The organism is Clostridium chromiireducens, from assembly GCF_003575225.1.
Classification (GTDB): Bacteria; Bacillota; Clostridia; order Clostridiales; family Clostridiaceae; genus Clostridium; species Clostridium chromiireducens.
The window spans coordinates 922,746-980,416 of the sequence record NZ_QXDJ01000002.1 but is presented as its reverse complement, the minus strand read 5'-3'; the positions used below and the strand labels follow the sequence as shown (position 1 = coordinate 980,416).

The following is a 57,671-nucleotide window of genomic DNA, read 5'->3' as shown; positions in this document are numbered from 1 at the left end:
CAAGTATTATGATTTCTTTAATGTTGCTTAGATTCAATACAATTATACCTTTATAAGTTTCATTATTTTTAAGTGAAAACACCACTGTATTCTGATTTGAAATATACTTATCCGCCCGATTATTCAGCCTATCTTCTGTAGGATTATATACACTTTCAGCAAGAACAGACAGCAGCTGTTTATTTTTCAATAATGATTTAGATTCAATTATTTGTTCCATAATACCTCCATATTATACAAATGATTACCTCGTAATAATTTACATTAGTGCAGCATCCATTAAATTGGGATTGCTACCCTTTAACGAATATTGTAAATTAATTCTTGTTTATTATGCGAAAGAATAAGGTTCATCAACTTTTCCTATTTCATAATTACACTCAATTATTTCACCAGGTGCAATTTTTTCTGCATATGTCAATGTTCTTATAACCATTCCATGGCATACCATAATCACTTTATTATAATTAGCGTACTTGTCTGCAACCTTTTTTACTCTGCTTCTTAATGAATTTAAATCTTCCCATCGTCTTGTTTCCCCGTTAGGATAGATGCCTTTATGGTTATTAAAATCTTCTGTTAATTCTAGACATTTTTCAAATACACGATATTGAAAGGTTAAATCAGGCATCCACTCATGTAAATCCATCTCTACTGTTATATCAATATTTGTCTTTTGAGAGATAATTGCAGCAGTCTGTAAAGCCCTTGTATATGGGGAAGATACAATCATGTCTGCACTTTTTAATCTTGGGTCTAATGCTGTTATTAATGCTTGTGATATACCTTCTTTTGATAAAGGTGCTAAATCTCTTCCATGTCCTATATATCCTCTTTCATCGCATGGGTTATAGTCTGGTTGCCCATGTCTAACTAAATAAAATTGTGCCATATAGTACCCTCCATTCAATTCACAATAATTTACAGTGGTGCGACAACTACAAATTTTAATTACCACACCTTTTAAAAATAATGCGTCTTAATATATACAGATTATGCTCATATATTTCTTGGTCTATTTGAAGATGACGGATTCAATATAATAATCTATCAAGACGTATATCCAATCTTTTATATCACTAAATTTATATCCTAATTTTTCTGCCTCATTCGTATTGATACTGTATTCAGGTTCACCATTGTAAGGTGCTCTTTCACCATCTTCCGATAAAACAGCTTTTTTACCTGTTCTTTCTATCACATAGTTCAGTATTTCTCTTATAGAAATAGTTCCATAGGAACTTCCATTGATAGGACCTAAATAACATTTATCAGCAAGGAATGCCATAAATTTACCTGCTTCATCTGAGCGAAGAAATCCCATCTGATAATCAATATTATCTATATGCATTGGTATTCCTTTTATAGCATGCTCTACATAGAAAAATAACCGTTTGGTATAATCATCTTTTCCAATAACAAATGGGTATCTTACAGCAATTGCGTTTATGTTCTTGTAACTCTGCCATAATGCACACTCAGCCTGTCGTTTTATTTCGTCATATGGGAAATCCATTCTTGAACACCAGATGAGTTTCTTTTCTAAAGGCTTAAAGTCATCTTCTTTTGTATTCCAATGTTTTTCATAAACTGATGTACTTGACATCATAATATATTTATTACATTTAATAACATCCAGTACGTATTTCACGTCATTTGAGCAGTAGGCAATTTTATCATATATTACATCAAAGAATCTGTCAGACAATGCTTTTTTAACACTATCAGCATCTGTTCTTTCAAAAGTGATTCTGGAGACTTTATCACCATAACAATCTTTTACATTCCCTCTCGTTGCTATCGTAACATTATGTCCCTGTGTTAATAACTCTTTAACTAGATAAATTCCAAAATATCTTGTTCCCCCTATAACCAAAATATCCATAAGTGTCCTCCATTAATTATATAAAAATTTCTTCTTTCATTATAATTTACAAGGTTATAGTAACTTCAAAATCTTAATTATTACAACTTTTATGGAAAATTTGTACTAATGAATTAAAATCTACTGAAAAAAATTGCTAGCTTCTTTTAATACTTTCGGAATATCTATTCCTTGAGGACATACATCAACACATTTCCTACAATAAATACAACTGTTTATTGAATATTTATTTTTATTAAAATTCATTTTAGCACTTTCAAAATCCATTGTTACTGCATTATTATATTGCATAAAAGCATTATATATATTAATATTTTGTGGGCAAATCCCACAATATCTGCATGTAGTACAAGGTACTTTAATAAGTTTTCTATACACTTCCGATACCTTGTACAATGCTTCTGTCTCTTTCACTGATAACATACCTATGTATGAATTATTAGCTATTTTTATATTTTCTTTAACTTGATCTATATGGTTCATTCCGCTTAATACTATATCCACATCATTACGATTAAACAGAAATTCAAATCCCCACTCCGCTAAACTTTTATCTGGATTAGCATTATGCAAAATACTTTTTATTTCACTGTTTGCTTCATTTACAAGTTGTCCACCTCTAAGTGGCTCCATTATTATAGTGCCAAGCCCATTATTATCAGCATACTGGAGCCCACTTATCCCTGCCTGCATATTTATGTCTACGTAATTCATTTGAATCTGTGCAAACTCCCAATCATATTTAGTAACTATTTCATTAAATAGAGATGCTGTTCCATGATAACTAAACCCATAGTGTTTTATTATACCTTGACGTTTTTTCTTTTCAAAGAAATCAATAATCCCTATTTGTTCAAAAGTCTTCCAACGCTTATCTGTAAGGGCGTGAATCATATAAAAGTCAATATAGTCTGTTTTAAGTCTTTTTAATTGACCTTCTATTAGATTTTCTACGTCTTGAATTCCGTCTTTAACGTGCCAAATTCCTACCTTAGTTGCTATATTTATTTTATCTCTATAATTTTTAATAGCTTCTCCAAGAACACTTTCACTTTCTCCTGACAAATAATTTTCTGCTGTATCAAAATAGTTTACACCATTTTCATATGCATAGTTAATCATTTCAAAAGATTTTTCTCTGTCAACTTTTCCTTCAATTATTGGCAATCTCATAATTCCAAATCCCAGCACTGACACATCAACACCGGTTTTTCCTAATTTTCTATATTGCAAGGTACACATCCTCCTTTTAAACTAATTCTATAGTAAAGAAATATTATAAATATTTTTCCATCTTAATATGACCTTCGTCATTAAGAATATCCACACTCTTTTCATATTCATATCCTAATTTTCTATAAAAGTTCTTTCCTGTAATTGATGGGTCAACAATAATTCTTTTTGCATTTAACTTTCTAGCTTTCTCTTCAAGCTTTTCTATAAGAATCCTACCGATACCCTTTTTATGATACTCTGGTAAAACAAAAACTGTTAGTAACCAATATATACTTTTATCTTTAACGAAATCATTGCATATACTTGCAGTCCCTATAACATTACCTTCATATATTGCAACATAAGTTAGTCTATTCTTAAACTTTTTAATTATATCTTCAGGCTTAAACTTTTCAGCCTGTTTGTATATCTCTTCTTTGCCATAATCTTCAATATTTACTTCGAATAAATTCCTTGTTATTATATTTGAAATTTTTTTGGCATCACATTCTTCATATTCTCTTACTAAAACATTCATATATATCCACCCACTCAATAATGCATACTTCTCCTCTGCCTTCATTTCCAATCTTATAAATTAGTTTCATTCTTTAAGAACATTGTGAATTATATAATTAAATTTTATTATGTTCCAATGAGGTTATTATGACTACTGCTTTGCTTCTACTTGTTCATCAATCCATTTGTATACATTGCTCATTTCTCCTGCATAATCATCATTAATCTCAAAAAATTTAGCATCATTCTTCTTACAGAGTTCTTTGACTTGCGAATGGAATTTAATAAAATTATCTTTATTCATATAAAAATCATCACATTCCTTTTGTTCTATCTCACTTCTATACTCAACAATTCCTGAATCAAAATACTTCTCAATATAATCCTTTGAAAAACCTATATATAAAGCAATTATCTGTTTTAAATAATTAGGTTCAAAATCACTAATATGTTCGGGAGGTAAATAGCACCCTTCGATGATGATGTGCTGTCCATTCTCAATATTGGTCATTATTATCCCTTTTACTATTGGCCATAGTTTATATATAAGTTCATTATCACCGTCAATTGCAGAAAAATCACAATATTTACTTCCACGAATCAACCCCATTTTTATATGGTCTATAGACAAATATGGAATCTTATATTTTTCTAGTAATTTTTGAGCCATCAATGTTTTCCCTGTGCAACTAACTCCACCAATTAAAATAACCATCGTTATTTCCCTCCAAATATCAAATATATTTACAACACAATAATTTTAAATATGAATTCCCATCATTTGAGGAATGTATTCTATTGTCATGTTCAGCAATCATTTTATATATTTTATTTAGTTCCAATTCTGAACAATAATCAGATAAAATACCTCTCACAATTTCCGCACCATTTTCAGGATGATTTTCTTCTCCATTCATTATGTCATGAAACCATGCTGAAATTATTTTCTTTCCCAGGGCGACTTCTCTTTTCAGCCATTAAATCATATACCATTTTCTTTATACCCTTTAAATCCATAACAAGACTCCCTCTAAAATTAATTCCATAACTGATGAAGATATTTGATTCAATTGATAACTTAGAGTTACAATTTTTCAATTCTCCCCATAAATTTCTATTTATAATAATCAACTTTAAATTTATAACGGTTTTTGAGCAAGATATAATGCAATAGTATCGTTAATAATGATTTTATTGCCAGAATCTATAATAGCCTTTCTTACTCCCGTGTAAAATTTAGACTTACAAGGCTCTTCTAAAGTTATATGCTCACAATGTGTACTAATATATGAAATATATTCATCAGCATTAAGTGTTCTTACCTTTTTCCAGTCTTGATATTTGTAATTAACAAAGCCATAATTCACAACATTATCATATATCATTTTACAATTATATCTCTGCTTAACAGAAAAATGCTCTTTATATACCTCGTCTATTCTATTGAACAGTTCTTCATTTGCACTTTTCTCATCTGAACGAGTCATAAACATTGCAAGAATTCCACCAGGTTTTAGTATATTGTAGGCTTTTGAAAATGCTATTTCTTCAGGTATCCATTGAATTGTAGCTGCTGAATATATTAAATCAAATGTTTGATTTCCAAAATCGTATGTTTCGAAATCAGCATTTACAATATGAAAATTACTATAAGTCTCATATTTGTTTTCCATATATTCTGTAAAGTTCTCCCCAAGTTCAATTGCCTTATAATTACAACCAGTTATTAAAATAGGCTCTGTTGCTTGTCCTGTCCCTGGACCAATTTCAAGTACATCTTTGCTTGAATTCAACTCAGATACAGTAATAATTTCTGTAAACAGTTCATCACAATATCGGGGTCTGTATTTATCAAATATTTCTGGTATTCGGTCAAATGTCTTTCTGAAATCCATTATTTAAACCTCCTTGTAAATTACAATTTATACACCTTTTAAGAAAGTTGTGAATTAATCTACCGATAAGCAAAGGCTGCTATAATTATACTTGAAAACAATAAGTAGCATAATTGTGAATTAGTTTATTAATCCCGTCCTTATGATATGGCATTAACTTGTTTGCTGTGGAAATATCTACCCACTTTATCTCAGAAATTTCATCTGGATTTTCAATATGAATTGCCCCTCCAATAATTTCAGTTCTAAAAGTTATAAATATTGCATGTTCATTATTTTCTTGAAAAAAACGCTCATTAATAGCGACTATATACCGAATTTTAACTAAAAGACCTGTTTCTTCTTGAACTTCTCTTATCATGGCTTGTTCTAAAGTCTCATTTTCTTCTACTGCACCTCCAGGCATAGACCAAGAATTATGATGATCTCTATTACATACCAGTAACACTTGTTCAGTCTCCTCATTGTATAATAAAGCGTATACAACATTAACCCTCTTCATTTATATCACTCCCTCATGAATAATAAATTACATTGGTGTAACACTTGCAAACTCCAATTGTTACATCCTTTAAGAAAACTGCAAACTAGTCAAATTTCTAATTCCATTATTTCGTTATTCATGGAAAATCCTTGTCGTTCATAGAAAGTTACTGCTCTTTGACTTGGCCAAACAAATAATAATTCAATTTTATTATTTATAGCCCATTGCTTTACTTTTTTTAAAAGTTCTGTTCCTATTCCTTTATTTCTAAATTCAGTTTTTGTGTGAACATTTGTTACATAACCTATTTCCGCAAATAATTTTTGTGGCTTCGGTACTTTTCTTATTCTATTTATATAAATATTTGAAACAATTTCACTATTTTCTTCTGCAATCCAATACTCCCAAGAGCCATTTTTAAGACCATTAACTAAAAATAAATTACACTCTTTAATAAAATCTTCTTTAGAAATATCGAACTTTCCTTCTTCCTCGTATTCATGTTCCCATCTCATTTCTGAAAGCATTGAAATATCACTTTTTGTTGCTAATCTATATATCACATTAACCTCTCCTTCCTCATAATATGTTTCTATACAAACTTCCCTCTAATTTAATAAATAATCTTAATTCATCATGAATTTACAATTGCGGTTATCTACGTTAATTAAACCTACAATATGCTCATTTTGTGAATCAGGCACATTAGAATTTATTTTTTGATTTTAAATATTTTTCCTGCTTTCTTTTATTTCCTATTTTCCATTCCGTATCTAAATCAAAATCATTATCGGCCGCCATTTCAAATAACAAATATAGCATATCGTATAGTTGATGTTGAATTTTATCTCTTTCCGAAGCATTTACAGCCTTTTTTAATAATTCAAATTCTTAATTTAACCACGTTACTTTTTAGCTATTATCCCCATTCAATGCCCCCATTCTAAGTAAAAATTCTCTAACTTCATTTTTATATTCATTTAATGACATATCGTTTCCCCACAAATTATTATTGTTACATGCTTTAAGAATAATGTGCACAAAATTATATATTAATAAGTTGAAAATTTATCGAACTCCGAATTATGCTCATAATCTGTTGCTACACGTTACAATTATCATAAAAGTAATTTCATCTTTATCTTGTTATCTAATTCCCACAAGGCTATCTTATTACTTTCAAATCTCAATAACTCAACTGCTGTATCATAATTTACCCATCTATATTCTTTATGCTCATCAGATATTTGAATATTGTTCTCCTTAACGCAAACAGCAAATTTATACTCTGGAATTACAAGGCAATCCATTCCCCATACTTTTCGCCTTTCCATTGAAAAGCAATTCGTCGGTACATAGCTAATACTTTCTAATTGATAAAATATAGCTTTTTCTTTTATACCAGTTTCTTCCCATGTTTCTCTTTTTGCTGCTTCCAACGGCTTTTCATCATCTTCACCACCACCAGCCACAAATTGCCAGAAATCTTCATTGTCTTCTATATCAGCTCTATTGAAAATACAATATTTTATTCCATCTTCATTTTCAATATATGGAATTACTAAAACTTGCATTTTTGCTCTTGACATTTTCTAATCCCCCCTACAAATTACTATTTATATCATTCAATCTTAAATTGTAATTTAATGAGCTTCGTATTATACTCACTCATCATCATTATATATTCCAACTCCTAATAAAAAATTTTACTTATATTAATTTTTTAGTAAAACAGATAATCCGATTTGCTTCTGTAAATCCAATTCCTAAATGAAATTCCAAACTATTTTCATTATCAAGCTCACAATCACTTGCTAACTCTTTGCAGCCTTGTTCTTTAGCCCAATTTTCACATTCTTTACATAGCAGCTTTGCTATATTCTGTTTACGATGAGCTTCTTCTACAAATTTATATTTCTCCTATCCATCTTTTATACAAAATTTGATCTGTTTTTGTATATCCTAAATGTTCATAAAATCCTTGCGCATTTAAATTTTTATTGCCAGTAAGCAATTTTATTTTAAATATACTTCTTTGTTTATACCAATTTTCAACAAAATAAATCAATCCCTTACCAATTCCTATTTTTTGATACTCTTCCTGTACAAACAATTCTGCTATTTCAAAACGGCAAGTATCGTAACATACCGACTTCAGTTCTTGACAACAACAAAATCCTATCAATTTTCCATTTCTTTCAGCCACAAAAACTGATTCACTATCAATACTACACAAACTTTTTTTTATATTATCTAAAGAATTTGTATTTTTACCATTAAACATATCATTTAATCTTTTAAATTCGTCTGCATCACTTTTATTTGCTACACGAAATATAGTTTCATTTTCCATAAGAAATCACCTCAAACTAACTTTCTTCATATAATAATTAATCAACTCTACAAATTTGGAATTTGTTTAATACTCATAAGTAACGATATGTTCTATTTCGCTTTTAAGATTAATTAATTTCTCTGTAAAAAATGTAGGATATGCTCTATAATTCTTTAAATCATTAATCGGAATCCAATACATATTTTCTTTAACTCCTTGTGTGTAACTGTTACTATCTAATTCACGTGTTCCTCTTGGTTTCATAAGATAATAAAAAGCTATTTCATTACACTTTTTCCCTGATAAACTACCATCTCCAACAAAGAAATTTTCATGTATGAAAGCTAATCTTTCAACTTTATATTGACATATTTTTCCTATACCAATTATTATACTGTTTCTTAAATAAAAAGTCGTAATTCTCATTTTTACCCTTTAATTCCTCATGTGTACCTTCAGCCATAATAAAGCCATCTTTTATTACAATCACTTTATCACAACTTTGAATTGTGGATAAGCGGTGTGCTATTGAAATAAGAGTTTTATCTTTTGAAAGATTTTTTATCTCATTAATAATATCCCTTTCCTTTTCGCTATCTAGGGCACTAGTACTCTCATCAAAGATTATAATATCGTTGTTTTGTAAAAAAGCACGAGCAATGGAAAGACGTTGTTTTTGCCCTCCAGAAAGTTTAACTCCCTTTTCTCCAATTATTGTGTCAAATTTATTTGGTAAAGTTTCAATAAAATCATATATACTCGCTTTACGGCAACATTCAGTTAACTCTTCATCTTTAGCCTCAGGTTTTACCATAAGAAGATTCTCTCTAACCGTCAAATTAAAAAGAGTTGGTTCTTGCATAACGATACTTATTTTTTTACTTATGCTTTTGCTGTCAATAGCATTAATATCTACTCCACCAATCAAAATATTACCTTTTTGCGGAATTATTTGCCCTGATAATATTTTAGCTATTGTAGATTTACCACTACCACTCTCCCCTACTATAGCCAAATGTTCACCATTTTTTACTTCAAACGAAATATTCTTTAATACAAATTCGTCATTATCTTGGTATTTAAAACTAAGATTTTCAACTATTATATTACCGTCTATAATCGGTAAATTCGCTTTTTTCTCCGTTTCAAGATTCAATATTTCAATAACTTTCTCAATATTAACTGAATCGTTTTTGAGTCTAATAATAGAATCACAAATATTCTTTATTAAGTCATAAAACTGTCCATAGAAATTAATAAAGACTAATACCGTACCCACTTCTGAATAACCTTTTATAACAAATAATCCACCAACAAAATATAAGAACATTTGAGTAATAAAATTACGTTGAAAAAATGAAAACGAAAGTCCCAAATGCCAATAAATTTGATTAAGAAACCAAATGCGTCTTATTTTTTTATAATATACGTTTAATTCTTCAAATAGTTTGTCCTCAAGATTATTAATTTTTACATCCTTCCAATTTTGAAAAGTCATATGTAAAAAGGTTTCATATTTTGTATTTATCTTCCACAGTTTTTCACCAGCTTGCTTTGTTTTTTTACCTAAAAAATTAACCACAACAAAAGTCATTGGAATGAAAATTAAACTTAGCAATGCAAGCTGCCAATTTAAACAGAGCAAAATAATTGCTAATACAAAAGAATAAATTATATCGTAATAAAATTCCAAAAAATAATCTGTAAAAAAACTTTCTACCACCACTGTATCATTTTCGATTCTACTCTTTACATCTCCAGTGCTGAATTTATTATAAGACATGCTGTCAATGGTGGTATATTTTTTTAATAACATATGCTTTATCTTTATGTCATATTTTAAAATAAGCCTGTTTGAAAACTTTTTACTGAGTACAATCCCCACTGTAAGTAATATGTATATTAATATATAAGCACATATTATAGCCCAAAGTTTATTAATATTTTTACCTATCATTACGCTATTGATTAAATATGCATATAAAAGCGGCGGTATAATGCCTATACCTAGAGCCCATAATTTTAAGAAACTTAATGCTATGAGCGGCTTTTTAGTTCCACTTATGCCATTTGTTAATTCTTTATATATTTTAAATCGAGTCATAATTTTCATCTCCTAAAGAAAATTGCTCCTTGAAAAGCTCTATATAGGTTTCATTGTCTTTAATAAGATTTTCATGGCTATCAAAACCTTTTATTACCCCATCTGATAACACCGCAATTTTGTCACAACTTCTTATTGTTGAAAAACGATGAGAGATTATTAGGAGTGTTCTGTCTTTTGCCATATTGTAAAGCGTCTCTTTGATATATTCTTCATTTTGGCTGTCAAGATATGAGGTTGCTTCATCAAAAATCATAATTTTAGGATTTTTAACAAAAATCCTAGCTATAGCAAGACGCTGCTTTTGTCCGCCAGATAGGTTCTGACCTTCGCTTCCAATGATAGTATCGAGACCATTTTTTAATGAAAGAAAAACATCATAAAATGCAGCTTTTTTTATTGCTTCTATTAATTTTTCATCATTATCTTTATTATTCGAGAAAGAAAGACAATATCTTAGTGAGCCATCATAAAGTATATTTTCTTGATGAACTATGCCTATTTGCTCTCTTAGACTATGTAAATTAAATTCATTTACATTTACTCCATCTATTAGCAGTTCTCCACTGCTTACATTATATAAATTGTATATAAGATTAACCATGGTAGTCTTGCCCATACCGCTTTTACCTACTATAGCAATTTTTGCTCCATCATCTATGGTCAAATTGATACCGTCTAGAACATTTTTGTCTGACCTATATCCGAACACTACATTTCTAAATTCTATTTTTCCTTTGCCCAATTGCTTTTGTATACCATTTTCTTTATAATCTTCTTCATCTTCATTTAAAATATCTACTACTCGTTCTATTGATACAACCTGTTTAGAAATATCAACAATTTTACCGTTTATAGAACTAAAATTATTTACCGCCATATTAAAATAACCCAAAGCAGCTACAAAGCTTCCTAGCTGCATAGATCCTTTTACAATGAAAATAGAACAAATAATAAATATTATAAGCTGAGCTAAAAGAGTTATAAACGCATTAGCTCTTTCAGATTTAATATAAATTTTCCCGTTGTCTACATTCATTTTATTTATTAATTTAGTACTTTTCATATAATAATTAATTACATTTTTTGTGGCATTAAGAATTTTTACTTCCTGTAAGCTTTTAACTACTTCAAATAAAAATGATGATAATTTTCCTTTCTCTTTATAAATTTTGGAATTAATCAATTGTGATTTTTTCTTAAAGAACATTGATGTGTAAAAAACGATAGGCACTAATGCTAAAGTTGAGATACCCAAAAATAAATTATAAAAAAACATAAAGTACAGCGAAACAGTTATGGTCAAAATGCCGGAATAGCCCCAAAGTATGCTCCAAAAAATAAGATTCATAAAATCTGTGGCATCATTATTTATTCGACTAATAATATCCCCACTATATAAACTAGAAAGATCTTTGCCTTTTTTATGCAATATTTTTTTAAAAAGCTCCCTACGTATGTCAAACACAAAGCTTGTCATTAAGTTTGACCACATAAAATTATTAATCGTAGCAACAATAAATTGATTAAAAAAGAATATGCTTGCATATATGACACATAAATGTAAAAACCCGTCCATATTCTTTTGATAAAAAATTGTATTAACAATATCTCCGATTATAAATGGATAAATAAGATTTGCCAGTGTCATAATCGTAATACAAATTAATTCGCACATAAATTTAAATTTGTGCCGATATAAAAATCTCAGCATCCATTGTTTTTTTGTCATATTTATAACCTTCCTTATGATTTAATAATTTTCACTATTCTAATTTTTTAATTTCAATGCCTATAAAAATATTAATTATCTTCAATTCACACTTAATTACAAGGTTGTAGTAACTTCAAAATCTTAATTGCTACAACTTTTAAGAATATTACATATTACTTACTGATTATGCTCATTTTCTTCCATATGTCATACTAATACAATGTTGCAATTATAATTCTTTCATTCGGATTGTTCTTCAATCCATTTGTGACCTTTTGGATATGCTATCTTCATAGCATTTATGAACCAATTATATCTTTCTTTTTCAAGTCTATTTATTACTACATCAAAATCATGCTGATAATCGCTATTTTCATAGTTTCGTGATTTATAGAGCAATATAATTTCAGGAGCGAGAATATTAATTTCATCTTTTTTTATAAAAGCATTATGTATATCTCGTGTAATATTATTATTTTTTTGGTAGTAAAAAACTCCATTTTCTATTTTATTAAACACGACTTCTATAAAGTCAAGTTCTGTTTGCTCTCTATTAATAAATTTCATATATTTAAATACACCATCAGTTTTGTCAGTCTTTATAAAATCTGCAACTTTCTTATAACACCATATGTTATCAAAATATAATTCTGAATGTTCAAGAGCAAATTCAACTGATACTAGTCTTTGATTGCCAACAGGTGCATCTATCTCCCACCCCTTTGATTCTAGGTACTGAATACATTCTTTCATATCATTAAAACTAACCGTTATATCTACATCTTTATGCTTTCTTGTTATGTTTCCTAAATAAGCATCAATAGCAAATCCCCCACATAGATACCATTCTACATTCATATCAGATAAATGTTCACTTAATTCAATTAATAATTTCATTTTACCGCTCCTTTGTTACACAATAATTTACATTGGTGCAACAACTAAAAGTTTTTGATTGTTGCACCTTTTAAGAACATGATGTATTAATATCTATTAATTATCCTCATTTTCTTCCGTATGTAATTAGTAATCCTTGTACTTTTAAAAATGATTTTTTATTTTCAGTATTTGTAAAATATTCTTTTATTTTAGATTGCATTTTAATATAGGCTTCCGCCTCAACTCTGTCAATTTCTCGATTCATAAATGTTTCAATTAAATTTTCTCTATCAGATATACTAATAGATTTATCCCATTCATTGATTTCAATAAAATCTTGTACTTTTTCTTCATAATCTTGCATATCAGGATATACATACATCACTTTATCATCCATACGAATATCAATATCATTCAAACCTAACTTTTGCATATAAAAGGGCATTCTCATTCCAATTGCATAATCTCTACCTTCATACTCCAGTTCTTTCTTCCATAACCTACCAAAATTAAAAGTTGTACAAAGGTAATCATAATCAATGTCATCAATGTACAATCCGTTATTTTCAAATTCTCTATTAATTTCTATGCAAATAACAAGACCATTTTTCTTAACAGATTCTACCATATTTGCTAATGCTTCCATCGGCTTATTCATATGTCTTAATCCTGCTTGACAAATAGCCATACCATACTTTTTATTCGTTTTAAGAGAATACATATCTGATACAATAAAATTCACATGGAATTCAGAATTGTCAAAATTCACTTTTGCTTCATTAATAAAATATTCGTTATCAATTCCCGTATAAGTGCTTCCTTTAGGTAAAAGCTCAAGTAATTTCATTCCTAAATACCCATTTCCACACCTAAAATCAATAATATCTATTGGCAATTCTATATTCCAAACATTTTTCACAAGAAATTCTAAGTAATCATCGTTCCAAAAGTATTTTCTATTTTTATATAACTTGTTGCTCTTTCCATTCCAATTATCACGCTTGTCTGTGTTTCTTGGTATATACTCTTGCTGACGTAGTGGTTTTAGCCCTAATAATTCATCTACAGAAATATCAAAATATTCAGCTATACTTGGTAATAAAGTAATATCCGGCATTGTTGTACCAGTCTCCCATTTACTAACCGATTGGAACGATACACCTAATACTTCGGCTAAATCCTGTTGCCCAATTCCCCTTTCTTTCCTTAATTCTGCAATTTTAAGCTTAACTGTTGTCATATAAAGACCTCCTTGTAATTTTATAACTTAATGTTAACATGACCATTCAGTCAAACCCATAACGCTATATGCGAATTAACTCGCATATTAGTTGAATTAAAATAACTTTTACTTCATCTTAATTTACATTAGTGAAACACTTACAAACTCCAATTATTACATCCCTTAAGAAAATTATGAATTATCGCTCTTTCTTTAAAAATTACCGCTTTATATTATTATCGTCATCAGTTGGTGAATCCTTTTTAGCATAATTATTGCTTATACTATCACCACCATAAACATTGATACCTTTCTTTATAGGAGAAATCAAAAATCCTAAAACAATCCCCAATGAAAATGCTGTTGATGATAACATAAAGATTTCTCTTTTTTTCAATTTTATCCCCCCTCATACTACTTCTCAATAAATTACAAGGATGCAACAACTACAACACCTTGATTGCTACATCTTTTAAGAAAAATGCTTCTTAGTTTTTAATATTTCACCTTTTACTAACACATAACTGTAGCATTTTTTTATCAACTTCATCGAAATATCCTATATCACTTTCCAAATCCCATAGCATAATTTCTGTCATTTCATCATTCTCTTTGAATCCAGTGATTTTATGAATTTCTGCAAAATATGCAGTTCTATATCTTACATGATCTTTATTTTTATCATATATTTTAAATAGGCCTCTGTATTCAAGATTAGCAACATTCTGGTTTGTCTCTTCGAATAATTCTCTAATCGCACATTCTTTATATGTTTCACCTTTTTCAACTTTTCCAGCAGGAAATTCCCATTGTTTTCTCCATTTGTTATACGCAATTAAATACTTATCATCACATTTTATAAATGCAAATGAACCTGTGATAGGTTTAAATGTATCACTTTCTAGTAAATCTTTTTCAGGTACTTGTATGTACTCCAATAACTGTTGTCCATTTTTATTTTCTGTTAAAATCATTTCTTAACTCCCGCCCTTTAATTCATGATTATTTACTATTGCGTTCTTTGATGCTCCTTAACTACAGTGGTTATACACTATTATCCTTATCCCTTGAAGCTACTTATTTGCAACAGTTAATATTCCAACACAATGTGATATTTAAATATACTTGCAAATATCTTTATTATTTTACTCATTTGAAACTCCTCTATATACTTTCCTAACCACATCTTCAATATTAGCTTCTGTAACACTTAGATCTCTTATTGGGAGCTTTTGTGCCAATTGAGAAATTAGTTCTGCTGCCGTAATTTCATTCTTCTTGAATCTATACCATATTTTTAGATTCTCTTGTTTGATAATCTCTGCATATGGAGTTACAATATCCACACAATGCTTTGAAAGTTCTACTATCAAAACACGATATGGCGCCAGCCTTTCAACTATAGAATCTAAGGGTCCATCTTCAATAATTCCTCCATTATTAATAACTATAAGCCTTTTGCATAATTGTTCTACATCATCAAGATCATGAGTTGTAAGTATAACTGTTGTGTTGTTGATTTTATTTATTTTTTCAATATAATTTCTAATAGAATGCTTTGCTTCAATATCTAAGCCAATTGTTGGTTCATCAAGAAAAAGTATATTGGGTGAATGAATCATTGCTGCCGCAATGTCTCCCCTCATTCTCTGACCTAAAGATAACTGTCTAACTGGAGTGTCTATAATCTCATTAATTTTCAATATCTCACTCATTATATCCATATTTTTATTAAAACTTTTCAAATCTATTTGATATATTCGTCTTAAGAGTTCAAAAGATTCACCTAAACGTAAATCCCAATAAAGTTGTGTCCTTTGACCAAATACTACACCCAAGTTTTTTACAACAGCTTTTCTATTTTCTTGAGGAGAGATTCCATCAACAAGAACTTTTCCAGAAGTTGGATGCAAAATACCAGACATTATTTTAACTGTTGTGCTTTTACCAGCTCCATTAGGTCCTATGAAACCAACTATTTCTCCCTTTTTAATTGAAAAACTAATGTCATTAACTGCATAAACCGTGCTTTTTTCAGGCTTAATTAAACTTGTTAAAGCACCTTTTAAACCTTTATTCTTTTTAACAACAGTAAACCCCTTTACTATATTTTTAACTTCGATTAATTCCATATAAATTAGCCCCCTTGCACTTGAACAGATTTTCTAGCTTTATTCCACAATAAGTAAACTATCATCATTAGCAAAAATGTCCATATTCCTTGTATGCATATAGCTTCAACTGCTTGTTTAACAGAAAGCTTTCCAATATAAATACTTAAACATGTTTGATAAGTATATTGAAATGGAAGAAAACTAAGAATATTTTGTAACCAATTTGGGAAAAACCAAATTGGTATTATACTACCAGAAAGTAACTTAATAAATACATTTTTGATACCTACTAAGTTTCCAATATCCATAAGCCAAAATGTCATTATGCCAAATATTGCATCCATTGACCATAATAAAAGATAACTAAGTATCACACTAAAACTAAAAAGTAAAGAATATATAAAATTGACTGGTGGTGAAATTTTTATAAATAAAAGTACAATTACACTCAATGGCAGAAGTTTATTTACAAGATTTGTTATAAGTCCTCCAATATCTTGAGCAAAATACTTTCCAATCAGGTTGATCGGTTTTAATAGATCAATTGCTATATTCCCTTCTCTTATACTATCATTTAAAGTTGCTTCTACTTCGAAAGAAAATATTGAAGATAATATTGAGGATAATATTGCATAAGTCACCATTTGACTCTCATTAACGCCATTTGCACTATCAATACCATTAAAAGCTGTTTTCCATAAAAACACTGTGGCCATCATCATTATTAAATTAGTAACCAATACTGTTATGACCTCAAATCTATAGGTTAATGAATTAATCATCTTCATTTTTGCTAAATATAAATAAGCAGACATATTCTTTCCCCCTCACAAAAATTTTCTTCTCATTTGTACCTTATAATGTATGATTTTAGAGTTTTATAAAAATATATTTTTACCCCCTAAGAACCTGCACTTGAATAATTTTTCAATCCCCAGTTAAATACGACACTAGCCAGAAGAAACATTATTAAAGCTACAATTGGTGTCCAAATTGCTAGTCCTAGCGGCAAAGAAGTACGAGAATCCTGACCTAAAAATTCACAAGCTGGGTAAAAACTAATAAAACCTATTGGTATTAAAAATGTAAATATTGTTTGAATTATTTGAGGATAAATTGACAGTGGATATAATGTGGTACGCTCTAATGAATCATGTATAATCCATACCAGCGAACGACTACGATTTGTCCAAAAGGCAATAGAGCAGAAAATAGTATAAATAGAAGATCTAATGATTGCCGCAGAAATTACAACAACTATTATCTCTATTGCATTAACAAGAGTCCATTGAAAATTAACTAACTTACAACCTATGGCGAATATTATTCCTCCAGTAAATATATCCGTGAGACCAATAAAATTAATATAATTAGTAATGAACTGAAAAAATACATTCATTGGCCTTAATAACATTCGATCAAATTCACCACGAGTTACATAGCCTTCTATATTCCAGGTTTGAATTGCAAACATAACCATTAACCCATGGCTTAAATCACCAAGACCATAGATAAATGCAAGCTGTGGGAAGGTCCACCCTGCAAGGGGCTGGAAATTACTAACAAGTATATAAAGAAATAATATTCCAACAAAATATCCTATAGGATTTATAATAAAATAACTCACTAAAAATAATGGATACTCAATTTGCTTTTGAATAACAAGACGTGCGTTGCATAATGCAACAGATCCATAATAACTAATAGTTTTAAACAATACTATTCCCCCTTTTTATTATTTTTTCATTCTTAACAACTTCTATCTTATTTACAAATTACTCCACGAGGACAGAGTAATGTTATGAATTACCATATTGAAATAATTATTGTCTATATTAGTAAAGTCATCTTTATCATTAAATGTATGAATATTAGTTTTTGTAATGCTCTTTAATGTAGGTATCATTTATTTCTTTTTGGTCATACCCAATGTAGGTTTTTGATTTCCTATATCTACTAAAAAAGTTGTACTATTTTTTAAATTTCTTTATTGAACTTACATTATATTTATTTTTTCAATTAGACAAATTGAAATTTGTTCTTATGACACAGTATTTATTTTTTCAATAAATGAATATACTTTTTCTGACCAATCCCAAACATCCTTACAATTATTATTTATGTAATATGTTCTATCTGCTAGTTCATATGGAATAATATCTTGAACTATTTTTTGATATTCTTCTGGAATTATAATTGCATTAACATAATCAGAAACTACAACTTCATCTTTTACCTTTATAGGTAAAAAGCCATCATTAATTGCATTAGGGTGTTTTACTAATTTTTCATATTCAAAATAAAATCTTATGCCAGGTGTTAAATTAATTCCCATATCTTCATCAGTTGGAGGTCTGTTCATTTTTCTTTCCATAACCAACCTATCACCGGCCTGACAGTTTCCCCATGTAAACATTACATAACGAAAAAAGTCCTCTGGGTCATTTGCAGCATTTCTAGGTTCTTTAGCAAGTATTTCAGCAGGTAATTTTCTTGAATTTACAGCTGATAATAATTTCCCGCATTCAAATATTTTTATTGCATTTTCTAATGGTGCTGTGTGGCATACAAATTGTGTCATACATCCTTTTCTATACCTACACGCAGTACATTCTGTAATCTTTTGAGGCTTATTGGGATTTGAATATTTTTCTGGTTCTATTAATGCTTTATTTATTTTTTCTATAATATTATCACTATCCGATATTATTTCAGTTTTTCTCCCATTTAGTTTTTCATAATTTATAAAATCAATTACATTTTTCATTTCCCAGTCGTTTATATTAGGATAATTAGATAACCTCTTATATAGGACACCATCCCATAATTCAGTACAATCGTGATTACATATATTTATTTTCATTCACAATCTCACCTCGCTAAATTATAATTTATAATACTCAACTTTAAATTGTAATTTATTCAATGAACTCCTTTGCTTCATTTAGTATTCTTTTTGAACTCTCAAATTGAAAAGCATTCATTGCTTCCTCATATGTCACTAAATAAGCACCTTCTAATTCCTCTTCTTGATAACATATCTGTTGGTTATCATACTCTGCAAGGAAATATATTATTCTTTTAATAACATCTTTTTTATCAGGGATTGGATGTTCATCAGTTGTCCTAAACCCTACAATAATTTGTGGTCTTATACCTATTTCTTCATATAGCTCCCTTAATGCAGTCTCTTCTTCAGTCTCATTCCCCTCAATATGCCCTTTGGGAAATCCATAAAATCCTTCTAACGATTTCACAATAACAAAATAAATATCATTGTCTTTGCGTGTAAATACTACCGCTCCACTTGATACTTCATATTGCATAACGCACCTCCTTCAAATTACTATTTCTACACTTTTTAAGAAGATCACGTATTCCAACATATTTTATTTACCACACTGCATTTTGAAATTACGTATCATCATTCCTTTACTTTCAAACATATTAAAACGCTTATAAAAATCTGTTAAACTATCATTACACAACTAGTAATTAAAATGAATACTTATATGTCTTAAAATCATATCTTGCATTTTCAATATGAACTTCTAAATTATTAACTCCTTCAAGCTTAAATCCACAATATTCCAATACCTTTTGTGATGCAATATTGCTAACTTCAGCAGTCCCAACTAAATATGGAATATCAAAATAGGATTTAGCCCAAATTAATGCGGCTTTTGTTGCCTCTTTTGCATATCCCTTGCCACGGTAATCTTCCACGATACCATAATCCAATTCTGGAACATGTAAATCATCATGCTCGTTTAGACCGATATTTCCAATCAGCTTGTTAGATTCTTTCAAAAAGACACCCAAACAAATATAGCCATGCTCTATATCCATCTTTTCATAATTTGATAAATGCCAATCGAAAAAACGACGTGAATGTGCTTTTTCCATCTGCCAACCAGGATATAAATCTAGAAGTGTTTCAAACTGTTCAAAATCTTTTTCTTCAAAAGGTCTGATATAAAGTCGTTCCGCATTGATATATACCGAATTATCATCTTCATACAATCCAAAATGCTTTTCAATCTGTGACAGCATCTCTTCTTTTGTACTGTCAGCTTTTCGTTCCAGTATCAAAAATCCACTATCACGCATCATTTTCTGCTCTATTTCATTCGTTAATTCTAATGATTGAAAAATGTTTTCGAAATACGTATATTCCATTTCTTGATGTTTTACAAACTCATAAAATTCTCTCTTTTCGGGACGATTAAAATAAGTTTCTCGAATCATAGATTTATCTACTGTCAAGAATACAAGATGACTATAATCAATAATTTCTTGTATATAATCTGGTGTATATAAAACATCTGCAACCACAATTTGATTTTCAGAAAGTTTTATTAAATCAATGAGCACCATTTCCGTCTGTTCTTTTAAAGAATTTATATTCCATCTTGCTTGTTCCTTAATCGGACGCATCCACTGTTCATGAAAGTTTTTACCATGATAACATGTATCTGGTTGATGTAATTCATCTGATATAGACCTATGTGCAGAATATTCTTTATCCATATCATATAAATAAAATCCATGCTTTTCTGCTAATATTTTTGATATAGTTGTCTTTCCAGCACATGCTGTTCCACATATAAAATACACATTTCTTAAGTGATATTTCAAAATATTATTTTGTATATTCATTCTTGCTCTCCTTTATTTATCAACAAATATATCTATGCCATTTATATAAGTAATCCTTTCCTCTATTGCCATGACTAACGTAATTTATTATTGTTAAATAAGTAGTGACACCACATAATTTATTCCTCCAAAATTCAAGAATTATCATAACATCGTCAATTAACAATGCTTAGATTTTATGGGTAATCTTTAGTTCTCAATCATTTACTATTACTTGCATACCTTTTTATAAAAAAGTTATGACCCTCTGATGTTTCCTATAAATTGTTATATTGTTAACTTTTTTTCTTTCTATATTTTTAAACATTTATCTTTAAAACAATGTTCCTTTTTTAAATTAACTCTCCATTTAGTTCATCTTCATCCATAATTAAACCAGAAGACTTCCTATTAATTAGATTTTTTATAATTTCCTCAATAACCATAATAACCTCCACAAAAATAAGTAATACTCACTTCAGCTTAATTTACATTGGTGTAACACTTACAAACTTCAATTGTTACATCCCTAAATAATGTTGCGATGTAAATCATCTTATTTTCTACATACGCAATGAATAATGGTCCCTTCCTCCTCACGATATATCTTACCTCTTTCGCAATTGAGTACATTAAGTTCTGATTTTTGTGCCAACTCTCTTAATTCATCTATAGTGAATATCTCCCAATCTATACCCTCATCTTTATATGGAAAGAACTTTTTACCTACTAAACAATGAGGATAATTTATCTCTTCATATTCACGTTCATGACCAGAAAAATTAATGATGCCATTATCCTTCAAAACACGTTTACATTCCTTTAAAAAAGCGACTTGCTTACTTCACTATACATGAGTCCAAAAGTTTGATTCCAAATAATAACTACATCGAAAGAACTATCATCAAATGGTAAATCTACACCATTAGTAACTAAGAACGTAATATTACGCTTTGATTCAGATGCTAATTTTCTTCAGCTATATTTTTATCATCTGAATAGAATTTTAGAACGATATTATTATTTTGATCCATTTTACACCTCCATCATTTCAATACTATTTAATTCGCAGTTTCTGAATATTATGCCATAATTCAGATTATGCTCATTTTGTTTAGTTACAATTTTCTCGCTTTGAAAATAATAGATTGTGGGAACTGCTTTGCTTTACAGGGTGAATAATATAGTTGGCTAAACTCATAATCGCTATTTAATGTTTCTTTGTCTGTTTCTTCAATAACTCTTTCAACTGCAAATCCGGCTTTTGCAAGTGCATTTATGTAATCGGATAATCGTCTATTATAAAGTGTCAAAGGAAACCCACTTTCTTTTTCAATATCTGGATTGTTACGATTAGCAGGTTTTTTTACATCTTTTTTAAATGTAAAAGGTTCTTCTTCGTAGTAACTACCTGAAAAAATCAATTTATTCTCAGTAGCTTCAACACAGTGCATAAATGGGTGGTCCCAGCTAAAAATAAAAATGCCGTCTTTCTTTAAATATGATGAAATAAGGTTAAAAGTTACTTGAATATCAATTGTCCAACCTATAGCGTATATCGAATAAACTACGTCAAAATAACTTTCTGGAATACCGGGGTTTTGTTCCATAGGAACATTAAAAAGGTTGGGACTATAATTACTATCAGTTAATAACTTCGTTGCGTTTTCAATCTGTTTTGTAGATAAATCAAGTCCCCATAATTCTTTTGCACCATTATCTCCACACCATTTTAATGAATGACCGCTACCACAACCAATATCCAATACTTTCTTGTTTGTGAGCACAGAATAATAAGCCAAGTTCATCTTCTGTAGGTATAAAAAAACCATAAACAGGTAATGCGGTTACTCCAAAGAAAGAATCCGCAATAGCGTCCCAACTCTCCTTATTTTGCTTTATAATATCTTTTTCCATTTTAAGTACTCCTCCTAATGTTATTTAAATAATCTTCAATTCACATTTAATTACACTGGTGCAATACCTACAAATGCTAATTGTTACACTTATTATGAAACTTGTCCGCTTTTTAGAATTCCAATATATTTTTCTTTATTAAAAATCCTATGTGTTAAAAACTTGCCATCTACTATAATATTAAAAGTTCTATATTGAGATGGTGAATTTTGAGCCTCTATATGATTATCAATTTTATGCAACCTAATACTCACGTTACATTCCTTTGACGCTTCAGTGATATTCTTAATAGCATAATCTATTATTGGACATTGGTCAGAATAAAGTACCGTTATTCCATTACCATAATTCAAGGCTCTTTCTTCCCATCCGCTATTAAAAGATAATAATCTTCTCACTGTCCATTTATAATTCTCCCATTGCTAATATAAAACAATCTTTTGTGTCATCCAACTGTTACATCCCTTAAGAAATTTGCGAACAAATCAATCTCGGATAATGTTTAGAAGCGAATATTAATCCTTCTGCTTATTTTTTTATCAAGTTTTTCTACTACTTGTATTTCCTTTGATATCTATACCTCCAAATCCAATCACTTTTGAACACTTCTTAATTTTACATTTGCACCATTATAACCATTCATCGACTTATACACAAACATTATTGTTATAACTAAATAATAGAACTAAAGCTATTTTTTGTCAATATTTTATAGTTTGTTTTACATTCTTTTATATTTAACTAGTCTTTTGCCTAAATTATTTTTTACATTTGAACAATCAATTTATATATTAATACTTCTTTATAACTATTCCATATACAATTTGTCATATAAAATTAAGCGCTAAAATAAACCCGACAGAAAAACTTATATTCTCTGCTGGGTACAACTTTATAATAGAGATGATTATTTGATAATCTATCAAAAATAGATTCATCTGATAGTGAAAGTCTAGAGGATCTTATGCCTTGGACAAATAAAATTCCTTAAAATATGAAAATTAAAGACACGAAATAAAATTAATCCCAGTAAAGATAATTGCCTTACTGAGATATTTTAATATATTTGATAGTATATAAATTAGGTGCCAAATTTTTTGCGCTTACATAGTAGTTATTGAAAATTCTTAAGTTTATAATGTTATGCTTAGCAGGTGGTATTCACAATACAAAAAATCCTATTAAGACGTAAATATACCCATATCAAACTTAGCCGATATAGTTGGCACTTCTCATCAAAGTTTAACTAATAAATTAAACATCACTAATTCTGAAAGGTAATTATGACTCTTTTCAAATTTTTACTATTATTTAATTCTAATCCATTTAATTATTTAAAGTTAAACATTGAGCATTTAATTCTAATTCCCATAAGAAACAGGTAATTGATTAATAGACTGTTTAAAATTCGTAGTACTTTATCATCTATAATATGAATTCAGTTATGATTTAGTACTTTCCTCCACCTGAACTGAATCTAATCTGATAATATCATCAATATAATATAACTCATCTTCAGTTAAATTTATTGATAATGCATTTTTAAAAATCAAACTGGCTTCTTTTAATGATTCTATAGTTCTTTTATTAAAGTTTAATTTGTCTTCATCATATACTAAACCATTATTCAGTACCATTCTTTCTAACGCACATGCCACATGAAACATAATTCTTAGCTTAACGGGATTTTCAAAATTTATATGTAATAAATTTTCAATTAAATTCACAAATTCATCTAATAATGAATAGATCTTTTTAGGATTAAGAAATGTCATAAATTCATCAAGAGTTTGTATACATAGATTTTTAAAAATTATTTTAGGTTTTTCTGTACTAACAATCGGTTGAATAGTTTTACCCTTTATAATACTTATTAAAATATTTTCTCCAGTTCCTTCAATCAATTGATCTATTGATATAAAAGGAATACCCATATCAGGGTTTGTTATACCTATAATAGCTAAAATATTATTTTCTTCAGAAATCTCACTAATAGACTTAGTTAAATCATTCAATCCAAGTGAAATAATGTTGATATCTTCAGAACTAATATCATTCGTAACATTTTCTACCAATTCTTTAAGTTTAATTGCTGCACCTTTACCAGTAGAACAAATAGTAATTATAGCTCTTTCCTTTTGTTTCTTTTCCTGAGGCAGTTGTGCAGTTATTCCATTAGTATATCCTCTAAAATCAGTAAGTAAATATGAATACACAGAATTTAAATCTGTATCACAAACAGAACATTTTCTAACAGCCTCTAATACTAATGGAGTAGAAACCATATCAACACTTTTAGTAATTATATTAGTTTTTTCAGTAATAACATCACTAAAACTATTTAGGGATCCCATATCAACTAAAAGTAGAACGCCTTTACCTTCATTAACTAATTTTACCTTTTCAATGACAATTTCCAATATATCAGATGGAGTCATTTCAAGAGGCATATCAACGCCTAAAATATTGTCAGCATCAAAAAGTTTTTTAGCTATACCAACCATACTTGTAGCAACACTTGAACCATGTGCAGCTACTACAATTCCTACTCTTTCTTGACGAGATGATTCTTGTATTGAATTCAAAAGTAATGCTAAATACTCTATTTCTACATTAGGTATACTAATATTAAATTTCTTTTCTATAAGCTTATGAATATCTTTAGCCACTTCGTATTCTTTACTTTCACTTGATATTGATAAATCAATATTTGCATCAAAAGAAACAGTATTTTTCTTAATACGATTAAATAATGCACTAAAATGAAGACTTGTAGCATAAATGAATCGTTCATTTAGTTTTTTACTTAATTTATTTTCAGCTAATATTTTTATTTCTTCTGCAAACTCAACAATATCTTTATCAACAATTTTTAGTAGTCCTTCTCTACGGTTTCCATCATTCTTAAATCTATCATAAAACTTTTTTAAATGAATATTTATGTCCGTAGTTATAAACTTCTTTATTTCCTCATCATTCATTCCTTCTTCTTGAAGAAGAGATGTTTTATTCTCTATTATGCTATAAATATTAAATGGTGTTTCATAATCATCTGTTTCTAAAAAAGTTTTATTACCATCAGGCTGAATAGTAATACTACTCGGCATTATATTCCACATAGTTGTATTATCTTTAGTTTCATTTCCAAATGTAAGTATTCCACTTTTTATATTTGGAGGTAATAACGCTAAATTTATCTCAATATCTTTATTGGTATTTATACAATTAAAAAATCCTTTTGCACAAACTAACTGTATATTGGATTTTAATTGTCCAACATTTCCATATGTAGTACTACCTATTAGAGCTTTCATAACTTCCGATGAAATTTTAATAGTTTTATTTACTCTCTGAGCTTCCTTAGAAATCAGATATTGTACCAATTCTATCTTTTCATTTATAGGTCTTTCTTCAAAAATAGGAATATTTATAGTTATAGGAATTCTTCTAATAAATGTATTAAGCAAAGCAGAATTAGGATCTTCTGTTGTAGCTCCGATTAACAATACAGTTGCCTTGCGATTCCTATCGGTCTCTCCAAGCTTATTATAATTACCTGTATCCATAAAATAGAAAACCATTTCTTGACCTTCTGGTGGTAATCTATGTATTTCATCTAAAAATAGTATACCTCCATCAGCCTTTTCAACTATACCTTCCTTTTCTTTTTCAGCACCTGTGAATGCACCTTTAATATGACCGAATATATGAGATAATAGAAGTTGTGGGTTATTACAATAGTCCGCACAATTAAATATAATAAATGGCGGATCTTCAGGTAGTTCTTTTATACGCTTATAATATTCATACATCATATTTGCAAACAAACTTTTACCAACGCCTGTACTACCAATTATTAATGTATGAAGACCATTGGGTGGATATAACAAAGCGGCTTTAGCTTGTTCTATTTGATTTTTCAGACTTATATTATATCCAATTAAAGAATTGAAAGGTGATTTATCTTCTTGTTTATTATCTGATGCCTTGCTAATAAACTCACTAATTTCTATAATTTCCTCACAATCATCATTTAGAGTTACATTCAATTTTTTCATAAATTGCTCTCTATCAAAATACAAAACTGGCCTATTTCTGATCTTGACTATTTTCTTTTCCCTACAAAGAATATTAAGTTCTCTTGATGCATTGCTCCTTAGCACTCCAAGGTGTGCTCCAACTTCATCTGCACTAAAACCTTTGATTTTTAATAATTTTTCTTTTGTAAACTCTTTAGAATTTACTAATATATATTCATAAATCTTATCAATTTGTTTCATTAATTAATACCTCCTTTATCTGTATTTTTTATATGTACTTAATTCTGGCTACTAAGTTTAAATTAAGTTATCCTTCTATATTAATTATTAGGTAAAATTTCAAATTACGTATTTATAATTACTAAAAATAATCCGTACATTTTATTACTCACTTACTAATCTATTTAAGCAATTAATATGCCAAATAAGCGTGTAAATAAAAATATATTCTACCAAAAGTAAATAAATATTTCTTTTACACACTAAATCTTTCAATCACACACTTATAATTATATTTAACACAGTTTTTTCTATAGCCTTAAATAATTAACATGTATTTATAGTGTTTGTACTCTAAGTTGCTGGTAGCTTTATGCCGCCTTACCCATTAGGGAACTTCGTGACCTAAGGAGATACAGATTTAAAATTATCATTGTTCAGATAACATTGCTATTTCTAACCTTTTATCAATAACACCAACTGGCAATATATCACCTTCATTAAATTCTAAATCTGTGATTAAATATTCACCTATTCCTAATACAGCAATACTGTCACCCTTTATTGTACTACCATTACAAGCTACAACATTATTAATTATTGTTACTATTGTCATAGTATCTTTAATATAAATATATCCTTTCATAATCTTTGACCTCCAAAATAAGAATTTTCACCCGTAATATCTACTGGCTGAATGTATAATTATTTAGTAGTGCCACCATCTACAAAAGTAATAGGCAAATAATTAATCTCCTGTACTGTTTTTTATTTTATAACACACTTAATCTCCATTATTAAATCTCAAATATTTCATTATTTAACATCTTCTTTTAATTTAAAATTATTAACTTGTCGAATAAGGTTATTAGAAGTCTCTGTAAGTAATTGTGAGGTATTTGCTAAATTTTCAGCTGATATTGTAACTTCTTGAGTTGAAGCAGCTATTTCCTCAGAAGAAGCTGAATTTTCTTCTGATATGCTGGCTGTAGATTGTATTGTTTCAACAATTTGATCTTTTTCATTATTAATTTCTTCAACAGTAGAATTAATCTCTTCTATTTGTGGAAGAATTGTATTAATAGCTTCAATTATTTTCTTGAAATTATCGACTGAATTTTCTATTACATTTGTTTGCTGTTTCAAATCATCATTCACTCCATTTGTAGTGCTTACTACGATGGTTGTTTCCTTAGAAATATCTTGAATTAACCTATTAATATCATTAGATGATCTCTTTGATTGTTCTGCTAATTTTCTAATTTCCTCAGCAACAACTGAAAATCCCCTACCTGCATCGCCAACTCTAGCTGCTTCTATTGAAGCATTTAATGACAATAAATTAGTCTCCTCTGCAATACTGTTTATAACATCCGTTATTTTATTAATTTCTGAAATTTTTATACCTAACCCTTGAATTTTCCCACTAACATTATCAAATGAGTTGCTGATAGTATTTATTGTTTCCATAAGAGCAGATAATTGAGCATTACTGCTTTGTGCCATATTATTAACTGATTTAGTGTTTCCATCAACATCTTTAATTGATGCAGCAATGTTTGCAATTTCATCACCTAACTTAGAAAATGATTGATTTATTACCATTAATTCATTTGATTGAACTAAAGCACCCTCAGCTATACTATGTATGGCAGTATCAACTTCATGCATTGTAGATTCCGTTTCTTTTGATACAGATGCCAATGATTTAGACTTTTCTAAAGTTAATAAGCTGCCATCCTTGATTAACTTTAATATATAAGAGATTGAATTTATAGTAACTGCTAATTCCTTTTTCATCAGTCCTATTTCAGACTTTTCATCACTTTCAATTTTAACTGTAAAATCTCCCCCAGCTAAAGTATCTAAAATACTGCTAAATGAACTAATAGATTTCTTTAATAATTTTATAACCGTAGTTGCAATTGATAATATTAATATAATGGAAATAACAAAAAGTACTATCAAAGTAATAATTCCATTTACATAATCTTTATCTGTTTTATTAAATAATTGCTCTGCATCAGCTTTATTTTTAATAACTGCTGAAGAAATTGCATCTGAAAAATTATAATTATTTTTTTCAAAATTGGTTTTATTTAAATTCTTTGTATAAGCGCTAATATCACCATTATCTTTAATTTTAGTTATATCATTACAGTTATCTTTCAAAGTAACAAATAGTTGATCTATAAACTCATTCGCTTCTTTGTTATCAGATGTAAACTCTAATGACTTATATTGAGTCAAATCTGCAGAAATTCCCTCAATTGCTTTATTAATATTATTTTTATATGACTCTTTTGGATTCTCCATTTGACTTGGAATATCATTTCTCAAATCATTTAAGTGCATATTAATAGAACTTAATAGTATATCTCGTTGAAGAGAGCTTGTATACATTAGCTTAAGATTATTATGAGTCGCATTAATAGTAAAAAATGATGATATTCCAATAATGAAAGTAGTTAGAATTGAAATTAAGCATATTACTTTAAAACTTCTGATTATAGTTATATTTTTTAATGATAGTTTTGTAAAAATACTTTTGAAAAATCTATTCTTTAAATGTTTATTTTTTAAATCTTTGGTATTTATAATATGATTCTTTTGTTTTTTAAATTTTTTATCCATTGTAGCACAACCTCCAAAATAATCTTCCTAAATTTCCATTGAGTGGTTATATTCATAAATGAATATAATTTCATGAATAATTCAGTATTAGGCAAATACAAAAATCAATTTCTTTAGACCTATAAACAAAATGAGAAAATCCTAAAATTTATAGTAAGCATTATACTTCAATAGTAAAATCGTGAGTTTTTAAATCAGTTAAATTTTCACCTAAACTATCTGCGTAGGTTATAAGCATAATTTCATTTTTAATTCTATTTCTAATATAATAATCTCTTTCTTTATTACCTTTGTTTTCAAATTAATAAGCAAAAAGCCTATACAAACGAATAATCAAAGCTATTAACATTGATATTTTTACTTTATATCACTTAATTTAGGCATAGAAGCTATTGCTCCATAGTTTGTACATGTTATTGCTCCTACTTTATTAGCAAATTCAATTATATTTTTCCACTCTTCAAATCTGATATTTTGTTTATCTTCAATATCAGATACTTGTTTTAATACAGCTCCAACAAAGGCATCTCCAGCTCCTGTTGAATCCACTTGTTTAATTTTAATTGATGGAATTATTATATTTTCCTTATTAACACTTAAATAAGTTCCTTTAGAACCTAGCGTAATAGTTACAACTTTAACGCCTAATTCATGTAACTTATTAACTCCTGCTGTTATATCCTTTTCTTTAGTTAATAAAAACAACTCTTCGTCACTTAATTTAGTAAAATTACTTTCTCTTATAAACTTAATGCTATCTTCAATAAACAACTCTAATTTATCTGGTGTTATTAGAGCATCACGATAATTTGGATCAAAAGACACATAAATATTTTTTGATTTTGCATACTCTAATAATTTAAAGTATGTCTTCTTTAATTCTCCTTCTAAAAATCCTGTAGCTGAGCCAAAGTGAATTATATCTGAGCTAGTTATCTTTGATAAATCAATATTATCAAATGAATACTCCCCATCACTTCCTCTTAAAAAATCAAAATTACGCTCACCATTTGCATCTATACCAACTAATGCTATTGTTGTACTGCCCTTCTCTACAGCCATTTCTGTATTTATATTTAAATCTTTTAGTAATCCTATTAGATGTTTTCCAAAAAAGTCATTTCCCACTTGTCCTAAAAAATAAGTATTTCCATCTAATTTAGAAATGCAAGCTGCAACATTTGCTGGTGCTCCACCTGCTTTTTTTTCAAATTTTTCTCCATCTTTCAGCCCTTTATTATCCACACAAACCATGTCAATTAAAAGCTCTCCTATACAAAAAATATTTTTACTCATATTTATCCCTCCATATTTACTTCATATTTCATCTAGCTACTAAACTTAATCTTCTAAATGTATTTTTTCTAATTCTTTTAATGCTTGATTAATCTGCGATCTTGCCCACTTGTCTCTATCTTCACCTGGATATTGTCTATAATTACACTCTATTACCTCAATAAGGTATAAGTATACTTTATATAGTGTGAATCTTACGTATTCGTCTCTATTTAAATCTTCTCTTCCAACAAACGTATTCATAAGATTTTTATTGTCCCAAAAATATCCACATATTGGTTCAAGTAAAGGATCTCCGAATATTGCGCGTTCACAATCTAAAACTCCAACAATTTCAATAGTTTTAGGATCTATAATAATATTTCCTTCCCACAGATCTTTATGAATAAGTAATGGTTTTGTTACTTTATTTAACGAATCTCTATGCTCATTAATTATTCTATATAATTTATTGTTTTCAAAAGGAAATGAAATTCCTACATCTTCAGCATCTTCTAAAAGTTCTTTAACCATATTTAAAAAAGCTTCGTACCATGTAGAAAATCTTTTATTTTCTTGAGAAATGCATCCAAAATACTCTCCTTCTATTCCATTTATCTTCCTAACAATGTCTACTAGATTCGAGGAAATTTTCGCATATTGTTTTTCTGTAAGCTCATTACGTATCTCATTAAGAGATCTTCCATCAACAAATTCCATAAATAAAAACTCGCAGTTAATAATTTCGCCACTCTTGTCATAATACAAAACTCTAGGAACTGGAATACCTTCAATACAACGCATTTTATTTAGAACTAATACTTCAGTTTCCATAATGTTATTTTCATATCTCATTACCTTTAGATCTTTCACAGGTGATATCTTAAGTACTACCTTTTGCTCACCATTTAAAACTATAATATATGAAGCATTGAAAAAACCGCCCTTTAACTCTATTATGTCTTGCACTACTACGTCTTCTCCAAATGCCCGCTTTGTCATTTTTATGATTTGCTCATTTAAAACCTTTGTCTTAGTTATGCTTACCATATTATTTAATCTCCTAAATTTAGAGTATAATAGAAAATATTCTTAAATCCGTACTAATCATCGAATAATTTTTCTTTATCTCACTCAATATTTCTATAGATTTAAAGTTATATTCGTACATTAATTTAGCATTAGTATTTAATTTATCCATATTGTGTATTCCTATATACCCAATAATTGCAGTAAATGCTGCAATACAAATAAATGACAAAATTAATTTGGATGCAAATTTTAAATTATTAAGTAATTTGATAATAAGATTTACCTACATTTCATGATATTTAGTAAATTTTATCACCTTCTTAAAATCTACATAGAAATTCAATTTCTACTTTCATGATTCTTAATATTAATATTTTTCACTAGAGACTCTTTATGCATTTAAAAGTGGCTAAACTATAAAATCTAATTTAGTCACTTTTTAAATACATCTGAATATAATTTTTAATGTAGAACAATACTATGTTTTTCAATATTTATTTCAGCTTCTCCCTTGGCATAAAACGAAATATCTGTTGCATCTAGAGCAGTGTAAAAAGTTGATGTCATTACTTGTTCACCATCATTCACAAAAATTTCTGCAGAATACTTATCAATAATTAGTCTTAACTTAACCTTTCCATTTTGATTCCTTACATTCATTTCTCTCTTATGCAGCGCATCACTAAGTCTTGCTGAATAACTTCTATCAAATGAAACTAGATTTTTTATTGGATCAAAAGTAATCAATGTTTCATATTCCTTATTTTTAGCAATCTTAATTATAAATTCTTCGCAAGCTGCACCATTAATTTCAACAGACATATCTAATTCTCTTCCTGATATACCTTCCAATTGCACCTCATCCTTAACTGATACATTTTCATATTTTACAGTATTCTTATAGTAATTCTTAATTTCTCTAATTGGATTTTGAATTAATTGTCCATCCTTTATTGTTAGTTCTCTAGGAATACTCATCATTCCACACCACTTAAAGTCTTTTGGAACAATATTGTTTTCCCAAGATTGCATCCATCCAATCATAATTCTTCTTCCATCTTCTGTTTCAAGGGTTTGAGGCGCATAGAAATCTAAACCAAAATCTAGAGTTCCATACTGTTCCCTATTAAATTTATGATTTTCCTTATCATATTTACCAATTAAATACACTGTATTGTGTCCATTATGAAATTTTAGCTCTTGTGCCTTTACTTCCATTGGTGAAATTATCATAATATCGGTTCCATCAACATTAAAGAAATCTGGACATTCCCACATGCGGCCTATTTTATTTTCACATCTATCAAGAATAGTAACAAATGTCCATCCTCTTAAATCCTTTGATTTATATAAAAGAATTTGTCCACTTCCATCAGCATGCCTACTAGCAACTACAACATAGAAGTCATCTCCTTCTTTCCATATCTTTGGATCTCTAAAATCTTCTAAATTACTACCTTCAGGCAATGAATCACTTGTAATAACAGGATTACAATCTAATTTTTCATAATTTATGCCATCTCCTATAGCAATACATTGAGTTTGTCTAATTAAATGAGAGCCATCTTCCTGAACTTTATCTAATACTCCAGTATACATAAGTATATGCTTACCATCTGACTCTACAGCACTTCCCGAAAAACATCCTCCCATATCATATACTTGATCTGGTGCAAGAACTGCCGGCAGTTGCTCCCACTTTATAAAATCTTTTGTTTTACTATGGCCCCAATGCATTGGACCCCATTTAGTATCATACGGATGATATTGATAGAAAAGATGGTATTCCCCTGCAAATTTTGAAAATCCATTTGGATCATTAATCCAGCCTACTGGTGCAGATAAATGAAATGCTGGCTTCTCCCCATCTGGAATATTCTTTATAGATTCTTCTTCAAAAACTCTTGCTTTGTCTAAAATTTCACTATTACTTTTCACTATATTATTCATAATCATTTCCTTTCAATTATTATATATATTACATAAGCGACCCTAAAGTCGCTTATGTGAGTTATTTATTTTGCATAAAATGAATCTAAATATTTTTGTTTAATATCTAATATTTTTTGTAGTCCAAGTTTGTCCATTTCTTGTAAATAAGAATCCCATTCAGCATCAATACCACCATTTAAAATCCATTCAGCTTTTTTACGTTCTGTATATGCTTTTACTGCTGTTTCATATTGTGTAAGTGTATCAATATCTTCTTGTGACATAAATACAACTGGGTAGATATTTTCTGCCTTCATATCTTTTACATAAGTATTACGAATTATATCTAATCTTTCTTGTGCATCATCTGGAGATGTTGTATATTTTCCATAATAACTATTAAGAATTGCTAATGGTCCTCCAACAAATTGGTTTGCACGAACTTCCCATGGAGATGCTTTGCCTAAAGGTAAATGTTTTAAAGTTTTATCTGCTGTTAATTCAAATATATTGGCATTTTTCTCATCACCATATGTTCCCCAGTTATCTTGTACAGATTGAACAGGATCGTATAACTTATCAATCCATTTTGCTGTTAATTCTAAGTTCTTATTTCCTGATGTTATAACACATCTTCCCACATCAACACCCATTGCATTTTGTCTAGTAGCATTAACAATTCCAGTAGGACCTGCAAGTGCTGGAAGTGGAATAAAATCATTTTTATTTACTGATACATTCGAACTATCCCATGTAAAAATCATACCATAACGACCACTTTTACCTTTTGCTACAAAAGTGTCCCATTTTTGAGTAAATGCTTCTGGATCTATAAGACCTTCTGCTTGAAGCTTATTAAGGTATTTAATACCTTCTTTATATCCATCTTGAACAGTTGAATAAACTACTTTCTTATCACTATTTACTAGATAATGATCTCCATTATCCCCCAATCCAAAAGCCCCAAGTATAAATCCTGGATCTTCATTTACACCATTAATAATAAATGACATTGGAATTACATCTGTTTTTCCTTCAGGGTGTTTATCCCTAAATGCTTTTAAAACTGTAACTAATTCATCAGTTGTTTTTGGTACTTGAAGACCTAATTCATCAAGCCATTTTTTATTGATCCATGGAATATCTCCAATTGCTTGAATAGCTTCTTTTCCGCTTCCTAATTCTTCTATCCATGGGAATGAGTAAATGTGACCATCTGGTGCAGTAATCATTTTCTTATACTCTGGTTTTTCTGCTAGAACTTTTTTAAAATTCGGCATATATTTGTCTATTAAATCTTCAACAGGAACTATAACACCTTGTTTTGAATAACGAAGCAAATCATTATTGTTCATACCAGCATTAAATACTACATCTGGAAGTGTATCTTTTTTTGATAATGCTAAATTCTTCTTATCAGGAAATTGTTCATCTGGATAACATGTCCAATCAATGTGAACATTCGTTTCTTTCTCTAATCTTTGAAAAATAACTCTTTCATTTGGATTTTGAGTAGAGATTGAAGGTGCACTTGTAAGCATTTTTAAAGTTGCTGTTTCTTTTAATGGAAATGAAACATCCGTCAATGTATTTTTATCCTCAGTCTTACTTGTTCCACTTCCACATCCTGTGAATGATAGTACTGTTAGCAAAGCTAATGAAATGCTAACTAATTTTTTGATTTTACTTGTTCTCATATTATTTTCCCCTTCCTTTTCTTTATATATTTTTATCCTTTTACTGATCCTGCCATTATTCCTTTATCAAAATACTTTTGGAAAAATGGATACATGATAAGTAAAGGTAAACTGGAAACAACAATAGTAGAGTATTTTAATAATTGTGCAATTTTAGCCATTGCTGCAGAACTTTGAATATCTGCAATCATACCTGCCTTTGGTGTATTTTGAATTAAAATTGATCTAATTACTAATTGTAAAGGTTGTAATTTAGCATCATCCAAATAAATCATGGCATCAAAGTAACTATTCCATTGTGCTACAAATTGATATAAAAGTAACACTGCAATAATTGGTTTACAAATTGGAAGCATGATTTTAAAGAAATGTGTAATATCACTTGCACCATCTATAGCAGATGCTTCCCTTAACTCTTTCGGTAAACTTTGGAAGTAAGTTCTTGCCAGTATAATATTCCATACATTAATTGCTCCTGGAAGCAAAATAGCCCATGGCGTATTAATCATCTTTAAGTTATCTACCAAGAGGTATGTTGGCATTAATCCGCCTCCAAAAAACATAGTAATAACATATAAAGTAGTAATAAACTTTTTTCCCACAAAATCTGGTCTAGATAATGGGTATGCAGCTAAAATTGTAGCACCGACTGAAATTAATGCAAATCCAGTAGAATAGAATATAGAATTTAAGAAGCCTCTTAAAATCATATCGTCTTTAAATACCCTTGCATATCCTTCTGTTGACCATTTACTAAAATCAAATGTTATACCTTGATTACTTAATGTAGTTGGATCCATAAAAGAAGCAATAACTACATATATAAGCGGTATAATAATAGCCAATACGAAAAGCGCCATTCCTAAGTAACCACTTATTGTAATAACTTTATCAGAAAATGATAATTGCTTGAATTTCTTCATTTTCGTATTCATCTTATATTCCTTCCCCTTCGTTTAATTTTTTAACAATTGAATTCACAACTAATAATAGAATTATATTAATAACTGAATTAAATAAACCTACAGCTGTTGAAAAACTATAATCTCCATTTAGAAGACCCATTTTATAAACATAAGTTGGTAAAATTTCTGATGCTGGTAAGTTCAAATCCGTTTGTAGCGCTAATGCTTTTTCAAAACCTACGCTCATAATATTTCCTGCTGATAAAATAAATTGAATAACCATAATTGGTTTAATAGCAGGCAGATCAACATTCAAAATCTGTTGAAAAATATTTGCTCCATCTATAACAGCTGCTTCTGTTAATTCTTGGCTTGCATTTGAAAGTGCTGCTGTATAAATAATTGAAGCCCAACCTGCTCCCTGCCAAACTCCACTAGCTACATATATAGTACGAAATGCACCAGGCATAGTCATGAAGTTTGTTGCAGTACCAAAAATATGATTAACTGGCCCAATTGGTGACAAGAAAATAATAATCATACCAGAAATTACAATTACAGAAATAAAATTTGGAGCATACATAATTAATTGAATCTTTTTCCTTATACCCTCACTCTTTATTCTTGCTAAAAGTAAAGCAAGAATAATTGGAACAGGGAACCCCCACAATAATCCATATAAACTTACCTTTAAAGTATTCATTAATAAATTCATGAAATCTGGCGAAGCTAAAAATCTTTCAAAATGTTTTAATCCTACCCATTGACTATTAAAAACTCCTAAAATAGCACTATAATCTTCAAAGGCAATTAGCACTCCTCCCATAGGAATATACTTGAAAATAATTAATAATAAGAGAGGCGGCAACGTGAAGAAAAGATATAATTGATAATTCTTTTTAATATACTTCAAGTTACTATGCATTTTTGACTTCTTTTTATTGGTTTCTGACTCATTTGCATTCGGCAAAATACTTTTTGTCATATTCAAATTTATCTTCTCCTTTCATTTAATTCTAGAAATAGGATAATTATTGTTACATTTTCATGTTACATTTGCATTTCACATTCACATTTCCCATCTTTTTTACATTTGCACACTTTTTACTGACTTTCAGATATTTGTAAACCTTATCTCTTATTTCTAAATACATATTATCAAACCTTTTATCCTTTTGTCAACATATATCATTACATTTTTTTATTTTTTACTTTATAATTGCACATTTAATTTTTTTACATTTGCACACTTTGGTGTTTATTATACTTCTTTGCTTAGTCATCCTCTATTTCATCTATTTCGATTTCATTTTACATTTGTCACTTTATTTGGTATACTAATGTCAATACATTACTTAAATATTTATATGGAGTCTTATAAAATGAAGAAGGGAGCATTCAATAATGCTAAATAAGAAAATAACAGTTCAAGATATAGCCGATGAATTAGGCATTTCAAGAAATACTGTTTCCAAAGCTTTAAATAATACTGGTACACTTGCAGATGCTACAAAATCTAAGATTATTCAAAAAGCAATAGAAATGGGTTACAAACAATTTGCGTATGTAAATAATACATCATTAGTATCCTCTAATATGCCTTTAAATAAAGAGATTGCACTATTAACACGTAGTATGCCAAATAGTTCTCATTTCGGATCTCATCTTTTATCAGGTTTTGAAGAAAAAATTAGTACTCTAGGTTATAGATTGTCTATGTATATGGTTCGTGATAATGAAGTGAATTCTTCTAGCTTACCGTTCAACTTCAATCCAGAATCAGTTGACGGCATAATATGCATAGAAATGTTTGATAAAAAGTACAGTAAACTCATATGTGAATTAGAAATCCCAACACTTTTTATTGATTCGCCTAGTAATCATGATAATATGCCAGTAAATGCTGATATTCTTTTAATGGAGAATTATCACAGCATTTATAATATTACTAAAACATTAATTAATAATAATAAGACTAATATTGGCTTTATCGGGGATATATACCATTGCGAAAGCTTTTATGAGCGTTGGAAGGGGTATTGCTCTGCTTTATTGGATTCTAATATCCCTGTTGATATTAATAATTCTATTCTTGAAAATGACAAGGAACCTTATGGTGATTCTGAATGGCTTGGAAACAGGATAATGCAAATTCAAATTCTGCCCCAAGCTTTTATATGCGCAAATGATTTTATTGCTATTAATGTCATTAAAGCCTTAAAACATAAAAATATATCGGTACCTGATGACATTCTAATATGTGGTTTTGACAATTCTATAGAATCAAAAATAATTGAACCCCACCTCACTACAGTCAGCATTCCAAGTTACGAGATGGGCGACATCGCTGCAAACTTGTTAATTTCTAGAATAGATAATCCATCTATTCCGTTTAGGATAATGCATGTGCGAACTTCTGCTAAATTTCGAGAATCTACTGGAAATATATTAATCGAAAAAATATATTAGCTCGCCTCTGTTATTAAACAGATGTTTTTTGTAATATTTTATTATAACTATTATGTCCTTCTAATTATTTACTTTATATATCTTTCTAAGAAACATTGTTGCTATAAATGCAACACCAAAACATATTAAAAATGACACCATATATAGAATCACTGATTGTGGTCTTATAACTATTACACTTGACAATCCCGCTGGTCCCTGTGAAAGTGATAATACTTTCCTAAAAGTTGCATAAGAGGATCCAGCGGCAGAACCTATTAACGCTCCTATTTTAATTTCAAATTAACGCCAAACATTGCTGGTTCTGTGATTCCTAATAATGCAGATATTCCAGCTGCTGAAGGTATTCCTCGCATTTTCGAATCCTTTCTTCTATTTCTTGTAGCATTATCTATTTTTGAACCTAACCCTATAAACGCTTTGCTTTTGCAGCCACTTCTCATTAATTCATCAGCTGCCATTTTCCGCATTCAAAATTATCACTTGTTACATAAGTTATATCTTCTGAAAAATACCTATCAATGCTTATTATAGGCATATTTGAATGTATATATTTATCTACATCACTATAAGTTATTACAATAATACCATTGGAATAATTAAAGCTACCGTATTAGTTCCATTAATCTTAAATCCTCTAGCATAAATATTATGTTCATAATTAAGCTCTTTTATAGCTTCTTCTATTGCAATTTTAGTTTTAGGTTTTAACTCAAAATTACTAATATATTTTGAAACAGTTCCAACTGGTACTCCTGCTTTTTTCGCGACATCTTTTATAATATCCATTTTATTTCCCCTTATGTTTTAATTAGTATTTGCTTAAATTATACAACATGAAAATATATTATAGGAAAACTGTCTCTTTTGACTATAGAATAAATTATATTATAGAAATGTAAAATAATATCAAATATTATATAGAAAGTAAGCCTGAAAATATAAATTATTAGACGTAATTACCATTGACTACATTGATAGATATGTTACTGGTATAACTTTTAGGCTGCACCAATTTATTATTATTTATCTGTCTAAATGCAGGAGTGAAATGGAGGCTAATTTGAGAATATTACCGAAAACTTTTATACTAATTATGATTATAACAAGGAACGAACTCAATATTCTATTCAAGCAATTAATGAAGCGGGAATAAAAACAGAGCAACTGGCGTTACAATTTGCTAATTGGGATAAAGAATTAACTAAAGATTTCATCAACTCATTATTTCTTAAATATGATGGTAGTATTGAAGCAGTAATTGCAAATAATGACAATATGGCAATAGGTGCGATTGAAGCGCTGCAAAGCTATGGATATTACAAAGGAGATAAATCAAAAAATATCATTGTTGTTGGTTTTGACGGATTGCAAGAAGCAAAAGATTTAATTGATAAAGGCATGATGACTGGCACTATTGTTCAAGATCCAACTACTATATCTGAAGCGTTGTATAAGATTGGAATGAACTTAGTTAATAGAGTAGATCCGCTTGAAAATACAAACTATAAACTTGGTAAAACAGGCATCGAAGTTGAATTTCCTCATTATGCGTATATAAGGAAATCTAATATCTTATAAATTACTCTGCGGGTATTAATGGCAATTTCTTTGCTTAGTTATAAGCATTTCTGGGCAACTATGACATTAAATGTAGTGATACAATAATCCTTGAAACATGCGAAGTTACTTCCAAAAACATAATAGTAGATGTTCTCCTCCATTTTTTACAATTTATTTAATATATATATGGTAATATTCTCAAGAATAAATATGGCTTAGAATATATATTCTTCACCATATTTATGGTAAGTCACACTTCTATTAAGTAGAAGGAATGGATGGAATTATGAGAAACAAATTATCGTTAATAATATCAATTTTCCTAATTGTAGTTGCAATTCTTCTTTTGCTGAAAGGCGATGACACTGGAAGAACTGTAGTATTTGCTTTACTAATTATAACAAATCTATTAAATATAATTAGAGGATTTATTAACATATGGAATGAAGTAAGATAAACTATTTGATATTATTGTAATAAGTTATTTTATTATTAGATTTAATCGCTAAAGGTGGATAATAACACCTTTAATTTATAAAGATATAAAATCCCCCCAATAACAATAAAAAACCTGCTTAAAGAATTAATAAAATTCATGTAAACAGGTCTTACTTGTAATTACAATAACAATACTTATCTGAGAAAGTTATCATACGTTTTCATTGTCTTTTTCTTAACATTTAATATTATAATTTTTTCAGGACATCTTTCCTATACAATTCTTACATTGTATCCATTTATCACAAGTTAATGAACCACCTATACTTTAAATTGATCTATCGCAGTATTTAATTTTTCAACTACTACGTTTAGTTCTTCAGCAAATTGAGTTATTTTTTGAATTCCATTAATTTGATCTTGGGCCGAAGCTGACACCTGCTCTGTCATCACTGCTGTCTCTTCGGAAATGGCAGAAATACTTTCCATAGCAATTTTAGTATTATCTTTTGAACTAACTATTTCATTAATTGATACAACCATCTCTTCTAATTGATTATCTATTTCATTTACACCTTCGAATATAGTTTTAAAAGCAGTATCTGTATTTTTAACTGCATCCATCTGCTGTTTTATTATGTTACTAGAACTCGTCGCTTCTGTTACTACAACTTCCGTTTTATGTTGAATATTATTAATAATTCCATTAATTTCAGCAGATGACTCTTTTGATTTATCTGCTAACTTCCTTACCTCATCTGCAACAACTGCAAAACCTCTCCCTAACTCTCCAGCTCTTGCAGCTTCAATTGCCGCATTTAGTGATAATAAATTAGTTTGCTCTGCTATATCAGTAATTAATTCCGTGATTTTCCTTATATCTTTAATATTTGAATTCAAGATGGTTACATCTTCTGCAATTTTAGTTGAAGCTTTTTTTGTTTCTTCTGCTTTATTACTTAATGTTTTAACTGATATAATAGCTCCTTCCTTCAACTTTTTTGTTTGTTCCAACACTAAAGATACATTCTGCGTCTTTAAACTTACTATATTTATTCCATGTGATAAGCTATTCATGCAATCCATTCCATCATCGACACTAATAGATTGATTTGAAGCGCCTCTTGCAACCTCATTCATTGTAGTTGCAATTTCCTCTGAGGACACATAAGAATGTTCTGAAACTTCTGCTATTACTTTTGTATTATTAGATACATTTTCAGCTAGAATTTTAACATCCTTAACTAAAATATTTATTTTTCCTACCATGTCACAAAATGCACTTATAACTTCCCCAATTTCATCTTTGCTTTCATCTCTTATATGTAGATTTAAATTTCCTTCCTTAGCCTTGTTCATAAGAGCAACTAATTTCTCCAAAGGATTTGAAATGCTTCCAGATATCATTAATGCAACAACCATTGCAGTTAAAAACGAAATTAAACCAATTATTAAAGTATTATTTCTTAAAGCATTTGATTCTGAATTTAAATAACTATAAGGTATATATCCTATTATATACCAGTCTGAATTGCTTAACGGCTCATAAGAAATTAATGCTTGATTATCAATAGTCGAAAAGGATCTATCTTTTTGTTTTGTTGTATCATCACTTTCTATAGCTAGAATTTTTTCAATAATACTTTTATCTTTATATTTAGTTCCGATTAAATTTGCATCTACACTCGCTATGATAATTCCATTCGAATTTAAAATGAATATATCTGAATTGGTACCCAAATCTACATTTCTAAATATATTAACAAATGATTTTGGATTCAATTCTTCCACCATAATTCCCACATTTTCACTAGTAGTTAAACTATTGACTTTAGCAGAAGTATAAATACTATATCCTGATGAACCTTTTTGTAATGACCATACAAATTCTCCTTTTCCATCATCAGATAAACTTAACAAATTCTTCATTAAATCATCCGATATATTAGATGAAAAACTACCTATTTTTGTATTATCATTACTTATAAAGCCCAAACTCGCTATATCATTTCTTGTAGCGGCTTTACTTGTTATTGATTTACTTAAATCATTAGTTTTATAATATTTTGTGATATTATCCATAGTATGTTTATACTGTAAGTAACTTTGAAAACTAGGCTCTGTTACCATTGTTCTTGCAAAATTAGAATCCACATCCATTTTATTTGAAATATTCATTCTAATTTGTGACATAATCTGAGAGGAAAAATTTGAAATTTTATCATTAATTGCTCTTTTAGATTGAAATACTGATGTACTCCCTATTATTAATAGTGGAATTAAAACAAGTGTTCCATAAGAAATTATTAATCTAGTTTTTATTTTCGAGCCTCTCATAATACCTTCAAACTTAGATAGAATATTATTTTTTTTACCCATTAGATTTTTAACTATTTTCAGGTTGTTTATGTTTAAAAATTTAATCATTATTTACTCCCAAATATATTTATTGTTTCAATTAAATCTTTTATGCAACTCTAACACTAACCAAATCTTTAAAGAATGCATTATTTACAACTAATGATTTTTAACCCTCTCCTTAAATCCCTAATTAACTTACTCAATATTTGTATAAGTCAAAATTTAGAACACCAAATTAAGAATTTCTTCTTTTGCAGGCATTGAGCGAATGGCCCCTCTTCTAGTGGTTATAATTGATGCTGCGGCATTTGCAAAAGTTAACATATCGCTCAAAGAAGATTCCGTTAGAGCCTTTAAGCCATGATCTAATACGTAATTTAAAATGCAAGCACAAAAAGTATCTCCTGCTCCCGTTGTATCTATTGTATTTTTTTGTGTAATACCTTCTTTTTCAACAGACATTCCTTCAAAAAAAGCCTTACTTCCAAACTTCCCCATGGTTACCAAAACTAATCCTATTTTATAGTTTCTTTGGAGATTTTCTACTCCTTCTTCAATTGTTTTGCACCCTGTTACAAACTGTAATTCTTCATCAGCAATTTTCAATATATCACATTGACTTAAACCATATTGTATCCAATCCTTGGCTTCATCTAAAGATTCCCAAAGAGGCGGTCTTAAATTAGGGTCAAAAGAAATTAACAAATTATTCTCTTTTGCAATTTTTAAAGCCTTTTGGGTTGCTTTTCTTACACCTTCATGCGTCATAGATAATGTACCAAAATGAAATATCCTAGCTTTCTTAATAATATCTTCTCTAATCTCAGATTCATTTAGCATCATATCTGCTCCAGGCTTTCTATAAAAGGAAAAGCTTCTCTCCCCATCTGGAGCAGTATGAACAAAAGCCAATGTTGTATTTATTTCATTATCCATTACTAAATTATCAGTTCCTATACCAATTTCTTCAAGTGTTCTTTTTAGTAAAAGACCAAATTGATCATTCCCAACTTTACCTATAAAAGAAGTCTTTTTTCCTAAGTTATGTAACATAGATAATACATTGCAAGGAGCTCCTCCCGGATTTGCTTCAAACAATTGGTTGCCTTGCTCACTAACGCCATTTACTGTAAAATCAATAAGTAATTCTCCTAGTGATACTACATCTAGTTCTTTGCCAATAATCATATTTACACCTCCAAAAGACAATGGAAACTATTTCATAGATGTTTCCATTCCCCATGTACATAATTTTTCAAAAGTTACTTTTCCGTTCTGGACAACTATATAATTTTTATTTTGATCATTTCCTGCAAATACATTTGCAGAATGAACCGTTTGATAATTATCAGTGAAAATTTCAATAGAACTTTGATCAACAAAAATGTGGACATCCAAGATGTTCTTATCATTAAGTTTTAATGTACTTCTGGATACACCATTACTCCATCCATCTGAATTATTTCTATCAAAAGTTAATTCTGATTTCTTTAAATCAAATGTAATAACAGTTTCCTTTGTATCTGAGCATCTAAGTAGTAGTTCAAAACTTTCCGCAGTTGTCTTCTTCAAGTCGATTTTTATTTTTATTTCATACGCAATTCCATCTCCACATTGTATTTCGTATTTTTTATTACCTATTTCTATGTTTTCTTTTATATTCTCATCATAACGAAGTTTCTCAAACTCTTCCACAGGTATAAACATTAACGTATTATCTTTAAGCAACTTTACTTCTCTTGGGATACCAAAAGATCCGCACCAATTCTCCTTATATGATGGCCCCCAATCCTTCCACCAAGGCATCCAATCCCATGCGTTAGCCCATCCTACAATTAATCTTCTGTCTTTTCCATCTAAAAATGATTGTGGAGCATAGTAGTCAAGACCCCAGTCAATTTCACCAATATTGGAATAATTAAATTTCCCAGTTGCGTAATCCATATCCCCCACCAAGTATAATGTTGTACGTTCATGAAGCCCTATAGGGGAAAACATTAGAACATATTTATCTCCAATCTGATAGAAATCTGGGCACTCCCACATATGTCCGAGTTCTCCACGACTTTCAGCTAATACATTAATATACTCCCAATCCTTTAAATTTAAGGACCTGTATAAAAGTGCCTTTGCCAAATTATCTTTTTGGGCACCACATACTAAATAAAAATAATCTCCATGTTTCCACACCTTAGGATCTCTAAAATTTGCTTGGTCATACCCTTCTGGTGCAGTAATTATTGGATTCTTTTCATATTTATCAAAATTGATACCGTCTTCACTATAGGCTAAACACTGAGTTTGTACAAATCCATCTCCACTGTTAGCCACTCCTGTATATACTAAATATAATTTTCCATCATGCTCAATTGAACTTCCAGAAAAGCATCCCCCTCTTTCGTGGTTATCATAATCTTCACTAGGCGCTAAGGCTATAGGTAGATATCTCCACTGAATCATATCATCACTTACTGCATGTCCCCAGTGCATTGCACCCCAGCAAGAATCATATGGATTATATTGATAGAAAAAATGATATTTATTATTAAAAAATATCAAACCATTAGGATCGTTAATCCATCCTACCTCTGCCATGAAATGATACCTTTGTCTCATTTTTGCACCTTTTATTTGCGGCTTGCCTACTTCTATAGCCTTTTGCGCTTTTTTTATATTTATCTGATGTTTTGAAATCATTATCTTATCATCCCCTTATTGATTTTATACGATAACTATATTATATTTGTAATTTTATTCTTTTACGTCATCTGTAGTCATACAGCTTGCAGCATCCTTCTAGGCAGGTATTACAATACTTAACTAGAAAGATAAAATTCTAAAACCATATCTATGCTTGTACAGAAACCGTAGGTATTCATATCACTTCTGATTAATGTCTAAATGGTTCATTACCACATAAAACTATAGTTTTCGAGTTATAATTTTAACTTACTCTTAAATAATCGAGTAGGAGGCGGTAGCTAACCACGGTACTATTACACCAGCGTACGTACGATTTGGTTATATAGGATATTCCTATGTCTTGCTTTACTTATCTATCCTTGGTAAGCATCCCAATTGTTTGTCTTACTATAACCGTTAAGTCCTTTTCTCTATTTTTCACCTCACGCTGAACATCCTTGTCTTAGGATATACACTTTCTACTATAAGGATACTTTGTGGAATTTCACCTATCAGATTATTCCCATGCAAGGCAAAATAATATAAAGAAATATCTTAATTAACTAAGATATTTCTATTAAAACTTTATTGTTGTATTAAAACAAAAATAATGTAGTGTTATTTTTTATGTCTGAATTACGAGAAAAACGCTATTGTCTAAAGATTATAAAAAGCTATATATACTAGGTTAGGAATCTTACATTAAGTCTTTCCTTGTCAATTTAACTATATATGTGTCCAAAATTATACATAGCTCTCTCCCTCTTATCCTTTAGTCGCACCTATTGTCATGCCTGCTGTAACCCATTTGTTAAGGACAAAGTAAATTAGCAATGGAGGCACCATCGAAAGCCCGATGGCTGCATAAGTGGTACCCCAGTCCACATTTCCAAATGCACCCACATAGTCTCGCAATCCCATAGCAACAGTTTTAACTTTGCTATCACTAATAAATGTATTGGCAAAAATAAAGTCATTCCAAATGAAAATGCTGTACATGGACGCAACAGTAATTATAGTGTTTTTTGATAATGGAAGCATTATCTTCCAAAAAATTCGATAGATGGAGCAACCGTCAATCACCGCAGCTTCAATAATCTCATTAGGTATAAAACTATAGAAACTGACAAACAGCATTATGGAAAGCGGCAGTGCGAATCCAACTTGAGGCATTACCAGCGAAAATTTCGTATTCAAGATATTCAACTTTACATAAAAAATAAAGAGTGGAATCAGCGTAATCTGAACGGGTATCATAATCCCAATAGTAAAGAAAGAATAAATACGTTTGTTAAATCTAAAGGCAAATTTTGAAATTGCAAATGCTGTTGTAGAACTCAGGGCAACAATCAGCACTACAGACTCTATCATGACCAGTAGACTGTTTATTATATAACCACCAAACTTACCGTCAGCTATTATCTTCGCATAATTTGCAAAAGTAACAGCTTTTGGCATAGCGAACGGCTGACTTGCCAGCTCAGTGCTTTGTTTTATACTAGCAAGAAAAGTCCAGATGACTGGATAAATCTGAATAAATAGAAATCCAAAAATAACTATATAAAAGAAGGTTTTTCCTACGCTTATCTTCCTTTTCATTTTTTTAATCTCCTCCTTTAGCTGTATTGCTCTTGGCAAATATGTATTTAATTACCCATACAGCCAACAGACTCTCAATTACAATGAATACCGCTATTGAACTTCCATAGCCATACTGCATACTGGAAAACGCTTTTTTATACATATAAGTTGAAAGCAATTCACTAGCATTGCCGGGTCCACCGTTTGTAAGTAGATAAGGAATGTCAAATCCGCGCAATGCACCAGTTAGACACATGATAAGAGCAAGCTCCCAGACAGGGCGAATCATTGGAATTTTTATTTTCCACAAGAGAACCCATTTCGATGCACCGTCTACAATAGCGGCTTCTGAAAGCTCTGGGTCAATTGATATCAACGCTGAGTAAAAAATCACCATATAAAGCCCGATAAATCGCCAACCTTCTGGAACGGACACAGCCGCTAAAACGGTCTTCACATCTGCAAGCCATGGAAGGGAGACACTTCCAAATCCAATAGCATTAAAAAATAAATTAAGAAGGCCTACTGGTTCATTTGAATAAATGCTACGGAATAGCTGTGATACAGCGACAGTGGTAATAATACAAGGTATATAATATAACGTTCTGAAAATATTAACGCCGCGTGTCATATAAGTGAGTAGTACCGCTACCAGCAACCCAATCAGCAGTTGCATAAGCACTACAATAACCACATAAATGATATTATTGAAAAAGGATGACCAAAATATTCCATCCGATAACATTTCTATATAATTCTGAAAACCTACAAATTTTGCATCTCCAATACCATTCCATGACATAAAGCTTAAACGTAGCGATTCTTCTATAGGATAAAATACAGACAAAACGTAAAACAGTAAGCCCGGCAGAAGAAACATCATATATGCCTTTTTATCTTTTAAAATTTCCATCATTTACCTCCTAACAGTTAGAGGAACCGCTTCAGTTCTCGGTTCCCCGTATTATAATCTATTTCTTAGAATTAGCAGCAATTGCAGTATCTATTAACTTAACAAAATCATCCGCTTTCAAATCTCCAGAAGCCAGTGGTAATATATTATCCTGCATAACTGTATTTGTAGCAGGATCCAAATAAGTATCCCAAGGTTTCAGAAAATTTTCACCTGTTTTATCCATATCATCCTTTATACGCTTATAAAGATCGGAAGGTTGCGTACTTAGCGACTGATCCATCTTGATAGGAGACATTTGCTCTTTTTCCGCATATAGTTTGCCGTAGTTTTCAATTAAATAATTAATAAAGTCCTTTGTTTTACTGTCAAATGTTTTAGCATTGAACGCCATACCAATACCAGAGTTGACGCAGAATTCGTTCTCTTTTGTGGTGGCATCATTGGTCATAGGTAGATGAAAATAATCGATTTCACCTTTCGTATACTCTTCTTTCATGGCTTGCAACTCCCAGTCACCAATATAGTACATAGCTGCTTTGCCATCCAAAAACATCCCTTGTGCAGTTGCATAGTCAGTTGTAGCAAAGCCTTTATTGAAATATTTACCTACATTCTGCGTGAACTCAATTGCTTTCATACCAGTTTGATCTCCCATGGATACTTTTCCATTACTTAGACTAGTAATGTATTGATTTCCTGTGAGGCGGAACGGGATCATTGCAATGTACCTCTGTACCGGCCAACGATCAATACCATCAATTGAAATTGGAGTAACTCCATTTTGTTCCAATACTTTGCAATTATTCAAAAATTCATCCATAGTCTTTGGCACATTGAGATTATACTTTTTATAAATCTCTTTATTATACCAGATCATTTCTTCGTGATATTCCAAAGGCAACGTATACATTGATCCGTCTTCGAACTCCTGATATTTCAGCGCAGTAGGATAATATTTATCGTAGAAATTCTGGTCCTTTAGATATTTTTTCACATCGGTCAGCATTCCTTTTTGAACGAGATCTTTACAATACGGGTCAGCGTCAATGTCTATGATATCGGGCATCTGATTACCAGCTATTAATGTTCTCAGCTTTTGTAGGTAAGCAGGCCTATCTGGTGTGGTTTCAATCTCAAGTTTCCACTTGCCTCCATGTTCTTTGCTGTACTGATCAGCAATCTCGCGCACAGTTTTATCAATTGCGCCTCCAACTGGACGTGATGCCATCCATTTAATGGTGGTGACGTCATTGTCACCTGCTGAAGCGTCTGACGAAGAAGACTTGTTGGTTGAGCAGCCAGTAAAGATCGAAGCCATCATTGTAGCCGCTAACACCAATCTAATGATTTTTTTGTTACAATTTTTCATTTCAATTCCCCCTTTATTTAATAAAAATTTAGATAGATGAAATTAGCTTTATTAACCAAAAGCTATATATAGAAAGAATAAATTTAATATTCGAGTTTCCTTTGATACTTGGCTGTCAAAGCTGAGAAATACAGTTTCTCTTAAAATTAAAGTAATCATAAAACTAAAAAAAGAACTCATCTTTTATTATTTGATTAATATTTAATATGCTGGCTAAAATTTGAAATTATACTTGGTCACTTGAAAATACTACTATAATTCTTCCTCTATAAATAACTTTTAATTCAAATAAGATTTTTAACACTTCAATTTCATTAGATACTTTTTTTAGATTAGAATTGTGGTTTCTTCTATATTCAAATCGCCCTGAATTACATATGCGCCTATCAGTCCCTCTCTATGGTTGTACATTCTTGTAGAAAGGGCCACGCAATCATTAATATAAATTACACAGATGGTTCCTTCACGCAGAATTTGCAATTTATAAACCTGTGTTGTGCAAAGTGTACGTTCCAACTCGATCTGATATGGTATATCACCATTAATTTGCCATTGGAACCTTCCTTTTTCTGCTCGCGGCCACATATCTAGTACAACACGGTTATGCATAGTGTCGAAGCGAAGAAAATAACCCTTTTCTAACCCATCATCGGTATGCAGAGCAACACCAAATTCCGTCACATTGTCCTGAGGACAAAGCGTCATCGAAAGAGAAAAATCGGTGGACGGCGCCTGAGTGAGTGCAGCTCCAAGTGTGTCTGAATGAAGCTGAATCCCCTGTGTATTTTTTAAAACACAACTGTTAACATTGATAAACTCACTTATTTTCTGTTTCTGTGTAAAGTATTTGCGCACCGCTTCAGGTGGTTGTACACTTAATAAACCAGTATTGATATCCTGTTCTATTTTATGTATGGCCAAAGTACCACCCCATTCCCACGGCCCAAAGTCCGTCGAACCCTCTTTGCTGGCTATCCATCCGAAGCCATAGCGTTCTACACCATCAGAAGCAGTTTTAATCGCATAACAGGCTCTAGTGTCAAAGTCATCGTTTTCAGGAATTATCCAAGGACCGCTTAGGCTTCTAGACATTCGGTAATGCGTAACAAAACGATCCGAAAAGGTTGAAAACACCAAGTACCACCAGTCCCCTATTTGAAAAATCTCTGGACATTCCATAGTAATATACATGTTTGGTGCATAGAACGGTTCCTCGTAACTCCAATTCATGAGATCTTTAGACTTACACAGCGCCGTACAACCGCCGCGATGCTCCCCTGCACCATTTATCCTTGCTGCAAGTAACATCCAGTAACATTCATCCTTATCATTCCAAAAAACGAATGGATCGCGCCAATCAAATATCTCGTATTGCTTCTCATCCGAAGTAAATAAAAAATCCTTCACAGTTTCCCAATGCAATAAATCCTCGCTGACTGCCTGCATAACCACCTGTGCTTTCTTACCGTTAACCATTAAATCGGCATTATAGCCAGTGTAAAAAGCATGATACAGTCCTTCTTTATCTTTACAAATTGAACCAGTATAAATATTCCAGTTGAATTCATCAGGGCCACCTCTTAGTATGGCCTCACCCTTAGACTCGAAATTTACAAAATCTGTTGTTGTCACAAGATGCCATGTGGTTTCCTCTCCATATTCATTTGGCTTCACGCGCTCGTCGTGAAGATAATAAATATAGTAGATACCGTTTTCATAATATGGAATGCAATCCCCTACCCAGGCATCTTTAGGTTTATAAAAAAGATTTGTCATAGTACCCCCTCTGTGTGCATTTAATGCACACTTTTTTGTATTATTTGCACCTTCATTTCCACTCAGGTGTTAATTTAATGATAACGAATACTTTTAAAAATGTCAACGTAATTTGCAAAAATATTTTAATTATATATGCAAAAATCGCACATACTATGTCATATCAGTGCATTTCACTTTGCATACTGTGCATTTTGCAGTATTGTTTTATATAATACACTTACAAAAAATGCACCATCGTGCATAATACTCAAGTTTATAATTGCTCAAAATGCATATTGATGAAAGAAGCATTTCATGCTATACTAGGTCATAAAATATACAAAAAAAAAAAAAAAAAAAAATATAGAAAGGGTGTTCATAATATATGAAATACACAATACAAGATATTGCTAGAGAGACAAATCTTTCTCGTAATACGGTTTCTAAAGCACTAAAAGGATCAGATGGTGTTTCGCCGGAAACACGTAAGCTGGTTCAGGAAAAAGCCCGTGAAATGCAGTATAGAAAATTTATTATAGAAAATACATCTGTTGAAAACAGTAAGTCACATGGTTCTGTGTTATTCCTCACTAGGGCATCTGTGAATTATTCTGATTTCTGGATTAATGTAATGCGTGGCATCGAATCAGTTTTAGGTGAAAATGGTTACGACTTGGTCCTTGGCATTATGAACGAAGATGATCTGAGCAAACTTCATTTCCCAACTTCACTAGTTGAAAAAAGTGTATGTGGCGTTATTATTGTAGAAATTTGCGATATCAAAGCCTGTAATGCCATCATTAATTTTGGTCTACCCGTTGTGTTTGTTGACATGCCTAATCAATTTGATAGGTTTATTGGTCGTGCTGATATTATAACAATGGAAAATCAAATTAACATTGAATATATCGTGGAGCAACTTATCCAAAAGGGACATAAAAGATTTGCTTTTGCTGGTGATATCAGCTCCATGAACGCTGGGCGTGGGTACCGCGAACGCTATGAAGCACTCTGCCGAACTCTGAATAGACATGACCTTATTCTTGACGAGGAACACAGTTTTCTTCATGAAGCAGAGGAGAATTTTGCTGAATATCCCTATTTAATAAATCGATTTAAGGGCATGTCTTCACTTCCAGATGTATATATTTGCGGCAATGACTGGACAGCATTACATGTGATGCGAGCTGTTCAATCTTTAAATTATGAGGTACCTAAAGATATCTGCTTTGTCGGTTTTGACAATATTCACGATTCCTCCAAATCTTTCCCCACTCTTACCACGATTGATACACCCAAAGAGTATCTAGGAATTCAGGCTGCAAGGTGCATTTTAAATCGAATTGCTGATCCACATATTCCTTATGTATACTCTGAATATACCACAAAACTGATTTTACGCGGTTCAACCGACCTGTAATTTTATCCTTACATGGTTTTATAGAAGCATTTGTTCACATTTACTTAAAATTTCAGATTGCATACAAAAAGCATTTTTTTAATCTAAGAAAATGCTTTTTACTAATTTGTGTATATTATTTACCAATATCTTTTCTATATAAATATGAAATATACTATCGAAACAACAGTTACTGTTCTTTTCCATAAGTGGCTACTATCTTTTTTAATTAATGTCTGCAAAAGTAAGCGTAACCTCCATTTTCATTTTGACTAAGCTTCTTAAGTATGTATCTCTTATAATATGATTTTTAGCATCAGGGTTTATATAGATTTATTTAATAAATATTTTATAACTTTTATCCTTGTCTATAAATAAATTCAAATGATTTACATTAGTAATGATTCCAACCCAACTTCCATTCCACATCAATAGAATCATCAAATTCATTTATGTTATATACTTCTCTTTTTAATTCATCCTTAAGTTTATTTAGATTATTAATTTTTAATCGCCCTTTTTCTATTTTTTAAAGTCATGTTTTTTTGTGTCATATTCACCTCTTGTCTTTGGATCCCATGTTATATATCACCGTTTTCCTTACAATCCATTTTTACATCTATTACATTCAAGTACTCAAATAAGTTAAAAACTTCTATATAAATAAAAAAAGCAATCTTCAAATATATTGATTATTTGAAGATCGCTCTTTGATTAATATATATTATGAATTAATAAATTATGGACTGTTATTCTTGTACTGGTTTCTTTAATATACCTAGTATTATAGCACCAACTACAGATCCAGCAATTATAGCTGCAAGATATGCTAATGGATTAGATACAATTGCTATAACAAATATTCCACCATGAGGTGCTCTTAATGCACATCCAAATGCCATCGATAATGCTCCTGCTACTGCTGACCCAATTATACAAGAAGGTAATACTCTTATTGGATCTGCTGCTGCAAAAGGTATTGCACCTTCTGATATGAATGAAAGTCCCATTACGTAGTTTACAATTCCCGCTTGTCTGTCCTTTTCAGTAAATTTATTTCTGAAGAATGTTGTACATAATGCGATTACAAGTGGTGGAACCATACCACCAGCCATAACAGCTGCCATTATATCAAAGTTTCCACTAGCAAGTGATGCTGTACCAAAAAGATACGCTGCCTTATTAACAGGACCACCCATATCAACTGACATCATTCCACCTACAACAATTCCCAAAAGAATTTTACTTGTTCCACCCATTGAACTAAGCGCACCACTAATACCTGTATTTATAGCTCCCATAGCTGGGTTTATGAATAGAATTATAACACCTATTAAGAATATTCCCAGTAAAGGATATAATAATACTGGTTTTATACCTTCTAAGCTGTTAGGTAAATTTGCAAATAATTTCTTAAGTCCAAGAACTAGATATCCTGCAACGAAACCTGCAAGTAATGCACCTAAGAAACCTGAACTTACTGCCGGAAGTTTTGAATCAAACGCATTAGCAAAAGTAACACCTGAACTAGCTAGCGCTCCCCCAACGAAACCTACAGCAAGACCTGGTCTATCTGCAATACTCATTGCAATAAATCCAGCAAGTACTGGTAACATAAACCCAAATGCACTACCACCAATTTTCATTAAAACTGCTGCAAGTGGTGTACCAGAACCGAAACCACTAGGATTAGCAGGATTAAATGTATCAAAAAGGAATGCTAAAGCTATAAGGATTCCTCCACCAATAACAAATGGTAACATATGTGATACACCATTCATAAGGTGTTTATAAATTTTGCGACCTACTGATTCGTCTGCAACATTTGAATCGCTGTCACCTGTATTTCCAGTATGATGATAAATAGGTGCATTTCCACTAGTAGCTTCTTCTATTAATTTTGATGCTTTATGAATTCCGTCTGCAACCTTAGTTTTAATTAGTCTCTTTCCATCAAATCTAGCCATATCAACATTTTTATCAGCTGCTATGATTATACATTCAGCATTAGCAATTTCTTCTTTAGTTAAAACGTTTTTAGCTCCTCCAGAACCATTTGTTTCAACCTTTATTGAAATTCCCATATCTTTACCTTTATTTTCAAGGCTTTCTGCAGCCATGTATGTGTGTGCAATTCCAGTTGGGCAAGCAGTAACTGCTAAAACTTTATAACCATTAGAATTAGTTTTAACTTCTTCCTTTACCTCATCCGGGAATTTTTCCATTTCTTTTTTATTTATTAATTTTAAAAATTCATCTTTATCAGAACAGTTGATTAAGCTTGTTCTAAAGCTTTCATCCATTAATATAGTAGATAATCTTGCTAATACTTCTAAATGTAAATTATCATTATTATCTGGTACAGCGATCATGAAGAAAAGATGTGCAGGTTGACCATCTAACGAATCATAGTCAACACCAGTTTTGCTGATTGCTGCTGCAAGAGATGCTTTTTTTACTGCACTTGTTTTTCCATGTGGAATTGCTATTCCATCTCCAATTCCTGTTGTGCTTAATTCTTCTCTAGCCAATATTGCCTTTTTATATTCTTCTTTATTATTTAAGTTCCCTGTCTTATCCATTAAGTCAACTAATTCATTAATACATTGTTCTTTTGTGCTCGGATTAAAATTTAAGTTAATACCTTGTTTGTGTAATAAATCTACAATCTTCATTTTTGATCCTCCCTAAAACTTAGAATATATTATGACCTCGTATAATTTAATTAAATTGTTTTAATAATTCATATACTTCTTTTTCTGTTGCAAGTTCTTCTGAGAAAGCACTTGCACTACCAGTAGCAATTCCCATTTTAAATGCTTCATCTATGTCGTTATTTTTTAGATATCCACATAAGAAACCTGCTACCATTGAGTCTCCAGCTCCAACCGAATTTTTTAGAACTCCTTTTGGAACTTCTCTCTTTATAGCTTCACCATTTTCAGGCAATAAAATAGCTCCATCCCCTGCCATTGAAATAAGAACATTTTTCGCTCCCATCTCTTGAAGTTTTTTACCATATTTAATTATGTCTTCATCGCTTTTCAACTCAACATTAAACATTTCCGCAAGTTCATGATGATTTGGTTTTATTAAAAATGGCTTATATTTTAATACTTTTAATAGTAAATCTTTTGTTGCATCAACAATGAATTCTACACCTTTATCTAATAAACTAATTATAATGTTTTCATAGATATCATCTGGCACACTGTTTGGTATGCTTCCTGATAATATCAAGTAATCACCTTTAGTTAAACCAGAAAGCTTTTGATATAGTATTTTTAAATCTTCGCTTGTAATTTCAGGACCAGAACCATTAATTTCTGTTTCCCCATCACTTTTAAGCTTTACATTGATTCTAGAAAAACCATTATTTAATTTTATAAAATCGCAACTTACTCCATAACCTCTAATTTGTCTTAATATTTCATCTCCAGTAAACCCTGCAACATATCCAAGCGCTGTATTTTCAACTCCTAAGTTTTTAAGAACTATAGATACATTTATTCCTTTACCGCCAGCATAAATTTGTTCTTCTTGATTTCTATTTAAAGAATCAACTTTAAAAGAATCAACTTTGACGATATAATCCAACGAAGGATTAAGCGTTATTGTATTAATCATTTTTTAACACCTCTACTACATTGTTTTCATAATTAACATTATTTTAAATCAGTAACTGATACCTATATCTTTTGTTTCTTTAAGAATGATATTAAGCCTCTCTCTTGAAACATTATCGCTATTCCTGTGATTTAATAATAACTTATATTTCAACAAATTTCAATCATTTTCTTTCATAATAAATCAAAAAGAATCATCTTTTTTTGCAATTACCGTTATTAGCGGATTATTTATGCTCTATTTTATTGTTTTTTTGATTTATATTGATTGTTTTTTTGATTCATTTAGTTTTTGTAATAATGCTCCTAATATTCCTCATTTCTTTATCGAATACTCGTAAATACAAATTTTTTAATAATTCACTTCAGTGGTTACAACGACTCATATTAAAAAATGAATAAAAAAGCTATACTAGTTACCACACCAGTACAGCTCTTAATTATCCACATATTTATATTTTCCATTGAAATTCCTCTAAACTATAGTTATTCTTTATAAAAAGGAAAAAATTCTTCTGTTAAATCCTGTGGAGAAAACGACATGAATACAAAATCTAGATCCTTAATTCCATTCACATAACTAGGAATATCATCTTTATAATATCTAGGATCAACTAAATAAACATCTGAGCAAACAGTTGATAAAAATGCCGCGAGTGGTACAGCCAATGAATCTTTAATAAACAGTACTTTAGGACCATTAGGATTATCTTTGTTTTGTACATGTACTATTCCTCTATTTCCAAAAAGATACGCCGAATATTTATCAGCTTCTAACGAGTAAACTCCTTTTTCTGTCCTAAATGGCGATACAGTTAATAATGCTTCCTCAAATCTTCCTTCTAATTTAGCTT

Annotated in this window: 54 protein-coding genes and 3 pseudogenes (2 of these 57 cut by a window edge); 4 read left to right on the top strand and 53 right to left on the bottom strand. The window is 30.2% G+C overall.

Translation table 11 applies throughout. The features are described from left to right. From D2A34_RS09825 to D2A34_RS09635, 41 genes and pseudogenes are all read right to left on the bottom strand, one after another. On the bottom strand, positions 1–220 hold the 5' portion of the coding sequence (locus tag D2A34_RS09825) for a GNAT family N-acetyltransferase (protein WP_119366502.1). The gene continues 215 nt to the left of window position 1, outside the view; only the first 220 of its 435 coding nucleotides appear in the window; the start codon lies at positions 218–220; the stop codon falls past the left edge of the window. Positions 221–331: 111 nt separating this feature from the next. After that, a complete protein-coding gene (locus D2A34_RS09820; protein WP_119366501.1) occupies positions 332–892 on the bottom strand; it encodes a histidine phosphatase family protein in 561 nt (186 codons plus the stop codon). 123 nt (positions 893–1,015) lie between these two features. Beyond that, on the bottom strand, positions 1,016–1,885 hold the full coding sequence (locus D2A34_RS09815) for an NAD-dependent epimerase/dehydratase family protein (RefSeq protein ID WP_119366500.1): 870 nt from the start codon (positions 1,883–1,885) through the stop codon (positions 1,016–1,018). Between the two features lie 120 nt (positions 1,886–2,005). Further along, positions 2,006–3,118 carry an aldo/keto reductase gene (locus D2A34_RS09810; RefSeq protein WP_182629344.1) on the bottom strand — a complete coding sequence of 371 codons (1,113 nt, stop codon included), beginning with the start codon at positions 3,116–3,118 and terminating at the stop codon, positions 2,006–2,008. Positions 3,119–3,161: 43 nt separating this feature from the next. Continuing rightward, positions 3,162–3,638 carry a GNAT family N-acetyltransferase gene (locus D2A34_RS09805; protein WP_182629343.1) on the bottom strand — a complete coding sequence of 159 codons (477 nt, stop codon included), beginning with the start codon at positions 3,636–3,638 and terminating at the stop codon, positions 3,162–3,164. A 132-nt stretch (positions 3,639–3,770) separates the two neighbouring features. Next, positions 3,771–4,334 carry a 2-phosphoglycerate kinase gene (locus tag D2A34_RS09800; RefSeq protein WP_119366497.1) on the bottom strand — a complete coding sequence of 188 codons (564 nt, stop codon included), beginning with the start codon at positions 4,332–4,334 and terminating at the stop codon, positions 3,771–3,773. A 19-nt stretch (positions 4,335–4,353) separates the two neighbouring features. Continuing rightward, positions 4,354–4,536 (bottom strand): hypothetical protein, encoded by a 183-nt coding sequence (locus D2A34_RS09795; protein ID WP_119366496.1) that lies wholly within the window; start codon positions 4,534–4,536, stop codon positions 4,354–4,356. A gap of 222 nt (positions 4,537–4,758) precedes the next feature. Further along, positions 4,759–5,514, bottom strand: a complete 756-nt coding sequence (locus tag D2A34_RS09790; protein ID WP_119366495.1) for a class I SAM-dependent methyltransferase — start codon at positions 5,512–5,514, stop codon at positions 4,759–4,761. Between the two features lie 85 nt (positions 5,515–5,599). Further along, complete coding sequence (locus tag D2A34_RS09785; RefSeq protein ID WP_119366494.1) at positions 5,600–6,016, bottom strand: NUDIX hydrolase; 417 nt, start codon at positions 6,014–6,016, stop codon at positions 5,600–5,602. Between the two features lie 89 nt (positions 6,017–6,105). Further along, positions 6,106–6,561 (bottom strand): GNAT family N-acetyltransferase, encoded by a 456-nt coding sequence (locus D2A34_RS09780; RefSeq protein ID WP_119366493.1) that lies wholly within the window; start codon positions 6,559–6,561, stop codon positions 6,106–6,108. A 555-nt stretch (positions 6,562–7,116) separates the two neighbouring features. Then, positions 7,117–7,587: an NUDIX hydrolase gene (locus D2A34_RS09775; protein ID WP_119366492.1), complete on the bottom strand. Its 471-nt coding sequence runs from the start codon at positions 7,585–7,587 to the stop codon at positions 7,117–7,119. A 121-nt stretch (positions 7,588–7,708) separates the two neighbouring features. Then, positions 7,709–7,894: pseudogene (locus tag D2A34_RS09770) on the bottom strand (GNAT family N-acetyltransferase); the annotation flags it as partial. 13 nt (positions 7,895–7,907) lie between these two features. Next, on the bottom strand, positions 7,908–8,351 hold the full coding sequence (locus D2A34_RS09765; protein ID WP_119366491.1) for a GNAT family N-acetyltransferase: 444 nt from the start codon (positions 8,349–8,351) through the stop codon (positions 7,908–7,910). Between the two features lie 66 nt (positions 8,352–8,417). Continuing rightward, positions 8,418–8,699: pseudogene (locus tag D2A34_RS09760) on the bottom strand (NUDIX hydrolase); the annotation flags it as partial. Then, positions 8,692–10,437, bottom strand: a complete 1,746-nt coding sequence (locus tag D2A34_RS09755; protein ID WP_341467245.1) for an ABC transporter ATP-binding protein — start codon at positions 10,435–10,437, stop codon at positions 8,692–8,694. The gene D2A34_RS09755 and the pseudogene D2A34_RS09760, both read right to left, overlap by 8 nt. Then, entirely contained in the window at positions 10,424–12,115 is a 1,692-nt protein-coding gene (locus tag D2A34_RS09750) for an ABC transporter ATP-binding protein (RefSeq protein ID WP_182629342.1), read from the bottom strand. Before D2A34_RS09750 ends, D2A34_RS09755 begins: the two co-directional genes overlap by 14 nt. Positions 12,116–12,391: 276 nt before the next feature. After that, positions 12,392–13,048: a nucleotidyltransferase domain-containing protein gene (locus tag D2A34_RS09745; RefSeq protein ID WP_119366488.1), complete on the bottom strand. Its 657-nt coding sequence runs from the start codon at positions 13,046–13,048 to the stop codon at positions 12,392–12,394. Between the two features lie 106 nt (positions 13,049–13,154). Then, a complete protein-coding gene (locus D2A34_RS09740; protein ID WP_119366487.1) occupies positions 13,155–14,270 on the bottom strand; it encodes a class I SAM-dependent methyltransferase in 1,116 nt (371 codons plus the stop codon). A gap of 202 nt (positions 14,271–14,472) precedes the next feature. After that, on the bottom strand, positions 14,473–14,649 hold the full coding sequence (locus D2A34_RS26655; RefSeq protein ID WP_182629341.1) for a hypothetical protein: 177 nt from the start codon (positions 14,647–14,649) through the stop codon (positions 14,473–14,475). A gap of 106 nt (positions 14,650–14,755) precedes the next feature. Further along, the gene (locus D2A34_RS09735) at positions 14,756–15,226 is read right to left on the bottom strand and encodes an NUDIX hydrolase (RefSeq protein ID WP_119366486.1); all 471 of its coding nucleotides are present in this window, start codon (positions 15,224–15,226) and stop codon (positions 14,756–14,758) included. Between the two features lie 171 nt (positions 15,227–15,397). Next, on the bottom strand, positions 15,398–16,384 hold the full coding sequence (locus D2A34_RS09730; protein ID WP_119366485.1) for an ABC transporter ATP-binding protein: 987 nt from the start codon (positions 16,382–16,384) through the stop codon (positions 15,398–15,400). A gap of 5 nt (positions 16,385–16,389) precedes the next feature. After that, entirely contained in the window at positions 16,390–17,181 is a 792-nt protein-coding gene (locus tag D2A34_RS09725; RefSeq protein ID WP_119366484.1) for an ABC transporter permease, read from the bottom strand. A gap of 86 nt (positions 17,182–17,267) precedes the next feature. Continuing rightward, on the bottom strand, positions 17,268–18,083 hold the full coding sequence (locus D2A34_RS09720) for an ABC transporter permease (RefSeq protein ID WP_182629340.1): 816 nt from the start codon (positions 18,081–18,083) through the stop codon (positions 17,268–17,270). A gap of 324 nt (positions 18,084–18,407) precedes the next feature. Then, positions 18,408–19,229: a hypothetical protein gene (locus D2A34_RS09715; protein WP_119366482.1), complete on the bottom strand. Its 822-nt coding sequence runs from the start codon at positions 19,227–19,229 to the stop codon at positions 18,408–18,410. Positions 19,230–19,284: 55 nt separating this feature from the next. Further along, positions 19,285–19,692: a bis(5'-nucleosyl)-tetraphosphatase gene (locus tag D2A34_RS09710; protein ID WP_119366481.1), complete on the bottom strand. Its 408-nt coding sequence runs from the start codon at positions 19,690–19,692 to the stop codon at positions 19,285–19,287. A gap of 169 nt (positions 19,693–19,861) precedes the next feature. After that, a complete protein-coding gene (locus tag D2A34_RS09705) occupies positions 19,862–21,025 on the bottom strand; it encodes a GNAT family N-acetyltransferase (protein WP_119366480.1) in 1,164 nt (387 codons plus the stop codon). A gap of 535 nt (positions 21,026–21,560) precedes the next feature. Beyond that, positions 21,561–21,809 (bottom strand): hypothetical protein, encoded by a 249-nt coding sequence (locus tag D2A34_RS09700; protein ID WP_119366479.1) that lies wholly within the window; start codon positions 21,807–21,809, stop codon positions 21,561–21,563. Between the two features lie 17 nt (positions 21,810–21,826). Beyond that, positions 21,827–21,964: pseudogene (locus D2A34_RS27640) on the bottom strand (class I SAM-dependent methyltransferase); the annotation flags it as partial. Positions 21,965–22,122: 158 nt separating this feature from the next. Beyond that, entirely contained in the window at positions 22,123–22,770 is a 648-nt protein-coding gene (locus D2A34_RS09690) for a class I SAM-dependent methyltransferase (protein WP_243128294.1), read from the bottom strand. Then, entirely contained in the window at positions 22,751–22,921 is a 171-nt protein-coding gene (locus D2A34_RS27185; RefSeq protein WP_243128293.1) for a hypothetical protein, read from the bottom strand. The genes D2A34_RS09690 and D2A34_RS27185 overlap by 20 nt, the downstream gene beginning before the upstream one ends. Before the next feature lie 92 nt (positions 22,922–23,013). Continuing rightward, the gene (locus tag D2A34_RS09685) at positions 23,014–23,319 is read right to left on the bottom strand and encodes a YoaP domain-containing protein (protein WP_119366478.1); all 306 of its coding nucleotides are present in this window, start codon (positions 23,317–23,319) and stop codon (positions 23,014–23,016) included. Positions 23,320–24,363: 1,044 nt separating this feature from the next. Further along, complete coding sequence (locus tag D2A34_RS09680; RefSeq protein WP_119366477.1) at positions 24,364–27,201, bottom strand: sigma-54-dependent transcriptional regulator; 2,838 nt, start codon at positions 27,199–27,201, stop codon at positions 24,364–24,366. 409 nt (positions 27,202–27,610) lie between these two features. Then, positions 27,611–27,826, bottom strand: coding sequence for a hypothetical protein (locus D2A34_RS09675; RefSeq protein WP_119366476.1), 216 nt, complete (start codon positions 27,824–27,826; stop codon positions 27,611–27,613). A gap of 170 nt (positions 27,827–27,996) precedes the next feature. Then, positions 27,997–29,814, bottom strand: coding sequence for a methyl-accepting chemotaxis protein (locus D2A34_RS09670; protein WP_119366475.1), 1,818 nt, complete (start codon positions 29,812–29,814; stop codon positions 27,997–27,999). Positions 29,815–30,171: 357 nt separating this feature from the next. Next, positions 30,172–31,110, bottom strand: a complete 939-nt coding sequence (locus D2A34_RS09665; protein ID WP_119366474.1) for a carbohydrate kinase family protein — start codon at positions 31,108–31,110, stop codon at positions 30,172–30,174. A 45-nt stretch (positions 31,111–31,155) separates the two neighbouring features. Beyond that, positions 31,156–32,139 carry a phosphotransferase family protein gene (locus tag D2A34_RS09660; protein ID WP_119366473.1) on the bottom strand — a complete coding sequence of 328 codons (984 nt, stop codon included), beginning with the start codon at positions 32,137–32,139 and terminating at the stop codon, positions 31,156–31,158. A gap of 19 nt (positions 32,140–32,158) precedes the next feature. Continuing rightward, a complete protein-coding gene (locus D2A34_RS09655; RefSeq protein ID WP_279221619.1) occupies positions 32,159–32,392 on the bottom strand; it encodes an MCP four helix bundle domain-containing protein in 234 nt (77 codons plus the stop codon). Between the two features lie 191 nt (positions 32,393–32,583). Beyond that, positions 32,584–34,071 carry a glycoside hydrolase family 32 protein gene (locus D2A34_RS09650; protein WP_119366472.1) on the bottom strand — a complete coding sequence of 496 codons (1,488 nt, stop codon included), beginning with the start codon at positions 34,069–34,071 and terminating at the stop codon, positions 32,584–32,586. Between the two features lie 65 nt (positions 34,072–34,136). Next, positions 34,137–35,750, bottom strand: a complete 1,614-nt coding sequence (locus tag D2A34_RS09645; RefSeq protein WP_119366471.1) for an extracellular solute-binding protein — start codon at positions 35,748–35,750, stop codon at positions 34,137–34,139. 32 nt (positions 35,751–35,782) lie between these two features. Then, a complete protein-coding gene (locus D2A34_RS09640; RefSeq protein ID WP_119366470.1) occupies positions 35,783–36,685 on the bottom strand; it encodes a carbohydrate ABC transporter permease in 903 nt (300 codons plus the stop codon). Between the two features lies 1 nt (position 36,686). Beyond that, positions 36,687–37,640, bottom strand: coding sequence for an ABC transporter permease (locus D2A34_RS09635; RefSeq protein ID WP_423243116.1), 954 nt, complete (start codon positions 37,638–37,640; stop codon positions 36,687–36,689). Positions 37,641–38,059: 419 nt separating this feature from the next. On the opposite strand from D2A34_RS09635, the gene D2A34_RS09630 reads away from it, so the two are divergent. Then, positions 38,060–39,124: a LacI family DNA-binding transcriptional regulator gene (locus D2A34_RS09630; protein ID WP_119366469.1), complete on the top strand. Its 1,065-nt coding sequence runs from the start codon at positions 38,060–38,062 to the stop codon at positions 39,122–39,124. Between the two features lie 266 nt (positions 39,125–39,390). Here the strand turns inward: D2A34_RS09630 and D2A34_RS27180 are convergent, their stop codons facing one another. After that, positions 39,391–39,594 (bottom strand): hypothetical protein, encoded by a 204-nt coding sequence (locus D2A34_RS27180; RefSeq protein ID WP_243128290.1) that lies wholly within the window; start codon positions 39,592–39,594, stop codon positions 39,391–39,393. A gap of 106 nt (positions 39,595–39,700) precedes the next feature. Continuing rightward, complete coding sequence (locus tag D2A34_RS27175; RefSeq protein ID WP_243128288.1) at positions 39,701–39,913, bottom strand: LacI family DNA-binding transcriptional regulator; 213 nt, start codon at positions 39,911–39,913, stop codon at positions 39,701–39,703. 282 nt (positions 39,914–40,195) lie between these two features. Here D2A34_RS27175 and D2A34_RS09620 point away from each other — a divergent pair, with 282 nt between their 5' ends. Beyond that, a complete protein-coding gene (locus D2A34_RS09620; RefSeq protein ID WP_279221618.1) occupies positions 40,196–40,705 on the top strand; it encodes a substrate-binding domain-containing protein in 510 nt (169 codons plus the stop codon). A 268-nt stretch (positions 40,706–40,973) separates the two neighbouring features. Continuing rightward, entirely contained in the window at positions 40,974–41,144 is a 171-nt protein-coding gene (locus tag D2A34_RS26650) for a hypothetical protein (RefSeq protein ID WP_182629339.1), read from the top strand. Between the two features lie 302 nt (positions 41,145–41,446). Here D2A34_RS26650 and D2A34_RS09610 read toward each other — a convergent pair whose 3' ends face one another. From D2A34_RS09610 to D2A34_RS09580, 7 genes are all read right to left on the bottom strand, one after another. Continuing rightward, complete coding sequence (locus tag D2A34_RS09610) at positions 41,447–43,552, bottom strand: methyl-accepting chemotaxis protein (protein WP_119366467.1); 2,106 nt, start codon at positions 43,550–43,552, stop codon at positions 41,447–41,449. A gap of 156 nt (positions 43,553–43,708) precedes the next feature. Then, positions 43,709–44,674, bottom strand: a complete 966-nt coding sequence (locus tag D2A34_RS09605) for a carbohydrate kinase family protein (protein WP_182629338.1) — start codon at positions 44,672–44,674, stop codon at positions 43,709–43,711. Between the two features lie 27 nt (positions 44,675–44,701). After that, positions 44,702–46,183, bottom strand: coding sequence for a glycoside hydrolase family 32 protein (locus D2A34_RS09600; RefSeq protein ID WP_119366466.1), 1,482 nt, complete (start codon positions 46,181–46,183; stop codon positions 44,702–44,704). A 750-nt stretch (positions 46,184–46,933) separates the two neighbouring features. Then, positions 46,934–47,767 carry a carbohydrate ABC transporter permease gene (locus tag D2A34_RS09595; protein WP_119366465.1) on the bottom strand — a complete coding sequence of 278 codons (834 nt, stop codon included), beginning with the start codon at positions 47,765–47,767 and terminating at the stop codon, positions 46,934–46,936. Between the two features lie 4 nt (positions 47,768–47,771). Further along, on the bottom strand, positions 47,772–48,662 hold the full coding sequence (locus D2A34_RS09590; RefSeq protein ID WP_119366464.1) for a carbohydrate ABC transporter permease: 891 nt from the start codon (positions 48,660–48,662) through the stop codon (positions 47,772–47,774). A 58-nt stretch (positions 48,663–48,720) separates the two neighbouring features. Then, positions 48,721–50,034, bottom strand: coding sequence for an ABC transporter substrate-binding protein (locus D2A34_RS09585; protein ID WP_119366463.1), 1,314 nt, complete (start codon positions 50,032–50,034; stop codon positions 48,721–48,723). A gap of 327 nt (positions 50,035–50,361) precedes the next feature. Continuing rightward, positions 50,362–51,810: a glycoside hydrolase family protein gene (locus D2A34_RS09580; protein WP_119366462.1), complete on the bottom strand. Its 1,449-nt coding sequence runs from the start codon at positions 51,808–51,810 to the stop codon at positions 50,362–50,364. 367 nt (positions 51,811–52,177) lie between these two features. On the opposite strand from D2A34_RS09580, the gene D2A34_RS09575 reads away from it, so the two are divergent. After that, positions 52,178–53,212, top strand: coding sequence for a LacI family DNA-binding transcriptional regulator (locus D2A34_RS09575; RefSeq protein ID WP_119366461.1), 1,035 nt, complete (start codon positions 52,178–52,180; stop codon positions 53,210–53,212). A gap of 728 nt (positions 53,213–53,940) precedes the next feature. Here the strand turns inward: D2A34_RS09575 and D2A34_RS09570 are convergent. The 3 genes from D2A34_RS09570 to D2A34_RS09560 all read right to left on the bottom strand — a co-directional run. Then, positions 53,941–55,866, bottom strand: a complete 1,926-nt coding sequence (locus tag D2A34_RS09570; protein ID WP_119366460.1) for a PTS fructose transporter subunit IIABC — start codon at positions 55,864–55,866, stop codon at positions 53,941–53,943. Positions 55,867–55,912: 46 nt separating this feature from the next. After that, the gene (gene pfkB / locus D2A34_RS09565) at positions 55,913–56,818 is read right to left on the bottom strand and encodes a 1-phosphofructokinase (protein WP_119366459.1); all 906 of its coding nucleotides are present in this window, start codon (positions 56,816–56,818) and stop codon (positions 55,913–55,915) included. A 485-nt stretch (positions 56,819–57,303) separates the two neighbouring features. Then, on the bottom strand, positions 57,304–57,671 hold the final stretch of the coding sequence (locus D2A34_RS09560) for an alginate O-acetyltransferase AlgX-related protein (protein WP_119366458.1). Its footprint extends 847 nt past the window's final position; the window shows 368 of its 1,215 coding nt (coding positions 848–1,215); its start codon lies off the right edge, out of view — the gene reads right to left on this strand; its stop codon occupies positions 57,304–57,306.

Coding starts and splice junctions, on each gene's coding strand:
- D2A34_RS09570 (WP_119366460.1), bottom strand. CDS start 55,866: ATGAAGATTGTAGATTTATTACACAAACAAGGTATTAACTTAAATTTT.
- D2A34_RS09725 (WP_119366484.1), bottom strand. CDS start 17,181: ATGTCTGCTTATTTATATTTAGCAAAAATGAAGATGATTAATTCATTA.
- D2A34_RS09715 (WP_119366482.1), bottom strand. CDS start 19,229: ATGAAAATAAATATATGTAATCACGATTGTACTGAATTATGGGATGGT.
- D2A34_RS26650 (WP_182629339.1), top strand. CDS start 40,974: ATGAGAAACAAATTATCGTTAATAATATCAATTTTCCTAATTGTAGTT.
- D2A34_RS09650 (WP_119366472.1), bottom strand. CDS start 34,071: ATGAATAATATAGTGAAAAGTAATAGTGAAATTTTAGACAAAGCAAGA.
- D2A34_RS09755 (WP_341467245.1), bottom strand. CDS start 10,437: ATGACTCGATTTAAAATATATAAAGAATTAACAAATGGCATAAGTGGA.
- D2A34_RS09785 (WP_119366494.1), bottom strand. CDS start 6,016: ATGAAGAGGGTTAATGTTGTATACGCTTTATTATACAATGAGGAGACT.
- D2A34_RS09740 (WP_119366487.1), bottom strand. CDS start 14,270: ATGACAACAGTTAAGCTTAAAATTGCAGAATTAAGGAAAGAAAGGGGA.
- D2A34_RS09585 (WP_119366463.1), bottom strand. CDS start 50,034: ATGAAAAATTGTAACAAAAAAATCATTAGATTGGTGTTAGCGGCTACA.
- D2A34_RS09630 (WP_119366469.1), top strand. CDS start 38,060: ATGCTAAATAAGAAAATAACAGTTCAAGATATAGCCGATGAATTAGGC.
- D2A34_RS09660 (WP_119366473.1), bottom strand. CDS start 32,139: ATGGTAAGCATAACTAAGACAAAGGTTTTAAATGAGCAAATCATAAAA.
- D2A34_RS09590 (WP_119366464.1), bottom strand. CDS start 48,662: ATGGAAATTTTAAAAGATAAAAAGGCATATATGATGTTTCTTCTGCCG.
- D2A34_RS09805 (WP_182629343.1), bottom strand. CDS start 3,638: ATGAATGTTTTAGTAAGAGAATATGAAGAATGTGATGCCAAAAAAATT.
- D2A34_RS09680 (WP_119366477.1), bottom strand. CDS start 27,201: ATGAAACAAATTGATAAGATTTATGAATATATATTAGTAAATTCTAAA.
- D2A34_RS27180 (WP_243128290.1), bottom strand. CDS start 39,594: ATGCGGAAAATGGCAGCTGATGAATTAATGAGAAGTGGCTGCAAAAGC.
- D2A34_RS09820 (WP_119366501.1), bottom strand. CDS start 892: ATGGCACAATTTTATTTAGTTAGACATGGGCAACCAGACTATAACCCA.
- D2A34_RS09635 (WP_423243116.1), bottom strand. CDS start 37,640: ATGACAAAAAGTATTTTGCCGAATGCAAATGAGTCAGAAACCAATAAA.
- D2A34_RS09675 (WP_119366476.1), bottom strand. CDS start 27,826: ATGAAAGGATATATTTATATTAAAGATACTATGACAATAGTAACAATA.
- D2A34_RS09795 (WP_119366496.1), bottom strand. CDS start 4,536: ATGAATGGAGAAGAAAATCATCCTGAAAATGGTGCGGAAATTGTGAGA.
- D2A34_RS09670 (WP_119366475.1), bottom strand. CDS start 29,814: ATGGATAAAAAATTTAAAAAACAAAAGAATCATATTATAAATACCAAA.
- D2A34_RS09815 (WP_119366500.1), bottom strand. CDS start 1,885: ATGGATATTTTGGTTATAGGGGGAACAAGATATTTTGGAATTTATCTA.
- D2A34_RS09665 (WP_119366474.1), bottom strand. CDS start 31,110: ATGAGTAAAAATATTTTTTGTATAGGAGAGCTTTTAATTGACATGGTT.
- pfkB (WP_119366459.1), bottom strand. CDS start 56,818: ATGATTAATACAATAACGCTTAATCCTTCGTTGGATTATATCGTCAAA.
- D2A34_RS09705 (WP_119366480.1), bottom strand. CDS start 21,025: ATGAATATACAAAATAATATTTTGAAATATCACTTAAGAAATGTGTAT.
- D2A34_RS09730 (WP_119366485.1), bottom strand. CDS start 16,384: ATGGAATTAATCGAAGTTAAAAATATAGTAAAGGGGTTTACTGTTGTT.
- D2A34_RS09735 (WP_119366486.1), bottom strand. CDS start 15,226: ATGATTTTAACAGAAAATAAAAATGGACAACAGTTATTGGAGTACATA.
- D2A34_RS09790 (WP_119366495.1), bottom strand. CDS start 5,514: ATGGATTTCAGAAAGACATTTGACCGAATACCAGAAATATTTGATAAA.
- D2A34_RS27175 (WP_243128288.1), bottom strand. CDS start 39,913: ATGGATATTATAAAAGATGTCGCGAAAAAAGCAGGAGTACCAGTTGGA.
- D2A34_RS09765 (WP_119366491.1), bottom strand. CDS start 8,351: ATGGAAAATGAAACTATATTTCGTGTAGCAAATAAAAGTGATGCAGAC.
- D2A34_RS09575 (WP_119366461.1), top strand. CDS start 52,178: ATGAAATACACAATACAAGATATTGCTAGAGAGACAAATCTTTCTCGT.
- D2A34_RS27185 (WP_243128293.1), bottom strand. CDS start 22,921: ATGGAAAAAGATATTATAAAGCAAAATAAGGAGAGTTGGGACGCTATT.
- D2A34_RS09605 (WP_182629338.1), bottom strand. CDS start 44,674: ATGATTATTGGCAAAGAACTAGATGTAGTATCACTAGGAGAATTACTT.
- D2A34_RS09745 (WP_119366488.1), bottom strand. CDS start 13,048: ATGAAATTATTAATTGAATTAAGTGAACATTTATCTGATATGAATGTA.
- D2A34_RS09610 (WP_119366467.1), bottom strand. CDS start 43,552: ATGATTAAATTTTTAAACATAAACAACCTGAAAATAGTTAAAAATCTA.
- D2A34_RS09800 (WP_119366497.1), bottom strand. CDS start 4,334: ATGGTTATTTTAATTGGTGGAGTTAGTTGCACAGGGAAAACATTGATG.
- D2A34_RS09710 (WP_119366481.1), bottom strand. CDS start 19,692: ATGCAATATGAAGTATCAAGTGGAGCGGTAGTATTTACACGCAAAGAC.
- D2A34_RS09645 (WP_119366471.1), bottom strand. CDS start 35,750: ATGAGAACAAGTAAAATCAAAAAATTAGTTAGCATTTCATTAGCTTTG.
- D2A34_RS09580 (WP_119366462.1), bottom strand. CDS start 51,810: ATGACAAATCTTTTTTATAAACCTAAAGATGCCTGGGTAGGGGATTGC.
- D2A34_RS09600 (WP_119366466.1), bottom strand. CDS start 46,183: ATGATTTCAAAACATCAGATAAATATAAAAAAAGCGCAAAAGGCTATA.
- D2A34_RS09595 (WP_119366465.1), bottom strand. CDS start 47,767: ATGAAAAGGAAGATAAGCGTAGGAAAAACCTTCTTTTATATAGTTATT.
- D2A34_RS09750 (WP_182629342.1), bottom strand. CDS start 12,115: ATGTGCGAATTAATTTGTATTACGATTATGACACTGGCAAATCTTATT.
- D2A34_RS09640 (WP_119366470.1), bottom strand. CDS start 36,685: ATGAATACGAAAATGAAGAAATTCAAGCAATTATCATTTTCTGATAAA.
- D2A34_RS09775 (WP_119366492.1), bottom strand. CDS start 7,587: ATGTCAAGAGCAAAAATGCAAGTTTTAGTAATTCCATATATTGAAAAT.